Genomic DNA, 57,039 nt, shown 5'->3' with positions numbered 1-57,039 from the left:
CTCGTTGGCTTACTATCGATTGGTTTCTTTTTCTTTAGTAAGGGAGCAAACGGAATGGATCGATCAGAAACAAGTACGGAGAGTATCAAAAAAGCATCGATGAGTCAGACTCCAGTAGCCAAAAAGGAAACAAAGGAAAAGGTTGATCCAAAGGATCAGCGTGAAATTTATTTGGCTGGTGGTTGCTTCTGGGGCGTAGAAGAATATTTCTCCCGTGTTCCAGGTGTGATTGATGCCGTATCAGGCTATGCCAATGGAAAGGGAGAAACGACCAAGTATGAATTGGTCCCTCAAACAGGCCATGCTGAAACAGTTCACATCACCTACAATGTCAAGAAGGTATCTCTGAAAGAATTGCTCCTGCATTATTTCCGGATTATCGACCCAACGTCGAAGAATCGACAAGGAAATGATCAAGGAACACAATACCGAACAGGTGTCTATTATGTCTCTCAAGAGGACATTCCAACCATTAACCAAGTCTTTGAAGAAGAAGCAAAAAAATACGACAAACCGTTAGCAGTGGAGAAAGAGCCACTGACCAATTTCATCAAGGCTGAGGACTACCACCAGGATTATCTAAAGAAACATCCAAATGGGTACTGCCATATCGATGTCAATCAGGCTTCTTATCCTGTTATTGATGCTAGTCGCTACTCCAAGCCGAGCGATGAGGAGATCAAAAAGAAGTTATCCCCCGAAGAGTATGCGGTGACACAAAAAAATGATACCGAACGAGCCTTCTCCAATCGTTACTGGGATCAGTTTGATGCCGGTATTTATGTAGATGTCGTGACCGGTGAGCCCCTCTTTTCCTCTAAGGATAAATTTGATTCTGGTTGTGGTTGGCCAAGTTTCAGTCGGCCAATTAGTCCTGATGTGGCGATTTATAAGGAGGATAAGAGTTTCAATATGACTCGGACAGAAGTTCGGAGCCGTGTGGGAAATTCTCATCTGGGCCATGTTTTTACCGATGGTCCCAAGGAAAAAGGCGGCCTTCGCTATTGCATCAATAGTTTGTCTATTACCTTCATTCCCAAAGCAGAAATGAAAGAAAAGGGCTACGGTTATTTATTGGACTACGTCTGAGACAATTCGATCTATAATTTGCTATAATAAGTATAGCAAAAACAAGTAGGTGAAAGACATGTATGCGATCATGATTGTGGAAGATGAAGAGCTTATCCGGCAGGGACTGACTTCCTTAGTGGATTATGAACAGTTTGGAATGACCGTTATCAACCAGGCAGAAAATGGCCGTGAGGCCTGGGAGAAGTTTCAAGAGCAACCAGCCGATATCCTTCTAACCGATATCAATATGCCACAAATGAATGGCTTGGATCTGGCCCATCTCGTCAAAGAGCAGTCTCCGTCTTGTCATATCATTTTTTTGACGGGTTATGATGACTTTGAGTTTGCGAGGAAAGCCATCAAGTTAGGTGCAGATGATTATTTGCTGAAGCCTTTTTCAAAAGATGATATTGAAGAGATGTTAGCAAAGGTGAAGGGAAAACTCGATCAAGAGCGAAAAAAGGCGCAAGTCGAAGATTTGGTCAGTCATGGTTATTCGACAGACTTGGAAGAAGCCATTCATGCTCGTTTAGCAGACTCTCAGTTAACTCTAAAGGATCTGGCCTATCAACTTGGTTTCAGTGCCTCTTATCTAAGTGTATTGATCAAGAAAAAACTGGGACTCCCCTTCCAAGACTACCTCATTCAAGAGCGAATGAAGAAGGCTCAACTCTTGCTTCTCACGACAGATCTAAAGATTTATGAGATCGCCGATCAGGTTGGTTTTGAAGATATGAACTATTTTTCTCAACGCTTTAAGCAGGTGGTTGGGGTGACACCAAGGCAGTATAAAAAAGGAGAGCATGAATGAAACGATATCCCTTGCTGATCCAGCTGGTCCTCTACTTTTTTCTCTTCATTCTCCTCCTTTTTGGTCTTATTGGTGGTCTCTATTATCAAACGAGTTCAGGGACGATCCGCCAGCAAACAGAGCGGACGACAAGAAATAGTATCGATCAAAGCAGTCAGTTTATCACCTCCTATCTAAAAAAATTAAAGCAGACCACGACGGTTCTTAGCAAGGAACAGGCTGTTCGCCAATTTGCCCAAGACAAGAGTGCGGATCAAGAAACGGTTCAACACCTGATGCGAACGATGATTGAAACGGATCCGGACTTGGTCTCTGCGGTCTTGGTGACCAAGGATGGACGTCTGGTAGCGACAGATACCAAAATCAGCATGCAGACTTCTTCAGATATGATGAATGAAAGTTGGTATCAAGAGGCGATTAAGGAAAGAGCCATGCCAGTTTTGACGCCAGCTCGAAAGGAATCCTTAACCTCGGAAAAAGAAAAATGGGTGGTTTCTATTACCCAAGAAGTGGTCGATCAGACTGGTCAAAATCTCGGAGTAGTACGCTTGGATATTGGCTACGATAGCCTTCAGGCTTACTTGGATCACCTTCAACTAGGGAAACAAGGCTTTAGTTTTATCATTAATCAAAAGCATGAGTTTGTCTACCATCCCAAAAAAGCGGTCTATTCTTCCAGTCAAGAAATGCAGGCTATGCAGCCCTATATTGCTGTGAAAGATGGCTATGCTAAAGGAGGACAGAATTTTATCTATCAGGTTCCGATTCCAGATAGCGATTGGACCTTGATTGGAGTGGCTTCACTTGAAGGACTTCAGATGCTGCAGTCGCAGCTCCTGTACTCTTTCATTGGTCTAGGATTACTAGCTTTGATCATGTGTTTAATAGGGATCGGCTTTGTTCTGCGTTTGTGGATCAAACCTTTACGAGACCTTCAGACCATCATTTTGAGGATTGGAGCAGGAGATGCTCACGTAAGAGCTGTAGCCAAAGGATCTCCAGAATTGGTGGCCCTCGCTCAAGCGTTTAATGCCATGTTGGACCAAATCGATAATCTCATGCAACAGGTTAAGGAAGAGGAGCAGAACGCACGGCGGTACGAGTTGCGGGCACTTTCAGCTCAGATTAATCCGCATTTCCTCTACAATACCTTGGATACGATTGTCTGGATGGCGGAGTTTAATGATAGTCGGCGCGTGGTCGACATCACTAAGTCTCTGGCTCAATATTTTCGACTGGCTCTTAACCAAGGCCAGGAGCAAATCCTACTGAGAGATGAAATCGACCATGTCCGCCAGTATCTTTTCATTCAGAAGCAACGTTATGGAGAAAAGCTCAACTATGAAATTCTAGAAGATGAACGGTTGGGCGACTATCAGATTCCTAAATTAGTGCTTCAACCCTTAGTGGAAAATGCGATTTACCACGGCATTAAAGAGATCGATCGGCCAGGTCTCATTCGAGTGACAACTGAAGTCAGTGGAGACTACGCCTGCGTATCGATTTTTGACAATGGACGAGGGTTTGACCGATCAGAATCAACAGACCAAACCCTTCTTCGTTTAGGAGGTGTTGGCTTGAAAAATGTGGACCAACGATTGCATCTTCAATTTGGCGAAGCCTATCATATGGAGATTGATTCTAAGGCCAATAGCTATACGAAAATTACTCTTTTTTTGCCCCTTTCATCATCTGATGAACATGTATAGAGACAAAGATTGCCTTCTTTGTCTCTTTTTCCTTTTGGAAGCTCTCAATGTTGAATTTCAACTCTTTTCTAGTCAAATCTGACGCAAGTCATCAAATTTATGATAAAATAAAGTGTTACAGTAAATAGATTTTGATGAAGGAACACTATGCGAAAAGAGATTGACCCTGAATTATATAATTACAATAAATTTCCTGGACCTGTCTTTCATCAGGTAGGAGACCAAATCCGTTCAGAAAACCTCTCCTTTGAGCTCTTGAAAAATGAGAAGGAAGCTTTTGATGCGACTGTTTTTGGTCAGCGATTTTCTGAGATTTTAACCAAGTTTGATTACATTGTTGGTGATTGGAGCAATGAGCAGTTGCGCTTGCGTGGCTTTTATAAGGAAGAGCGCGATGTTGCAACGATGGATAAATTAAGTCGCTTAGACGATTATTTGTTAGAATATTGTAGCTATGGTTGTGCTTATTTTGTCCTTGAAAATAAGGAGCCTCATCGTGCTTCTTTTGATAAGAAATCACCGGTCAAAAAAGCTCAATCAGAAGAAAGAGAGCCCAAAAAACGTTCGCGCAATCGCAAACAAAAAGATCGTTTCCAAAAACGGGAACGCGACAAGGGACAACCAGCCAAAAACTCGAAAAAAACAAGACCGTCTGCTGAGACTAAAAAGACAACGAAGACAGACAACAAACGTCATTTTGTGATTCGACAAAAAGAGGAGTAAGAAAGAATGAAACCATCCATTTATAGTTTAACACGCCAAGATATGATTGATTGGGCGGAAGAAAACGGCGAAAAGAAATTCCGTGCAGCACAAATCTGGGAATGGCTCTATCGCAAACGCGTCCAGTCTTTCGAAGAAATGACCAACCTTTCTAAGGACTTGATTGCGAAGTTGAATGATCAATTTGTCGTCAACCCACTTAAGCAACGGATCGTGCAAGAGTCAGCAGATGGAACGGTCAAGTACCTCTTTGAATTGCCAGATGGTATGTTGATTGAAACCGTCTTGATGCGTCAGCACTATGGATTATCTGTCTGTGTAACGACTCAGGTCGGATGCAATATCGGTTGTACCTTCTGTGCTTCAGGTTTGATCAAAAAACAACGCGATTTGAACAATGGAGAAATCGTGTCTCAAATCATGTTGGTCCAAAAATACTTTGACGAACGTGGCCAAGATGAACGGGTTAGCCATATCGTTGTCATGGGGATTGGAGAACCATTTGACAACTATAACAATGTCTTGAAATTTATCCGGACGGTCAACGATGACAAGGGATTAGCGATTGGTGCTCGTCATATTACCGTGTCTACTTCTGGTTTGGCTCATAAAATTCGTGATTTTGCAAATGAAGGTGTGCAGGTCAATTTGGCAGTGTCTCTTCATGCTCCAAACAATGACTTGCGCTCTAGCATCATGAAGATCAACCGGGCCTTTCCAATTGAAAAATTGTTTGCGGCGATTGAATACTATATCGAGACTACGAATCGTCGGGTGACCTTTGAGTATATCATGCTCAATGAAGTCAATGATGGGGTCGAGCAAGCCTTAGAGTTGGCAGAATTGCTCAAGAATATCAAGAAATTGTCTTATGTTAACTTGATTCCTTACAATCCTGTCAGTGAGCATGACCAATATAGCCGGAGTCCAAAAGAACGGGTCATGGCCTTCTATGATACCTTGAAAAAACAAGGTGTTAACTGTGTAGTGCGTCAAGAGCACGGTACAGATATTGATGCTGCCTGTGGCCAATTGCGTTCAAATACCATGAAACGGGACCGGGAGAAAGCGATTGTTGAACATGCGCAACCTTAAACAAGGGCTGATGGATCATACAGAACTAACAAAAAGAGGAAGAAGGCTGTTACGGAGTGGCAGCTTCTTCTATTTTATCCTCTTGTGTCTGATGTGTTTTTTGCCCCAACAACCAAAGCCGGGTATGGAAACACCGGGTATTCAACATTTCGGTCGCATCGTCGTCCTGCTGGTTCCTCTTAATTCGGTGATGAATCTTGGCCAGATCACCAGTGTCCTCCAACTCATTAAGGTCGTTCTCCAAAACATAGCCAATATCTTTTTGTTAAGCCCGCTAGTCTTTCAACTCCTCTGGATATGGCCCTGGTTGAGGAGTCGCAAACGGGTCTTGTGCTTCGGTTTTGCGATGAGCTTGTGGATTGAATGCAGCCAAGTTCTGTTAGATCTCTTGTTTGATGCCAATCGTGTCTTTGAGCTAGATGATTTGTGGACCAATACCTTAGGAGCTTACCTAGCCTATCTGGGCTTTCAGTATTGCAGAGCACGATTGCTAGCAAAAAATGGCGAAATGTAAAATCCGAACATTTTAGTGTCTTTTTGAAATTTTTGTTGACAAAGTCAGAAGCGGGAGCTATAATAACTTCAAGACATCAGAAAAGTAGAGATTTTTCTCACTTCCAGGGAGCTTGTGGTGATTGCGAACAAGCAGTGGTGAATCTTGAAATGGGCTGATGCGTTTATGATGATGAATTTGAAACAATAAAAATTCGGTGAGCACACCTTATCGTGCACCCTGTTGTTAGACAGGTCAGAGATGTAGGAGAAAGAATAGCTTCCTACAATTGAGGTGGCACCGCGGTATCGAATCGTCCTCACACAGATTTTTCTGTGTGAGTTTTTTTGTATCTCAAAGGAACCCAGTGAGACTGCAGCTCAAAGGGCCCGCGAGAGAAAAAGATCATAAACAGATCGAAAATATAGAAAAGAGGACACAATCATGACAGAAACAAAAGGCTATTTCGGACAATTTGGTGGATCTTTCGTACCAGAACCCATTCAAAACTTGCTCAATCAATTAGAGGAAACCTTTGAACAGTATAAAAATGATCCAGAATTTATCGCAGAATACAAACATTATTTGAAAGATTATTCTGGACGCGAAACACCACTCTACTTTGCGGAAAGTTTGACAGATCATTTAGGTGGGGCAAAAATTTATTTGAAGCGCGAAGACTTGAATCACCTAGGTTCGCATAAATTAAATAACGTCTTGGGGCAAATCCTCTTGGCTAAGCGCATGGGCAAAACGCGCGTGATTGCTGAAACAGGAGCCGGTCAACACGGTGTGGCTACAGCAGCTGCAGCAGCTAAGTTTGGCATGACCTGTGATGTCTACATGGGGGCAGAAGACGTGGAACGCCAACGCTTGAATGTCTTCCGCATGGAAATGATGGGGGCAACCGTTCATGCGGTTGAAACCGGGACTAAGACCTTGAAAGATGCCGTTGATGCTGCGTTTGGAGCATGGATGGCGGATCTGGATGCCTTTTACGTTTTGGGTTCTGCTGTTGGCCCTCACCCTTACCCAACCATTGTGCATGAATTCCAAAAGGTGATCAGTGAAGAATCTAAACGTCAAATCTTGGAAAAAGAAGGCCGTTTGCCGGATTATGTGATTGCCTGTGTCGGTGGTGGCTCCAATGCCATCGGTGCCTTTTCTGAATATGTTGCAGAAGAGGAAGTCGGATTGATTGGGGTAGAAGCAGCTGGTCATGGCTTGGACACCGATCAACACGCAGCGACCATGACCAAAGGGACTATTGGTGTGGTTGATGGTATGAAGACTTATGCAGTCTTTGGCGAAGATGGAAAAGTAGCGCCAGTTTACTCGATCTCTGCTGGTTTGGACTACCCAGGGGTTGGCCCAGAGCATGCTTTCTTTAAAGATTCTGGTCGTGTCGAATATGTAGCAGCGACAGATGATGAAGCAGTAGAAGCTCTTCTTCTTCTCAGTAAGACAGAAGGGATCCTCCCAGCCATTGAAAGCTCACACGCGATTGCAGAAGCGGTCAAACGTGCTCCACAATTGGATAAAGACAAGATCATTATCATCAATGTTTCCGGACGTGGGGATAAGGACGTGGCTGCTATCGCCGATTATCTAGAAGCGAAGACTGCAAAATAAGAAGAATTTATCTGCAAAATATCGTATAAAGCAGTAAAGCGTGATAACTGAGAAAGAGACAGGGAACAAAGGGAATCCGGTCTCTTTCTTTTTTGAGAGCAAAGACGAGAATCCCTAAGAGGGATGCGATCTGAATGAGAAAGAGAATCTTGGTGGAAGAAAAGCTTAGCGAAAAGGTAGCTAGTAAGAGAAAATCTCCTGCTCCCATTCCGATAAAGAAAAAGTGAGCTCCTATCGCAAGGAGTAAAAAGACCAGCATGAGGAGATTACTACCGGATAAAAAGAAGACCAGGGCATGGAGACAGCACCAGATGACCAAGGGGTATTCCATAAAGCGAAGGTCATAGATGGCTAAAACGGCAACTCCCAGTAGTGTTAGAAGTTGAGGCAGAGAAAGGGAACCATTGGCGTAGGCTAAAAAGAGTAGGCCACTCCAGACCTCAAAAAGGCAGTACCAAAATGGGTAGGTCTGATGACAATAGCGGCAGCGAAAACGATGGAGTAGTTGCGAGATAATGGGGATGAGATCCCAAACGCCAAGGACGTGCTGGCAGTGATCACAATGACTGCGAGGAGCAAGAATGGATTGGTTTGGAAAACGATCGACAACTAGTCCCAAAAAAGAGGCGATACAAGTACCGATGGTAAAAAAATAAAAGTTGATCATACTTATTTATTCGTAAAGCAATTGAAAAATGTCATCATTTACTTGAAAATCTTGTAAAGCCTTTCTAAATTTGATACAATAATGAACATGAAAAACCTGTATGATGTTCAACAATTTTTAAAACGTTTTGGAATCATCATTTATGTGGGGAAGCGCCTCTATGACATCGAATTGATGAAAATTGAGCTTCAACGTCTTTATGATGCAGGCCTGATGGAGCGGCTCGATTATTTAGAAGCCGATACCGTTTTAAGAAGAGAACACAAGCAAGAATTAGAATTTTTGAAAAAGAGTGAGGTAGAGTGATGGGAAATATCATTGTTTGGTTGGCTATTTTAGGAGTATTTGGATGGATGGCGTTTAATTATTTCCGCATCCGTAAAGCTGCTAAATTTGTGGATAATGCGACTTTTGAAGAGCTGATTCGTCAAGGTCAGTTGATTGACTTGCGAGAGCCAGCTGAGTTTCATGCCAAGCATATTTTAGGAGCACGTAACATTCCTTCTACTCAGTTGAAGTTGAGTCTTGCAGCCTTGCGCAAAGATAAACCAATTTTACTCTATGAAAATAGCCGTAGTTCGCGTGTAACCAATGCGGCTCTCTATCTTAAGAAACAGGGTTATACAGACATTTATGTCTTGTCTTATGGTCTTGATTCTTGGAATGGGAAAGTGAAAAAAGACGCTTAATAAAAAGAGCTCTAACTGCAGCAAATGTGTGGTTAGAGCTTTTTTATCTTGTTTTTTCAAGGAAATCTTTGACCCATGTGAGCTCTACCTCATTCAAAGGCCGGCTTTCGCCAGGTGCTAACTGAGGATCCAAGGTGAAGGGACCAAAAGACAAGCGTTTTAAGGTCATTACTTTGACTCCGATGGCCAAAAACATCTTTTTCACTTGGTGGTATTTTCCTTCTGAGATTCGGACCTGGGCCTTGCTGTAGCTGGGGGTACTTTCTAGAATGGTCAAGGAGGCAGGCTTACAGATAGGGCCGTCCGTGAATGAAATCCCATTCTGAAATTGCTCGATGTGGGCTGCATAAAGCGGGCCATTGACTTCTACCTCATAGACCTTCTCCACATGGTATTGAGGATGGAGCAGTTGAAAGCCTAAGGGACCATTATCTGTGAGGAGGAGCAAACCACTGGTATCGCGATCGAGGCGACCAAGCGGATAGAGATCTGGGTACTCTTGCTGAGGGTCCACTAGATCGATCACCGTTGGATGGTGGGCGTCTCTTTTAGCGGTCACAGCCCCGATTGGTTTATGGAGCATGTAGTAGTGATGACGCGGTTCTTGAATGATCCGATCCCCGATTTGAATCTGTTGGAGTCCAGGGTCGATGTTTTGGGATAGCTTTTGAGCTGGTAGGTGATCGACCAAGATTTGCCTTCGGGCCAGAAGTTGTTTGATGTCTTTACGAGCGTGCTGATGTTCTGCCATCAATTGATCTAATCTCATGGAAGCCTCTTTTTCTGAAAGTCTAATAATCAGTGTATCATGAAAAGAAAAGGAAATCGAGTCCGAGAAAAGAAATGAAGATGAAAACATTTACAACTAGCTGAACTGTGTTTTTTAGATAGGACTGTGGTATAATTGTTCAGTTAGAAATATTATTTAAAATTTTATAGAGGAAATCATGACAAAATTAAGAGAAGATATTCGTAACGTTGCGATCATTGCCCACGTTGACCATGGTAAAACAACCTTGGTAGACGAATTGTTGAAACAATCGCACACCTTGGATGAACGTAAAGAATTGCAAGAACGTGCAATGGACTCAAACGACCTTGAAAAAGAACGTGGGATTACCATTCTTGCTAAAAATACAGCAGTTGCTTATAACGGAACTCGAATCAATATCATGGACACACCAGGACACGCGGACTTCGGTGGAGAAGTGGAACGGATCATGAAAATGGTTGATGGGGTTGTATTGGTCGTAGATGCCTACGAAGGAACCATGCCTCAGACTCGTTTCGTATTGAAAAAAGCCTTGGAACAAGATCTTGTTCCGATCGTTGTAGTTAACAAAATCGATAAACCATCTGCTCGTCCAGAAGAAGTTGTAGATGAAGTGCTTGAACTCTTCATCGAATTGGGTGCGGATGACGATCAATTGGAATTCCCGGTTGTTTATGCATCAGCGATCAACGGAACCTCTTCACTTTCAGATGATCCAGCTGATCAAGAGCACACAATGGCACCAATCTTTGATACCATCATTGATCACATCCCAGCTCCAGTTGATAACTCAGATGAGCCTCTTCAATTCCAAGTATCCCTGCTTGATTACAACGACTTCGTTGGACGTATCGGTATCGGACGTGTCTTCCGTGGTACTGTAAAAGTTGGAGACCAAGTAACCCTTTCTAAATTGGATGGAACGACTAAGAACTTCCGTGTTACCAAACTCTTTGGTTTCTTTGGTTTGGAACGTCGTGAAATTCAAGAAGCTAAAGCGGGTGACTTGATCGCTATCTCTGGTATGGAAGATATCTTCGTTGGAGAAACCATCACACCGACAGACGCAGTTGAAGCTCTTCCAATTCTTCACATTGATGAACCAACGCTTCAAATGACCTTCTTGGTTAACAACTCACCATTTGCTGGTCGCGAAGGGAAATGGGTGACCTCTCGTAAAGTTGAAGAACGCTTGCAAGCGGAATTGCAAACAGACGTCTCTCTTCGTGTTGACCCAACTGATTCACCTGATAAATGGACAGTTTCAGGACGTGGGGAATTGCACTTGTCTATCTTGATCGAAACCATGCGTCGTGAAGGATACGAATTGCAAGTATCTCGTCCAGAAGTTATTATCAAGGAAATTGATGGTGTCAAATGTGAACCATTTGAGCGCGTTCAAATCGACACACCAGAAGAATACCAAGGATCTGTTATCCAAAGCCTTTCTGAACGTAAAGGTGAAATGTTGGATATGATCTCAACTGGTAACGGTCAAACTCGTTTGGTCTTCCTTGTTCCAGCGCGTGGTTTGATTGGGTACTCAACTGAGTTCTTGTCAATGACACGTGGTTACGGAATCATGAACCACACCTTTGATCAATACTTGCCAGTGATTCCAGGAGAAATCGGTGGACGTCACCGTGGTGCTCTTGTTTCAATCGATAACGGAAAAGCAACCACTTACTCTATTATGTCTATCGAAGAACGTGGTACGATCTTTGTCAATCCAGGTACAGAAGTTTACGAAGGAATGATCATCGGGGAAAACTCTCGTGAGAACGACTTGACCGTAAACATTACGAAAGCTAAACAAATGACCAACGTTCGTTCAGCTACTAAGGACCAAACAGCGGTTATCAAGACTCCTCGTATCTTGACCTTGGAAGAATCTCTTGAGTTTTTGAACGACGATGAGTACATGGAAGTAACACCTGAATCTATCCGTCTACGTAAACAAATCTTGAACAAAGCAGAACGCGAAAAAGCAAATAAAAAGAAAAAATCAGCAGCTGCTGAATAATACGGAAAGGAAGGAGAAACAAAATGGTCTATTTTATCTTAGGGATTTTGATTCTCCTTTTTTACCTTTTTATGACCCCCAAAAGTATTCGTGGTACCTTAAACAGTGTCACAATGGTGGTCTTAATCGTCTCCATTATCGTACTGACTTGTCTCGCCATTTTTCAGATATTCCAACTACCGTCTGAGTTTTTTGTCGGTGCCTTTCTCGCCTTTGTTGGTTACCTGGCTTTGGTGGATATTTCCAAAATGACGACCAAACAGAAAAAATAAATGCTGACGTGATTTTTAAAGCCCTTTGGGCTTTTTAATTTTGCTAAAAAAAGGTAAAATAGAGAGTGATAAAAATGGAGCGAAGAAATCATGAAATTTGTGAAACAATTTGAAAATAAAAAGGTTCTTGTATTAGGTTTGGCTAAGTCAGGCGAGTCAGCTGCTCGTTTGTTGGATCGCTTAGGAGCGATTGTGACCGTCAATGATGGCAAACCTTTTGAAGAAAATCCAGCAGCACAAAGTTTACTGGAAGAAGGGATTAAAGTCGTAACAGGAGGCCACCCTCTGGAATTGTTGGATGAAGACTTTGCAGTCATGGTCAAAAATCCAGGAATCCCTTATTCCAATCCGATGGTCGAAAAAGCACTTGAAAAAGGTATTCCCGTCCTCACTGAAGTGGAATTGGCCTATCTGATTTCGGATGCGCCAATTATTGGGATTACAGGATCAAACGGAAAAACGACGACGACAACCATGATCGGGGAAGTCTTGACGGCTGCCGGCCAAGGTGGTCTATTGTCTGGGAATATCGGTTTTCCAGCTAGTCAAGTTGCACAAACAGCAACAGAAAAGGATGTTCTGGTCATGGAATTGTCTTCTTTCCAATTGATGGGAATTGAAGCCTTCCATCCAGAGATTGCAGTGATTACCAACCTCATGCCAACCCATATCGACTATCATGGTTCTTTTGAAAATTATGTAGCTGCCAAATGGAATCTTCAAAAGAACATGACAGAAAAAGATGTCATTGTCTTGAACTTCAACCAAGACTTGGCCAAGGAACTCGCTACAAAAACCAAGGCAAGGGTCCTTCCATTTTCAACGGTTGAAAAAGTGGATGGGGCTTATTTGGAAGATGGACTTCTCAAGTTTAAGGGAGAAGTTGTTATGCGTGCGGATGAACTGGGTGTTCCAGGTAGTCACAATGTAGAAAATGCCTTGGCAACGATTGCGGTTGCAAAAGTCCGTGGTGTGGAGAATGAGGTCATTAAAGAAACCTTGTCGGCCTTTGGAGGAGTGAAACACCGCCTTCAATATGTGGATGAGATTCAAGGTGTCAAATTCTATAATGATAGTAAATCGACCAATATTTTAGCAACACAAAAAGCTCTTTCTGGTTTTGATAACAGCAAGGTGATCTTGATTGCAGGAGGGCTCGATCGTGGCAATGAATTTGATGAATTGGTGCCTCACATTACTGGCCTAAAGGAAATGGTGATTCTCGGGGAATCAGCTCCTCGAGTGAAACGCGCAGCCGATAAAGCAGGCGTCCCTTATGTCGATGCAGCAGATGTAGCAGATGCTACAAAGAAAGCTTTCGACTTGGCTAGCCCCGGAGATGTTGTACTACTAAGTCCTGCTAATGCCAGCTGGGATATGTATCCGAATTTTGAAGTGCGTGGGGATGAATTCCTTGCTACAGTAAAAGGGTTGAAATAAGATGAAAAAAATAATGTTTACTGGTGGGGGAACCGTGGGACATGTGACCCTTAATCTCCTTTTGATTCCAAAATTTATCGAAGATGGATGGGAAGTCCATTATATTGGAGACAAAAAAGGAATCGAATACCAAGAGATCAAAAAGTCTGGCTTAGACGTGCGATTTCATTCAATTGCAACGGGGAAATTGCGCCGCTATTTCTCTTTCCAAAATATGATGGATGTGTTCAAGGTGGCTTGGGGAACGCTCCAGTCCATTGCAATCCTGCTTCGTGTGCGTCCACAAGTTCTCTTCTCAAAAGGGGGATTTGTCTCGGTGCCACCGGTGATCGCAGCTAGACTCACGCGTGTCCCTGTCTATATCCATGAGTCGGATCTCTCGATGGGATTGGCCAATAAAATTGCTTATAAATTTGCTACCAAGATGTACACGACTTTTGAGCAAGCACATGGTTTGACAAAGAGTGAGCATATCGGTGCGGTAACCAAGGTCACAGATCATATTCCGCCAACTTCAGAAGTTTTAGAAGAAAAAACACAAGGATTTCAAAAAGACTTGCCGACCCTTCTCTTTGTCGGAGGATCAGCCGGTGCGCGTGTCTTTAATGAATTTGTGACAGAGCACAAAGCAGAGCTCTTGCAGCACTACAATATCATCAATTTGACGGGCGATTCAACATTGAATCAGGCTGAGGGTGGTTTGTATCGAGTGGATTATGTAACCGATCAGTATTTGCCCATGCTCCAGAAGGCTGATTTAGTGGTGACTAGAGGTGGGGCCAATACCTTGTTTGAACTCTTGGCCATGAACAAACTCCACCTGATCGTACCGCTAGGAAAAGAAGCCAGCCGTGGCGATCAGATTGAAAATGCCCAATATTTTGTGGATAAAGGTTATGCAGAGCAATTGCAGGAAGATCAATTGACGCTCGAAACCTTTAATGAAACCATTCAAGAAATGTTGAAGCAAAGCCAAGTCTACCACCAAGCAATGGAAAAATCGACAGAACTCCTTTCACTAGACGATTTTTATTGCCTGCTTCAAAAAGATATCAGTAAGGGAAAAGATGACGGACGACAATAAAAAAACGCCAACGGATGACAAAATTACAGAATTGTCAGCCTGGCAAAAAAGAAACAAAGAATATTTAGAAAAAAAAGCGCTTGAAAAAGCAGAAGAAGCTGAGACAGAGGAAACTGAAAGCGAAGAAGCAAAAGAAGACGAAGACCTTTCAGAAAAAGAAACAGCTTCCGTCTCAGAGGAAGAATCTGAAGAAATAGGAGAGTCTGAAGAGGAAGATGAATCTGAGGCCGAAGAGGATCCAGAAGCAGATGGAGAAAGTTCAGAAGGAGAAGAGGATGATCCGGCTGTAGAGGAGCTAGATCCTTCAGAGAAGCAAGAGAAAAAGCCTTCATTTTTTAAAGGCTTAAAGACGAAAAAGCCAAAGAAGGAACCGACAGTGGCAAAACGCCATATCTATCGTGCCCTTCCGGTAATCGGAATCAGCTCGATTGTCGCCCTTCTCTCCATCTATTTTTTAAGTCCCTTGTCCACACAGAAAGTAATTGAATTTTCAGGGAACAAAGCGGTTGATCAGCAACTCTTGTATGAAAAAAGTCGCATCAAAGAAGAAGATTATACTCTGACGACCTTCCTTCATAAATCGGTCTATGAACAAAATATGAAAACGGCTAGTCCGTGGATCAAAGAAGTGCACATGCATTATCAATTCCCAGTGACCTTTAAAGTCAATGTCGTGGAACACAAAGTAGTTGCTTATTATGTGACCGGAGAAGACCACTATCCAGTATTGGAAAATGGAGAAGTCATTGAGACAGTAACTCCAGCTTCGGAATTGCCGTCCTCCTATATTAGCTTGAAATTCTCAGATCGAGAATTGGTTAGACAATTTGTCCAAGAAATGAAGTCTATTTCTTCTTCCATTACGGATAAAATTGTTTCGGTTGATCTGACTCCGAGCAAGGTCACCAAGGATCTGGTGACCATCACCATGAAAAACGATAATAAAATCTTGGTGCCTGTTTCCCAAATTACCCGCAAGCTTCCTTATTATAAAGCCATTAGTAAGCAATTAGACGATGATTCCACCATTGATATGGAGGCTGGAGTTTTCAGCTATAGTGAACAATCAATCGCAGATGCCAAAGAGCAAGCTGAAAAAGAAAAGGCTGAAAGTACAGAAAAGCAAGAAGAACATTCTGAGGAAGCAAGCCAAGAACAGAATCAAGAAGGAGAAAATTCTTCTGGGAATGAGTAAAGCCCATAAATTATCTCAAATAATTGAAGAAAAAATGTCCATTTTAGGCTTCTTTGTGATATAATGAAGTTTGGATAGTTCCAACTAAAAGGGCTATAAATAGATGTAAAGTGAAAACAAATAAAGAGAGAGGACTGGTGTAATGGCTAGAGACGGCTTTTTTACAGGTTTAGATATCGGTACTAGTTCAATAAAAGTATTGGTGGCAGAACATGTCAATGGAGAAATGAATGTAATTGGAGTCAGCAATGCAAAAAGTGCTGGCGTCAAAGATGGAATTATAGTAGATATCGAAGCTGCTTCAAATGCAATTAAAAATGCAATCAGCCAAGCTGAAGAAAAAGCAGGGATTTCAATCAATCTAGTCAATGTTGGGTTGCCTGCAAACTTACTACAAATCGAAGCAACTCAAGGAATGATTCCAGTCACAAGTGATTCGAAAGAAATCACAGATGCAGATGTTGAAAATGTTGTCAAATCTGCACTCACAAAAAGTATGACACCGGATCGTGAAGTAATCACCTTCATTCCTGAAGAATTCACAGTAGATGGTTTCCAAGGAATCCGCGATCCACGCGGAATGATGGGGATCCGACTTGAAATGCGTGGCCTTCTTTATACAGGACCTCGTACAATCTTGCACAATTTGCGTAAAACCGTTGAACGTGCAGGCTTACAAGTTGAAAACATCATCATTTCACCGCTTGCGATGATCAAAACAGTCTTGAATGAAGGCGAACGTGAATTCGGAGCAACGGTGATCGATATGGGTGGTGGCCAAACAACGGTGGCATCTGTTCGTAGCCAAGAACTTCAATTTACAAATATCTACCAAGAAGGTGGCGATTATGTTACCAAAGATATTTCTAAAGTATTGAAAACTTCTCAAAAATTGGCAGAAGGCTTGAAGTTCAACTATGGTGAAGCCTATGTGCCATCTGCTGGAAACGAAGTCTTCCATGTAGAAGTCATCGGTGAAGTAGAGCCAGTTGAAGTGACTGAGAAGTACTTAGCTGAAATCATTTCAGCACGTATCAAACACATCTTTGAGCAAATCAAACAAGACCTTGAGAGAAGACATCTGTTGGATCTTCCTGGTGGTATTGTGATTATCGGTGGAGGAGCGATCCTTCCTGGTGTTGAAGAATTGGCTCAAGAAGTCTTTGGTGTAAATGTGAAATTGTTTGTTCCAAATCAAATTGGAATTCGCAATCCAGCTTTTGCCCATGTAATTAGCTTGTCTGAATATGCAGGCAATTTGACAGATGTGGATATTATTGCTCAAGCTGCGGTTCATGGAGACGAAGTCTTGCGTCAACAACCGATTCAATTTGATCGTCCAGTGCAACCACAAGTACAACCACAACCTGCTGCTCCAGCACAACCGGTAGTACCTGCATACAATGCTGAGAAGATTGAATCTCCAGTGGATACTCAAGAAATTCCAGCAGCAAGCAATGATAGCAAACAAGAACCAAAAACTACATTCACAGACCGAATGAAAAATTTGATCGGTAATATGTTTGATTAAGGAGTGTAAGTATTTATGACATTTTCATTTGACACAGCAGCGGCACAAGGTGCAGTAATTAAAGTAATCGGTGTCGGTGGCGGTGGCGGTAACGCCATCAATCGTATGATTGACGAAGGCGTTGCCGGTGTAGAATTCATCGCAGCTAATACAGATGTTCAAGCACTTTCAAGTGCAAAAGCTGAAACAGTTATCCAATTGGGTCCAAAATTGACTCGTGGATTGGGTGCTGGAGGTCAACCTGAAGTTGGTCGTAAGGCAGCTGAAGAAAGCGAAGAAGTGTTAACAGAAGCTTTGCAAGGTGCAGACATGGTCTTCATCACTGCAGGGATGGGTGGAGGATCTGGTACAGGTGCTGCACCAGTCATCGCTCGTATTGCAAAAGCAGTAGGTGCTTTGACAGTAGCCGTTGTCACTCGTCCATTCGGGTTTGAAGGTTCAAAACGTGGCAACTTCGCTATTGAAGGGATCAACGAACTTCGCGAACATGTAGATACCTTGTTGATTATTTCTAATAACAACTTGCTTGAAATTGTAGACAAGAAGACACCACTTCTTGAAGCTTTGAGTGAAGCAGATAACGTTCTTCGTCAAGGTGTTCAAGGGATCACTGACTTGATCACAAGTCCTGGATTGATCAACCTTGACTTTGCAGACGTGAAGACTGTTATGGAAAACAAAGGAAATGCCCTCATGGGTATTGGTGTTGGTAGCGGTGAAGAACGCGTTATCGAAGCGGCTCGTAAAGCCATTTACTCTCCACTTCTTGAAACTACAATTGATGGTGCAGAAGACGTGATCGTCAACGTAACAGGTGGTTTGGATATGACATTGATCGAAGCTGAAGAAGCTTCAGAAATTGTGAACCAAGCTGCAGGTCACGGAGTGAACATCTGGTTGGGTACATCTATTGATGAATCTCTTAAAGATGAAATCCGCGTGACGGTTGTTGCAACTGGTGTCCGTCAAGACAAGGTAGAACGCGTTAGCGGAATTGCTTCCTCACAACGTCCTTATAAAACAGGACCACGTGAACAACGCCCACAAGCTGCACCATTTGACCGTGAATTTGATTTGAAACAAGATGTTGAATTGCCAACAACTCCAAGTCGTCCAGCGGTAGAACCAAACCGTGGCTCAGCCTTTGGTGATTGGGATATTCGTCGTGAGAATATCGTTCGCCAAACTGAACCAACATCAACACATCAAGTTGATCGTTACGTAGATTCATCTTCAGATGATGATGAATTGGAAACACCACCATTCTTCCGGAATCGTTAATCATGAATCTGGTAGAGAATGCTGATCTTGTTCGGCAACAAGTAGAAACAGCAAGAAACAAAGCTAACCGTCAAGATCAAGTTAATGTGATAGCTGTTACCAAGTATGTGGATGTTGCCACAACAGAAGCACTGGTGAAAACAGGTATCCAACATATCGGTGAAAATCGTGTCGATAAATTCCTAGAAAAGTATCAAGCTCTAAAAGAGTATGACCTCACTTGGCACTTGATTGGGAGCCTCCAACGGCGGAAAGTAAAAGACGTGATTAATCTCGTCGATTACTTTCATGCCTTGGATTCGGTGAAGCTGGCTCAAGAAATTCAAAAGCGAGCAGAACACCCGATCAAGTGTTTCCTCCAAGTGAACATTTCTGGTGAAGAAAGTAAGCATGGATTTGCACCCGATGAACTGGATGATGTTTTAGCGGAAATCGCACAGCTGGACAAAATTGAAATTGTTGGTTTAATGACGATGGCTCCTTTTGAGGCTAGTCAAGAAGAGTTGCAGGATATTTTTTCAAAAACTCACCAACTTCAGAAACAACTAGAAAAGAAACAATTAAAAAATATGCCTTTTTCAGAACTAAGTATGGGTATGAGTCGTGACTTTGAAGTAGCCATTGCGAACGGAGCGACTTATGTTAGAATTGGGACATCATTTTTTAAATAGGAAAGAACTATGTCATTAAAAGATAAATTTAACAACTTTATTGACTACTTCACAGAAGACGGTGAAGAAGTAGAAGTTCGCGAGGCAAAAGCAGCTGGGGCGGAAACACAACCAGTTCCACAGCCACAGCCGACTCCTCAAGTGACTTCTCCACGTCCACAGATTAGTCAAAGAGAACCAGTAAAACCAAAACCGACTCCTGTCGCACCTGTTACGACTCCAGTGTCTACAGCGGCAGTGAAGGAACCTGTTTCAACAACGAAAAATACATCTGAAAATATTACTCGTTTGCATGAACGTCAACGTGAATTGGCTGCTAATCGTGCGAATACAGATGAAAAGATTACCATTGATGTACGCTATCCCCGCAAATACGAGGAAGCGACTGAAATTGTTGATCTGTTACTATCTAATGAGAGTATCTTGATTGACTTCCAATATATGACTGAAGTACAAGCACGTCGTTGTTTAGATTATTTGGATGGGGCTCGTTATGTTTTAGCAGGAAATCTTCGTCGTGTTGCAAGTACCATGTACTTGTTGACTCCAATTAATGTAGTCGTTAACATTGAAGATATCCGCCTTCCAAATGATGTGGAAGTGACAGAATTTGACTATGATATGAAACGTAATCGTTAAGATGGTTATCTTTCAATACTTATCAAATATCATTCAAATCTATTCCATCATTCTTGTCATCTATGCCTTACTATCTTGGTTCCCTGGGGCACCTCAGAGTACTCTTGGACAAATGGTTCACCGCCTAGTTGAACCATTTTTGAGCCTTTTTAGAAAGTTACCATTGCAGTTTGGGGGCTTGGATTTTACGGTTCTTGTAGCACTTTTGGTCTTGAACTTGATGAATCAGTTATTAGCCCGCTTGTTCCTACTTTTGATTGGGTAGAAAACGATGGGACAGACAGAGATTTACCAACATTTCAATCGCGAAGATCACGAATTCATTGATCGTTGTATTGAATTATCTGAAAGAGTGGTGGAACGCTATTCTGTTGAGGTGACGGGCTTTTTAAACCCTCATCAGGTCACTATTTTACGAAATGTCGCGGCAAGCCACCAATTACAGGTCTTTGCTTCCAGTGATGAGCAGAAAATGGAGTATGCTAAGGTTATTGTTGCTCCGGATTATTACCAATTAGATCCAAGTGACTTTGATCTGGCCTTATTGGAAATGGTCTATGCTTCAAAATTTCATCACTTGACCCATTCCCAGGTACTGGGGACCATTGTTCACCAATTGGGTGTGGAGCGCAAGTCCTTTGGAGATATTCTAACGAGTGATGGAAAGATCCAAGTATTTGTTGAACAGCGGTTTGTTCACTATTTTATGGATCACATCCAGAAAATTTCTCGGGTACCTGTTAAGCTGAGGGAAGTTCCTCTCTCTGAACAAATGATCGTAGAGGAAGAAAGCCAGCAGCGAGATATTCTCGTGTCGAGTTATCGGTTAGATAAGGTGATTGCTGGGACCTTCAAGCTTTCACGCTCACAAGCTAGTCAGTTGATTAGTTCTGGTTTAGTGAAAGTTAACTATGCGACTACTTCCAATGTTAGCTATGCTGTAGGTCTGAATGATTTAGTCAGTGTCCGACGCTTTGGGCGTCTTAAAATTGTTTCTGAAAATGGTATTTCAAAGAGTGGAAAATATAAAATAACTGTTGAAGTACTCTTAAGTAAAAAATGAGGAGGAGTTATGGCTCTTACTGCTTTAGAAATTAAAGATAAAACTTTTGGCGTTAAATTTAGAGGGTATGATGCGAACGAAGTAGAAGAATTTCTAGATATCGTTGTTCGCGATTATGAAGATCTTGTTCGTTTAAATCATGATCAAGAAGCAAAAATTCAAGCTCTTGAAGAACGCTTAAACTATTTTGATGAAATGAAAGATTCATTGAGTCAATCTGTTTTGATTGCACAAGATACTGCGGAACGTGTCAAACAAGCCGCTAACGAACGTTCTGAAAATATTGTTCGTCAAGCTGAACAAGATGCACAGCACTTAGTAGATGAAGCAAAACAAAAAGCAAATGAAATCCTTCGTCATGCAACGGATAATGCCAAGAAGGTTGCCGTTGAAACAGAGGAATTGAAGAACAAGACACGCGTCTTCCATCAACGTTTGAAATCAACCATCGAAAGCCAATTGAGCATTATCGATACACCTGAATGGGATGAAATTCTTCGTCCAACAGCTATGTACATTCAAACAAGTGATGAAGCTTTCCGTGAAATTGTGGAGAAAGCTTTGGGTGAATCAGTTCACCATCATCATGCAGAAGATGATAACATTGATTTGACTCGTCAATTCTCACCAGCTGAAATCGAAGAATTGCAAAAACGCATCGAAGCTGCTAATTTAGAATTGGGTGCAACACAAGCGTTTGAAGGTTTGAATGAAAAAGTTCAATCCGCTTTAGAAGAAGCAGAGCACGCTCGTCATGAAAATGAAGAAGTTGTTGCGGTTGAAGAAACTGTTCAACCAGAAGATGATGCAAATCGTGAATCTGTCAATATTTTATAATTTTGTAAAAACAGGTCCATTAATGATAGGTCTAGCGAGCAGATGATGGTGGAAGATCTGCACTCCCTCTTAATGGATGATCCTTTTACAGTATTCGTTCTGAACCCTTGAGTAAGAACGGACGTTTCCCTCGTTACGGGATGAGAGGAGAAGGTCGCTTGCGACTTCTCGAACAAAGGTGGTACCACGAGCAATCGTCCTTTTTAGGATGCTCGTGTTTTTTTATAGTTTTTAAATCAATAAGGAGACACAATGAAACTCAAAGAAACATTGAATCTTGGAAAAACAGCTTTTCCAATGCGGGCTGGGCTTCCAACGAAAGAACCAGTTTGGCAAAAAGAATGGGAAGATGCAAAACTCTATCAACGCCGTCAAGAGTTGAATGAAGGGAAACCGCATTTTACCCTTCATGATGGCCCTCCCTATGCCAACGGAAATATCCACGTAGGACATGCCATGAACAAGATTTCAAAAGATATCATTGTTCGTTCTAAGTCTATGTCAGGTTTTTATGCACCGTACATCCCAGGTTGGGATACCCATGGTTTGCCAATTGAGCAAGTCTTGGCTAAACAAGGTGTGAAACGTAAAGAAATGGACTTGGTTGAGTACCTGAAACTCTGCCGTGAATATGCGCTTTCTCAAGTAGATAAACAACGCGAAGACTTCAAACGCTTAGGTGTTTCAGGTGATTGGGATCATCCTTATGTAACCTTGACGCCTGACTATGAAGCAGCGCAAATCCGCGTCTTTGGTGAAATGGCCAATAAAGGCTATATCTACCGTGGGGCTAAGCCAGTTTACTGGTCTTGGTCTTCTGAGTCAGCCCTTGCTGAAGCAGAGATTGAATACCATGATTTGGTTTCTACTTCCCTTTACTATGCGAACAAGGTTAAAGATGGTAAGGGTGTCCTAGATACAGATACCTACATCGTTGTCTGGACAACAACTCCATTTACGGTTACAGCTTCTCGTGGATTGACAGTAGGTGCAGAGTTTGATTATGTCGTAGTAAAACCTGCTGGATCTGACCGCAAGTACGTCGTAGCATCCGAGCTCTTGCCAAGCCTTTCTGAAAAATTCGGTTGGGAAAATGCTGAAGTCCTTGCGACTTACCAAGGAAAAGAATTGAACCATATCGTGACAGAACACCCATGGGATCCGGAAGTGGATGAATTGGTGATCCTTGGTGAGCATGTAACCCTTGATTCAGGTACTGGTATCGTCCATACCGCTCCTGGTTTTGGTGAGGATGACTACAACGTAGGGATTGCCAATGGCCTCGAAGTTGCTGTTACTGTTAACGAACGCGGAATCATGATGGAAAATGCTGGCCCTGACTTTGCAGGTCAGTTCTATGACAAGGTTGTTCCAACAGTTATCGAAAAACTTGGTGATTTGCTCCTTGCTCAAGAAGAAATCTCTCACTCCTACCCATTTGACTGGCGGACGAAAAAACCAATCATCTGGCGTGCCGTGCCACAGTGGTTCGCTTCTGTATCAAAATTCCGTCAAGATATCTTGGACGAAATTGAAAAAGTGAAATTCCACTCAGAATGGGGGAAAGTGCGTCTTTATAACATGATTCGTGACCGTGGTGACTGGGTTATCTCTCGTCAACGTGCCTGGGGTGTTCCACTTCCAATCTTCTACGCTGAAGATGGCACACCAATCATGACAGCGGAAACCATCGAGCATGTAGCTCAACTCTTTGAAGAGCATGGTTCGATCATCTGGTGGCAACGTGAAGCGAAAGACCTCTTGCCAGAAGGGTTTACGCATCCTGGTTCACCGAATGGCGAATTTACAAAAGAAACAGATATCATGGACGTCTGGTTTGACTCAGGTTCATCATGGAATGGGGTTGTGGTGAACCGTCCAGAACTCAAATACCCAGCTGATCTTTACCTAGAAGGTTCAGACCAATACCGTGGTTGGTTCAACTCATCTCTTATCACATCTGTGGCGAACCATGGTGTCGCACCATACAAACAAATCTTGTCTCAAGGTTTTGCTTTGGATGGTAAAGGTGAGAAGATGTCTAAATCTCTTGGAAATACCATTGCTCCAAGTGATGTTGAAAAGCAATTTGGTGCAGAAATCTTGCGTCTCTGGGTAACCAGTGTAGACTCAAGCAATGACGTGCGTATCTCAATGGATATCTTGAGCCAAGTGTCTGAAACTTACCGTAAGATTCGGAATACTCTTCGTTTCTTGATTGCCAATACTTCTGACTTTAACCCAGCTGAGGATGCAGTAGCTTACGAAGAACTTCGTTCTGTTGACAAGTACATGACCATTCGCTTTAACCAGCTTGTCAAGATCATCCGTGACGCTTATGAAAACTTTGAGTTCTTGACGATCTACAAAGCGCTAGTCAACTTTATCAACGTTGACCTGTCTGCCTTCTACCTAGATTTTGCCAAGGATGTTGTTTACATCGAAGGAGCTAAATCCCTTGAACGCCGTCAAATGCAAACAGTTTTCTATGATATCCTTGTGAAAATCACGAAACTCTTGACGCCAATTCTTCCTCACACTGCTGAAGAAATCTGGTCCTATCTTGAGTTTGAAGAAGAAGACTTCGTTCAATTGTCAGAATTGCCAGAAGCAGAAACGTTTGCCAACCAAGAAGAAATCTTGGATACCTGGTCAGCCTTCATGGACTTCCGTGGTCAAGCTCAAAAAGCCTTGGAAGAAGCGCGGAATGAAAAAGTGATCGGTAAATCTCTTGAAGCTCACTTAACTGTTTATCCAAATGAAGTTGTGAAAACTCTTCTTGGAGCTGTTGATAGCAATGTTGCTCAACTCTTGATTGTTTCTGAGTTGACCATCGCAGAAGGGCCAGCTCCAGAAGGTGCAGTGACCTTTGAAGATGTAGCCTTCACAGTTGAACGTGCAGCTGGTGAAGTTTGTGACCGTTGCCGTCGCATCGATCCAACAACGGCTGAACGCCACTACCACGCAACCATCTGTGATCACTGTGCAAGCATCGTCGAAGAGAACTTTGCGGACGCAGTCGCAGAAGGATTTGAAGCTAAATAATAAGATGTGAAAAATCGCAGGGAGAGAGTCTCCTTGCGACTTTTCAATAAAGAGGAAGTTATGTGGTACCAGAAAGAATTTAAGGAACTAGAACTGAAAGAGTTTTACGAGATCGTTCAGCTACGATTAGAGACTTTTGTCGTGGAACAAACTAGGATCTACAATGATCTCGATGATGTTGATTATCGATCTATCCATCTTTTTCATCAAAATAGGGAAGGACGTGTGGATGCCTATGCTCGCATATTCGAAACAGGGCTGACAATTCATTTTGGCCGAGTGGCTGTTGCCGAAGGCAGTCGTGGTCAAGGACTAGGAAAGGCTATGGTAGAGCAAATTTTGGACCTTTGTGAACAAAGATTTCCTGAACGGACCATTGAAATTGAGGCTCAAGAACAGGTGGTCGGCTTGTATGAAAAATTAGGTTTTCAAACGGTGAGCGAGCCCTTTATCTTGGCTTCTACCCCTCACGTAAAAATGATCTATCAGAAATAAAGAATCCTTTCATCTCATAATCGAGGTGAAAGGATTTTTTTTGGAAAAAGATACCAAAGAAAAAAGTAAGGCAAATTGGCCTTACTTAGTAATTGGAAAGGAAATTTCAATTAGTTTATCGGAGTAGAGGGTTTTAATAGCGGATTGGTCAATGATTTGAAGATCAATCTTACGTTTTAAAAAGAACTCACGAATTTTTTCTACTTCAGTTTCACGAATAGCTCGGTGTTTGTTACTGATCAATAATTCATAGTGTGTTGGGGCCTGTGTAAAAACAACATCGGTATTGCCCGCGGAATAAACCTCGACAAGCAAGGCGTCAGTGCTGGCAAGTTGGCTTTTGACCAGTGCAGCATGACTATTTGTGGTATTAATGAGCTTCATATGAGTTCCTCCTAACCTCTATCTTCATTTATTATAGCACTTTTTTATTTTTTGTGAAAGAATTCCTTTATTTTTTGTGGGTATTTTTCCACTGTTCAATGCCCCATTTGTGACTACCACGTTTGAGTTTTTCAATCGCTTCATCTACAGGAAACCAAGCAAGATTGTTAAAATCTTCCAGTGGTTTTTGAGTCTCTGTATAGTCTACCACTTCATAAATATAGGCAGGATTGTAGTAGTAGGTGTCGCGATGACTGGAATAGAAATACTCATCTGCTTGGCCATAGTATTGCCCTAAAATAGCGGTAAAGCCTAATTCTTCGATCAGTTCCCGTTTCAGAGCTTGCACGTGATCTTCACCTGCCTCAATTTCCCCTCCAGGTAAGAACCAAGCTCCATTAGGAGCTTGAACGAGGATGATCTGATCCTTGTCCTTATTGGGAATAACAGCGTAGACACCATAGCGATTGACGTAGGTCACATCTTGTTTCTTTTCACCAAAACTTGGAATGGTCATGGTTTTCTCTTTTCTTATTTTTTCATCATTATATCATATTTTTTAGCAAAAATCTGGAGGGAAAAAAGAAAGAGAGTGGGACAAAAGTCCTAGCCTCTCAATTATTCTTGGATGTCGAGCAAGATGCAGTGGTTGAGTGGGCTCTAATACGCTGATTTCATCAGCTTTTACAGCCCTACTCAACTGTGCGGATGTGGGACGATGAAATCGAATTCTAACGAATTACCGATTTCTGTCCCACTCTCTGAATGTACATTTACTGATTATGATTCTGACTTCTTTTCAGTCGTCTTGTGAACAGCTTTGATGCTAATATTCCCATTGCTGGTCATGACGGCTTTGAGTTGTTTCTCACTTGGATGTTCCAGGTAATAATCGGTAATGGCATCTTCGATATGGTCTTGGATGGTACGACGGAGTGGGCGGGCCCCCATTTTTGGATCGTAACCCAGATCGACCAATTTTTCTTTGACCTTCTCTGTCACATCCAGATGAATCTCATTTTGTGCGAGACGTTGATTGACCTCATCGAGCATGAGGGTAACGATTTGAAGAAGGTTTTCTTTTGATAGAGGTTGGAATTCAATGATGCCATCAAAACGGTTCATGAATTCAGGGCTAAAGAAGTTACCGAGTTCTCCAAGTACAGAGTTGGTTCGACCTTCGCGAGCAGCTCCAAAACCAACATTGGCCTCAGCTTTGCCGGTTCCAGCATTAGAGGTCATGATGATAATAGTATCTTTAAAGCTGACGGTACGACCTTGACCATCTGTCAAACGGCCATCATCCAAGACTTGCAAGAACATGTGCATGACATCTGGATGGGCTTTTTCCACTTCATCCAATAACACGAGGGAGTAAGGATTGCGACGTACCTTTTCTGTTAGTTGTCCGGCTTCATCGTAGCCAACATAGCCCGGAGGAGCTCCGACTAGTTTCGCTACGCTATGTTTTTCCATGTATTCGCTCATATCAAAGCGGATCATATTGTCTGCAGAGCCAAAGAGCTCGATCGCCAATTGTTTAGACAATTCGGTCTTTCCGACACCGGTAGGTCCGACAAAGAGGAAGCTTCCGATTGGTCGATTTGGAGATCCTAGGCCGACACGATTGCGTCGAATGGCTTTCGCGATTTTATCTACTGCATCATCTTGACCGATCACATGAGCTTTCAAATCAGAAGCCAGATTGATCAATTGAGACTGTTCTTTTTCTTTCAAATCACCAACAGGAATATTGGTCTTTTGTTCAACGATGTGTTCAATAGTTTTTTCACTGATGACAGGGGTTTCCTGATCGGTGACATGTTGACCTTGCATTTCCTTGTATTTCGCGATTTGGTCGCGGAAGTAGGCTGCTTTTTCAAAGTCTTCTTCGCGCGTCGCTTGAGCTTTGAGGTTTTCCGCTTCAATCAAGCGCTGGTCGATCACTTTGGGATCCACGAAGTTTAGGGTCAGGTTCATCTTAGATCCCGCTTCATCCAACAAATCAATGGCCTTGTCTGGCAGGAAGCGATCTTGGATATAGCGGTTTGAAAGAATAGCTGCCGCTTCGATGGCCCCGTCTGTATAGTGGACGTGGTGGTAGTCTTCGTATTTTTTCTGGATGCCCTTGAGGATGGTGATGGTTTCTTCAACCGTTGGCTCATCGACCTTAACGGGCTGCATGCGACGTTCCAAGGCCGCATCTTTTTCAATGATACGGTATTCATTGAGGGTAGTAGCCCCAACTAATTGGAGTTCTCCTCGCGCTAAGGCTGGTTTGAGGATATTTCCAGCGTCCATATTGCCTTCGCCGGCTGATCCTGCGCCAACAATTTCATGGATTTCGTCGATGAACAGAATAACATCTTCGCGTTGACGAATTTCATCCATTAATTTTTGCATGCGTTCTTCGAATTGACCACGGATGCCTGTGCCCTGAACGAGACTGACGACGTCTAGGCGGATGACTTCTTTTCCTTGCAATTTATGAGGAACGTCGCCATCGACGATTTTTTGAGCCAGGCCTTCCACAACGGCAGTTTTTCCGACCCCAGGTTCTCCAATCAGAACCGGATTGTTCTTGGTTCGACGGTTGAGGATTTCGATGACACGGATAATCTCCTCGTCACGGCCAATGACAGGGTCAATATCCCCTTTGCGGGCAATTTCTGTGACATTGATGCCGAACTCTTCTAACAGTCCTTTTGGCTTTTGAGGGCGTGCTTGACGAGGGTCTTGACCACCACCACGGTTATTGTTTTGGCCGTAGCCACCACCTCCATAACTGCCTCCGGATTGAGTTGGAGGGGTTTGAGGTTCTTGCGGACTTTGGAAGTTTCCAAGGTTATTGAAGAAATCTTCAAAAGGATCTCCAGTGAGTTGGCTCCGTTGGGTCATGCCTTTCAAGAAGCTGTTATTTGGGTCTGTTTTCATAATTTTATAGCAATTTTGACAGAGGTCTACTTGCTGCTGACGTCCATTTACATTTGTATATAAATGGATGGTTGATTCATTTATTTTACAATTTTGACAAAGCATATACATACCTCACAGTAGGTTTTTGATGGTTTCCCATCAAGAGACGAGCCTATTTTTAAAAGGTCAAAAATAGTCAAAGATTTATAGTTTCATTATATCAGTATTCTAGAAGTTTGCAAGAATTTACTACGGAATGTCGCTAAGGATTGAAGAAGAGAGCAAATCAATGGAAAAATGTGAATTTTTATTGGAAGAGCTTTCTCTTTTATGATAAAATAGGAGAGTAGAAAGTAAAGAGGAGAAATAAAATGGAATCACATATAGTACGGATTATCAACCGTTTGGAGACGATGACAAAAGACGGTGGAAACTTGAAACGTAATTTTGAACGTGACGGTGTTGTTGTCGCTGAAGTAGCATACAACCACAATGAAGAAGAAGGTTCAACCTTTACACTTCGTGATGTTGAAGCGCGTGAAACCTATACATTTGATAGCATTGATTTAATTGCAATGGAAATTTATGAATTGCTTTACTAAGCAGCTGTGTGGATGAGTTTGGGGTGGTCTCAAGCTCATTTTTTGTCCATCTGGCTATAGTTTTCGTCTATAAGAAATTCTAATTAGGAACAGTTAGGTTTGAGAGTTGAAATCTGCTATAATAGAGAGGACTATTTTCATTACTTGACTAGAAAGAGAATTGATATGACGACACTCATTGATGGAAAGGCGCTCGCTACAAAATTACAGGGTGAGATTGCGAAGAAAACAGCACGATTAAAAGAAGAGACAGGGGTTGTGCCTGGTCTCGTTGTCATCGTGGTAGGAGATAATCCAGCCAGCAAAATCTATGTAAGAAATAAAGAGCGTTCTGCTATTGCGGCAGGCTTTCGGAGTGAAGTGAGACGACTTCCTGAAAGCATCAGCCAAGCTGAATTATTAGAAGTGATCGAACACTACAATCAAGATCCCCTTTGGCATGGGATTTTGGTGCAGTTGCCACTGCCTAAGCATATCGATGCGGATGCAGTCCTTTTAGCCATTGATCCGACAAAAGATGTGGATGGCTTTCATCCATTGAATATGGGGCGCTTGTGGGCTGGAAATCCGATTATGGTGCCTTCAACTCCCGCTGGCATCATGGAGATGTTCAAAGAGTACGGGATTGATCTAGAAGGGAAGCGAGCAGTCGTGATTGGTCGTTCCAATATCGTTGGAAAACCCATGGCGCAGTTGCTCCTCGCCAAAAATGCGACGGTAACCTTGACCCATTCTCGGACCCATCATCTGCCTAAAATTGCTAGAAGAGCAGATATCTTGGTTGTTGCGATCGGTCGTGCCAAATTTGTAACAGCAGACTTCGTGAAAGAAGGCGCCGTCGTCATTGACGTCGGGATGAATCGCGATGAGAATGGCAAATTGTGTGGGGATGTCGATTTTGACTCTGTTGCACCTTTGGCCAGTCATATTACCCCGGTACCAGGAGGGGTTGGGCCTATGACTGTCACCATGCTGATGGAGCAGACCTACGAAGCAGCTGTTCGTGCCTTAAAAAAATGAAAGTGTGAACAAGATGAAGTTTGTATTTGATTTAGATGGAACCCTGTCATTCGATGGTGTCACAATCGATGATGAAATCAAACAGGTCTTATTGAGAGCAGAAGAATTTGGCCATGAAGTTGCCTTTGCTTCTGCACGTTCTTACCGGGACTGCTTGGGTCTTTTAGGGGACCCATTGAGTCAGCAACTCGTGATAGGCTTAAATGGTGGATTGGCCTATCGCCAGGGGCAATTGGTATATGAGGAACAATTGGACAAGGATGTGTATCGGGAAGTCCTTGGCTTTTGTCGCCATTACAATCTACCATTTTTTGTGGATGATACCTTTGATTATAGCGGACAGATTTTGGAAAAGATTCCTTTTGTTGCGAATGTAGATCCCCTCAAGAAAGCCCAGTATCGGTCTTTAGAGGAGCTGACAGATCCGATTAAGGTCGTGATCTATATGGGTGGCCATGAGGAGCTCGTGGATGAGATCATCGAGCGGATTGAAAAGACAGACAAGGCCCATATCCGCTATCATGCGCATGAAAAATGCATCTATCTCAATCCAGCAGACACGCATAAAGCGACAACCGTAGAAGAACTCTGTGGAGAGAATTTCGTGGCTTTTGGCAATGATCAAAATGATATCGAGCTCTTTGAAAAAGCTCTTTATGCAGTTCAGATTGGTGATTTTCCAGCCCTTCAGCCTTATGCGGATGATCAATTGGTAGCCAAACAAAATCAACCACAAGCTGTGGCTGCTAAGATCTTGCAAGTCTTCGCAGAATTCAGAGGAAAATAAAAGATGGAGGGGGAGTCGTGGCTTCTCCTTTTTCGCTAGAAATGAGGAAGGTATGAAAACAGTTCAGAAAGAAGAGATCCAACGTGTCATTGCAAAGCGAGAGGTGAATTCTTATAAGGGAGATTTTGGTCGCCTGCTCTTGATTGGGGGGACTTACCCCTATGGGGGAGCCATCATTATGGCGGCGCTTGCTGCGGTTCATAGTGGTGCGGGGCTGGTTACTGTAGCAACAGATCCTGATAATCTGACAGCCCTTCATAGCCATCTTCCTGAAGCTATGGGCTTTGATTTGGCAGATCACGAACTCCTTTGTGAGCAGCTCCAAAAAGCTAGCGTGATTCTCGTAGGACCGGGCTTAAAGGAAGCAAGAGAAAACCAAGCAATCTTGCACATGATTTTTGAACAAGTCTCTAGCCAGCAGGTCTTGATATTAGATGGAGGAGCTATCAGTCTTTTTACAGCCTCTCAGTTTGACCTGCCAGAAGCTCAGTTGGTCTTTACCCCTCATCAAAAAGAATGGGAAAAACTGTCAGGGATTGATCTTGCAAGCCAGACTGAAGACAAGAGTCGAAGAGCAGTACAGAACTTTCCTCAAGGGACTGTCATTGTAGAAAAAGGGCCTCACACCCGCATTTGGACAAGTGGGCAAGAAGAGGGCTATCAGCTAGATGTTGGTGGTCCCTATCAGGCAACAGGGGGGATGGGGGATACCTTGGCAGGGATGATCGCAGGGTTTGCGGGTCAATTTCCACAGGTCAGTCTCTATGAGCGCGTGGTGGTTGCGACCTATCTACATTCAGCCATTGCAGAAGACTTGAGCAAGGAGGCTTATGTGGTTCTACCCACGACCATTAGCCAAGAAATCCCCAAATGGATGAAGAAGTGGAGTGACCAAGACCAGGTTGCCAGCACTGAAAATAGAAAATAGGTAAAAAAGATGAAGGAAAGCATTCGAAAAGCAAATCAGTATATCGATGAAAACAGGGAGAAGGTTGACCAGCAATATAGAGGAGCATTTCATTTGTTACCTCCTATCGGCTGGATGAACGATCCAAATGGCTTTGTTTATTTCCGTGGGGAATACCATTTGTTTTACCAATTCTATCCCTATGATAGTGTTTGGGGTTCCATGCATTGGGGGCATGCCAAATCAAAAGATCTTCTCCATTGGGAAGAACTGCCAGTAGCATTAGCGCCAAGTGAAAGCTATGATAAGGATGGTTGTTTCTCGGGTAGTGCTATTGTGAAAGATGACAAGCTCTATTTGCTTTATACGGGTCATGTAGACGATGAGGAAAAGCGGGAAGAGACTCAGTGTCTTGCGGTGTCAACAGATGGCATTACCTTTGAAAAGTTGCCTACTAATCCAGTGATCCATGCTCAACATATTGAGGGGATCGCAGATATTGCAGATTTTCGTGATCCTAAAGTATTTGAATATCAAGGAAGATATTATGCTGTCGTTGCTTCTAAGACACCAGATGACAGAGGTCAAATTCTCCTATTTGTATCAAGTAATCTAGTAGATTGGGACTTTACATCAGTCCTTCTAGAAGGTGAAAAAGGGCAAGGGATTATGTGGGAGTGTCCTGATTTCTTCCCTTTAGATGGCAAATGGGTCTTGATCCTGTCTCCCATTGAAATGGAAAGGCAGCAAGAAAAATACTGGAACTTAAATTCGACGGTTGCCTTTATCGGTGACATGAATTGGGAAACGGGGGACTTTCGTGTCGATTCCTATGATGAAATGGATGGCGGTTTGGATTTCTATGCTCCTCAAACTTGTCAAGGACCAAAGGACGAACGATACATGGTTGCCTGGATGCAAATGTGGCACCGGTCTATGCCCAGTCATGATTTAGCTCATGGGTGGGCAGGTAGTATGACTCTTCCAAGAAAATTGTCTCTGAAAGACGGACGATTAGTTCAGGAGTTACCTGAGTCAGTGAACGAACACTTTCTTGTAGAGCATGCGTCAGAAACCATTGTTAAGGGCAATCAAATCATTATCCCAGCTAGAGGGAAACAAACCTTGTTTGAGCTAGATACCAAACCGGGTCGCTCCTTTATCCTTGGTTATGGCGATGAAACTGATCCTGATAGTGTCTTGCAATTGGTTTATGACGCCTCTCAAAAACGCTTTAGCTTAAGTCGAGACCAATTTGGGCACCCCATTTCTGGAAAAGAAAATCCAGCATTTCAATCGAGATGGATTCAGTTGGATACTGAAAAGGATCATCATTTTTCGATCATTCGCGATACCAACTCCATCGAAGTATTCGTGGATGGCAAAACTCTCTCGATGACTTTTTATGAAACGAGTCAGAATCCCGTCTATACTCTCACGGCAGATGAAGGGGTTGATTGGGTCGTGAAAACCTATCAAAAATAGGAATGAAAAAACCTCCTAAAGAATAAAAGACAAGTCCTATGACTTGTCTTTTTGTTGTATCCTAAATAGGATTTGTGTTCATCGAAGAAAATTTGGGAATTGGTCTCATGACCGATCTGACTCTCTTTCCAGAATATCCAAATCTTGTCAAAATTCCGCTGGTTGAAGAGGAAAAAACAGTCTTCTATATTAGTGATGCCTATCCAAATGAAGGGGAACCCCAAGCGCTTCTTAGCTCCTTTATTGAACGGTTAGAGAAGTGTGAAAAATAAAGAAGCTGGTGTCAAACAGACAAGTAGAGGGGTAACTTGAATAAAATGAGGCTTGTAGAGAAAGGAAATTCATGATTTCGCTTTGTCTGCCAGCCTTTTTTGGTGTTTTTTGGTATAATTAAACTTGATCATATTCTGCAGAAAGGAGTTCCTATGTCCAACTATTTATCCGTATCAAGTTTGACCAAATATTTGAAATTAAAATTTGATAAGGATCCCTATTTGGAAAGGGTTTATCTGACAGGGCAGGTCTCCAATTTCCGAAAACGCCCCAACCACCAGTATTTTTCATTAAAGGATGAAAAAGCGGTTATTCAGGCGACGGTCTGGGCTGGGGTTTATCGAAGCTTTGGTTTTGAGCTAGAAGAAGGCATGAAGATCAATGTCATCGGTCGCATTCAGCTCTATGAGCCAAGTGGGAGTTATTCCATTGTCATTGAAAAGGCTGAGCCAGATGGGGTAGGGGCCTTGGCCATCCAATTTGAGCAACTCAAGAAAAAATTGACCGAAGAAGGGCTCTTTCAGGACCGGTGGAAGCAAGCTCTGCCACAATTTCCAAGAAAGATCGGGGTCATCACCAGTCAAAGTGGGGCCGTGATCCGCGATATTATCACAACGGTGAGCCGACGCTTCCCTGGTGTAGAGATTGTGCTCTACCCGACCAAGGTTCAGGGTGAAGGCGCATCTAGTGAGGTGGTTGCTAATATTCAAAGAGCCAACCAACGGGATGATTTGGATGTCTTGATTATCGGTCGTGGGGGTGGTTCGATTGAAGACCTCTGGGCCTTTAATGAAGAAGCAGTGGTGCGAGCCATTTTTGAATCGCGGATTCCGATTATCTCCAGTGTTGGACATGAGACAGATACGACTCTAGCCGATTTTGTAGCAGACCGACGAGCTGCTACTCCGACAGCCGCTGCTGAATTGGCCACTCCAGTAACCAAATTGGATCTCTTGTCTCATATACAAAAGCAGGAGAACCGCATGGCAACAGCTATGTCCAATCGCTTGGCCTATAATCGTGAACGCTTGGCCAAATTAAGTCAATCGGTTATTTTTAGACAGCCTGAAAGACTCTATGATGGCTACCTGCAAAAGATTGACCAGTTGCAATTGCGTTTGAAACAAGGAATGCGTGATGCTTATGGACAAGGGGCCAATCAACTGCAAGGTCTGCGTCATCGCCTAGAAGCCATGTCTCCTTTGCATCGCATCGAGCGCTACCAAGACCGCCTGCTCCAAGATAAGAGAATCTTAACCAACCGAATGGAACAAGTCCTAAAAGAGCAAAAGATCAAGGTACAAGGCTTATCAGAAGCCCTCTTGATGCTCGATACCAGTCGGATTATTGCGCGTGGATATGCCATGGTTAAGCAAGACGATCAGGTTCTAGATTCGGTTGCGAAAGTAACAGAAGGGGACCCGCTGTCACTCATCATGAGAGATGGCCAGTTAGAAGTAGAGGTAAAACATGTCGAAAGAAAAGAAATTTGAAGAAAATTTAGCAGATTTGGAAGTCATCGTCCAAAAATTGGAAAGTGGTGATGTGGCTTTTGAAGAAGCCATTACAGAATTCCAAAAAGGAATGAAGTTGTCAAAAGAATTGCAAGATACCTTGGATCAAGCAGAGAAAACCTTGGTCAAGGTCATGCAAGCAGATGGTACTGAAGCGGATCTAGCATGAGACAAGAAGAAAAACGAAATAGAGTAGAGCAAGCGGTTCGCTCTTTTTATGAGGAGAAAGCCGTTGCCCCCCATTTAGTGGAGTCGGTCCTTTATTCGATCCAGGCAGGTGGAAAACGCCTGCGCCCCTTGCTCCTTCTAGAATTGTTAGAGGCCTTTGGACAGGAATTGACAGAGGCTCATTTTCAAGTGGCAGGGGCTTTGGAGATGATCCACACAGGAAGCCTTATTCACGATGATCTGCCTGCCATGGACAATGATGATTACCGTCGGGGACAATTGACCAATCATAAGAAATTCGGAGAAGACCTGGCGATTTTAGCAGGGGATGCACTTTTTCTCGATCCCTTTGGGATGATAGCTGCGAGTGCCCTTCCTGATGCGGTCAAGGTCTCTTTGATTCTTGAATTGTCAGATGCTTCCGGTAGTCGTGGAATGGTAGCTGGCCAAGTCCTTGACATGGAAGGGGAGCACAAACAGCTCACGCTAGCAGAGTTGCAGACCATCCATGCCAATAAGACAGGACGCCTCCTTGCCTATCCTTTCATCGCAGCAGGTTTGATTTTAGAGTTGCAAGCAGACATTGCTCAGCTCTTAGAAAAAATTGGGAAAAAATTAGGCCTGGCTTTTCAAGTACGGGATGATATTTTGGATCTGGTCGCTGATTTTGAAGCTTTGGGGAAGACCCCTCAAAAGGACTTAGTGGCTGAAAAATCGACCTATCCAGCCCTGTTGGGATTGGAAGAATCAAAAGCTTTGCTGACAAGTGAATTAGACGCTTGCGAGGACTTGTTGGATCAGATTACAGCTGCTTGCGACTTTGATCCGCGAGCGATCAAGAAATTAATAGAAGGATTACGAATAGATGGCTAAGGAAAGAGTGGATGTATTAGCCTATAAACAAGGCCTATTTGATACCCGCGAACAAGCTAAAAGAGGGGTGATGGCAGGTCTTGTCGTTGCCGTTATCAATGGTGAGCGCTTCGATAAACCGGGTGAAAAAATTGATGAAGCAACCGAGTTGAAATTAAAGGGTGAAAAGCTCAAATATGTCAGCCGGGGCGGTCTTAAATTAGAAAAAGCCCTGAACCAATTTGGTTTATCTGTAGAGGGTAAAATTGCGATTGATATCGGGGCTTCTACAGGTGGCTTTACAGATGTCATGCTGCAAAACGGAGCAAGCCAGGTCTTTTCGGTGGATGTCGGGACCAATCAGTTGGCCTGGAAATTGCGCAATGATCCTCGAGTGGTCTCGATGGAACAGTTCAATTTCCGCTATGCCGAGCCAGATGATTTTGAAGCGATACCGAGCTTTGCCAGTATCGATGTCAGCTTTATTTCCTTGGACTTGATTCTGCCAGCCCTTCACCGGATTTTGGCAGAAAATGGACAAGTCGTGGCCTTGGTCAAACCTCAGTTTGAGGCAGGACGCGAACAGATCGGGAAAAATGGGATCATTAAGGATCCTAAGATTCATTTAGCGGTCCTTGAAAAGGTCGCTGCTTTTGCAGGGACACATGGCTTTGCGGTAATGGGAGTGGATTATTCCCCTATCCAAGGAGGCCATGGCAACATCGAATTTTTGATGTATCTAGAAAAAAAAGAAGAGAAAACAAAGCCGACTACAGAGCAGCTGGAGGCTGTTGTGGAGCTGGCACACAAGGAATTTAAACATGAAGAGTAAGAATATCAGATTAGAAAAAATTCGTCGCTTTATACGTGATCATGAGGTGGGGACCCAAGAAGAGATCGTCGAACATTTGAAAGAAGAAGGCATCTCAGCAACCCAAGCGACAGTATCACGGGATATCAAAGAATTGGGCATCGTAAAACGCCCTCTGAAAGACATGACCTATGTCTATGAATTGCCACGTAAGCACCACCAAGGGATTGGGATGATTGAAAGCAATATCTTGTCTCATCGTCGCATGGGAGAATATGTCAATTTCACCATGGTTCCAGGGACAGCGCCTTTAGTCAAACGTCGCTTGCGGGAGATTTATAAGGAGCATATCTTTAGTATTGTTGCAGATGATGATACGATCTTACTGATCGCCTATTCAGCTCCAGAAGCAGAGAATATCCTCAAATCAATCTTTGGGTGGTAAGAGCCTATGCTATTAGAAATTTCGATTAAGAACTTTGCTATTATCGAAGAGATTTCCTTAAATTTTGAAAAGGGAATGACGGTACTGACAGGGGAAACAGGTGCAGGGAAATCCATCATTATCGATGCCATGAACATGATGCTGGGAAGCCGCGCAACGACGGATGTCATCCGACACGGAGCCCCAAAAGCGGAAATCGAAGGGCTCTTTACCGTTGAGAGCAATCGCCACTTGACGGCTCTCTTTGAAGAGCAAGGACTAGAGTGGACCGATGAATTGATCATCCGCCGAGAGATTCTGCAAAATGGACGAAGTGTCAGCCGGATCAATGGCCAAATGGTGAATTTGTCTGTCTTAAAAGCAGTTGGCCAACATTTGGTGGACATCCATGGCCAGCATGATCAGGAAGAACTGATGCGGCCACAATTGCATATCGCTATGCTGGATGAATTTGGGGATGCAGCCTTTTTCCAAACCAAAGACGCTTATCGTCAGACTTTTGAAGACTACAAACGCCTGCGCAAACAAGTGGTGGAACTCCAGCGCAACCAGCAGGAAAACAAGGCTCGTATCGAGATGTTGGAGTTTCAAATTGCAGAGATTGAGGCAGCTGCCTTGGAAGTGGATGAGGACCTGCGTCTGGAGCAAGAACGCCAACGCCTGCTCAATCACAAGATGATTGTAGATACCCTAACCAATGCCTATACCATGCTGGATGCAGAAGAATTTTCGAGCCTCTCCAATGTTCGCTCAGCCATGAATGATCTGGAGAGCATCGAAGAATATGATCCCAGCTACAAAGAGCTCTCAAGCCAGTTATCAGAAACCTTTTATGCCCTTGAGGATATTACCAAGCGCTTAGAAGATGTGGTCGATGGTCTGGAGTTTGATGGCAATCGCCTCATGCAGGTGGAATCACGTTTAGATTTGATCCACTCCATCACGCGCAAGTATGGTGGCCAAGTCAAGGACGTCTTAGAATACCTGGCGCAAATCACCAAAGAATATAGCCTCCTCACTGGAAGTGACCTCTCGTCTGAGGACTTGGAAAAAGAACTCAAACGTTTGGAAAAAAGTTTGGTCACCTTGGCTCAAGATTTGAGTGATCAGCGGCATGCCCTGGCCCAAGCTTTGGAAAATGAAATCCAGCAAGAATTGGCAGATCTCTACATGGACAAGGCGCGTTTTCAAGTACGTTTTAGCAAGGCTAAGTTTAATCGTGAGGGAAATGAAGCTGTCGAATTTTACATTTCGACCAACCCAGGTGAGGATTTTAAACCCCTTGTCAAGGTAGCATCCGGCGGAGAATTGTCACGCTTGATGTTGGCCATTAAGTCTGCTTTTTCTCGAAAAGAAGGAAAAACCAGTATCGTCTTTGACGAGGTGGATACAGGAGTCTCTGGGCGCGTGGCTCAAGCCATCGCAGCGAAAATTCACAAGATTGGTCAAAATGGCCAAGTGCTTGCCATTTCTCACCTGCCTCAAGTCATTGCTGCAGCAGATTATCAATTCTATATTGAGAAAATCAGTGATGAACACTCAACTGTATCTACTGTTCGTTTGCTCAATAGAGAAGAACGAATCGAAGAAATTGCCAAGATGCTGGCAGGAGAGGATCTAACGGAAGCTGCCCGTCAACAAGCAGAGCAACTTCTCAAGCGTTAAGAGAAAGAAGGTTTGAAACAATGTCAACATACTTTGTAGTCGGAGATATTCACGGAAAAGCACAAATGCTAGAAGAGCTCATGACAGAGTGGGATGGAAAAGCCCAATTGGTCTTTTTAGGAGATTTGATAGATCGAGGCGAAAACAGCAAACGATCGATTGAAATCGTAAAAGACTACGTAGACCACCACGGAGCTGTTTGCCTTTCCGGGAATCACGAGTACATGTTTTTAGCCTGGTTGGACAATCCAGAAGAGCGTTATGACCACTACCGAAGAAATGGTGGCGATACGACCATCAACTCTCTGTTAGGCCGGCCGCTCGATGCTCCTGTAGATGGCATTGCGGATGCGCAAGCAGTAGAAAATGCCGTTCCTGACTTGGTGGCCTTCATCCGCAGTTTGCCCTTTGACTACGAGACAGAAACCTATTATTTTGTCCACGCTGGTGTGGATCTAAGCCTTGAAAATTGGCGAGAAACCAGTGATTACCAAAAGGTCTGGATCCGAAAACCATTCCATGAAGCGGAGAATCATACAGGCAAATGGATTGTCTTTGGCCACACACCAGTCTATGGACTGCTCAATGAGCCAGTCGGCACCGAAAATCTTTGGATTTCAGATCAGAAGATGGGTGTCGATGGGGGCGCTGTTTATGGAGGGGTTCTCCATGGATTGCTCTTGGATGATCAAGGAATTGTCCAAGACCATGTCCTTCACAATACAGGTTTTTCTGCTGCAGATGATTAAGGGAGCCGAACTAGTTATCTTTCACTGCAAAACCCCGTGTTTTTTGATATAATGAAAGCAGAACATTCTTAGGAAGAGTATAGAAATATATGGCAAATATTAAAATAGTTACAGACTCATCTATTACAATTGAGCCTGAAGTGGTTGAAGAATATGGCATCACCATTGTGCCACTTTCTGTTATGGTGGATGGAGTCCTTTATTCCGACAGTGAGTTGGGCGAAGGGGACTTCTTGCGCTTAATGCAGTCTAGCAAAAATCTTCCAAAGACCAGCCAACCACCCGTTGGAGTCTTTGCGGAGGTGTATGAAAAGTTAGCAGCAGACGGAGCTCATATCGTTTCGATTCATATGTCTCATGCCTTGTCAGGAACAGTAGAGGCGGCACGTCAAGGAGCAACCTTGTCAGGAGCAGAAGTGACTGTGATTGATAGTGGCTTTACAGACCAAGCCATGAAGTTCCAAGTGGTTGAGGCAGCTAAGTTGGCTAAAGAAGGAGCAGATCTAGACACCGTTTTAGCTCGTATTGAAGAAGTCAAAGAAAAGACAGAGTTGTATATCGGCGTATCTACCTTGGAAAATCTAGTTAAAGGTGGTCGAATTGGCCGTGTTACCGGACTTTTGAGCTCGCTTCTTAACATCCGTGTGGTGATGCAAATGAAGGACCATCAGTTGGAGCCAATCGTCAAAGGGCGTGGGAACAAGACCTTTAAGAAATGGTTGGATGAATTGGTAGAGAAACTTTCCCATAATAAGGTGGCTGAGATCGGAATCTCTTATGCAGGAACACCAGAGTGGGCCAATGAAATGAAGGCTCAGTTGCAATCGCTCGTTGAAAAAGCAATCCCTGTTCTCGAAACTGGATCGATTATTCAAACCCATACAGGTGAGAATGCATTTGCAGTTTTGGTACGCTACGAATAAGCTGAATAAATGTTTGAAAAAACAGGTTTAGTACTTGACCTAAAGGCTTTTTTTAGATATTATAGTACTGTTAAGGCGTAAAGCCTAAAAAAATTTGGAGGATTTGTTAAATGGCTAACAAACAAGATTTGATCGCAAAAGTGGCAGAAGCTACAGAATTGACTAAAAAAGATTCAGCAGCAGCTGTTGACGCTGTATTTGCAGCAGTTTCAGAATACCTTTCAAAAGGTGAAAAAGTTCAATTGATCGGTTTCGGTAACTTCGAAGTTCGTGAACGTGCAGCTCGTAAAGGTCGCAACCCACAAACTGGTAAAGAAATCAAAATCGCAGCTTCTAAAGTTCCAGCATTCAAAGCTGGTAAAGCTCTTAAAGAAGCAGTTAAATAATTGCATTTTGAAAAGCCATCCTAGATTTCTAGGGTGGTTTTTTTGTTGGACAGCTCTATAGGATAAGGGTATAATAGGAAAAAAGAAAGAGAGAAAAGACCATGCGATTCATTTTAGGACTCTTTGCCTTGTTGTTTATCCGACCTATTTTGTATCTACTGAAAGGACTGTGGTTCGTACTGGAGTTCTGTTTTATGATCCTCGTGGTCAAAATGATCCTAGGAACCGTGCGCTGGATGACCAGTTGGATCGGCTGAGAGGGGAGAGGAATTTATTAAATTTTACCTTGCATAGTAGAATTAAGTTTGATGCTTAATTCTTTTTTTATAAAAAATTTCACTAAATAATAATTAATTTCAAAAAATACTTTTTTTTTTTAGCAACCATAGTATAATACTGTGGAGCATGAAATTAAATTAGGAAAGGGAGCAATTAAGAAAAGTTTATAGTGGTTGTCTGTATTACTATATGTAATTTGGAAAAGTTCAAATTAATACTTTTATATGTAGGATATTCTGGTAACCATGTAGGACATATATTATAAAATCAATAGAATTTTGTTAGTTCTAAATGTATAAAATAGGAGAAAAGTAAGATGAAAACAAAAACTTTAGCACTTTTTAGCGGAATTGTAGGTTTAGTTGGTGGTATTTTACTATTAGTTGGACCGTTCTTTATTCTTGGTACTGCAGCTGCTACAGCTAGTTCAGATGCAACTGCTGGATCAATTCTTTTATTAAATGCTTTGAAAATTGCAAATCTAGTATTAGGAATTATTGCAATTGTTTATTACAAGGGTGATGAGCGAGTGGGTGTTGCTCCTTCAGTGCTACTGATTGTAGGTGGATCTGTTGCGATTATCCCATTCTTAGGATGGATTGGTGGTATCATCGTATTGATTGGTGGTTCATTATTCCTCGGTTCTCTTAAAAAATTTAAAACTAATTAATTAGTTTCATTTTTAAGATAAAAAATCGTATTTAGATACGTGAATCCATGTCCACTGGACATAACCTCGCTTTTCCGTTTTCAAGCTCGTGAAAAAAATGTCCACTGGACATTTTTTTTAATTAAAAGCATTCTAAATAGTGATTTATTTTGAAACATGCTATAATAAGGGTAACGAATCGATTAAATCATATTGGAAAGGGGGGATCATAGTGAACGTATTGCATCGTCATGAAGAAGAGCGCGTGGAAGAAGTTTTGCAAAGTTTGCGTGCTAAGGGCATTCGAATTACCGATACCCGCAGAGCAGTTCTTTCCTATTTAGTGGCGAGTCATGAACATCCAAGCGCTGAGAAGATCTATCGCGATTTATTGCCTCAGTTTCCAAGCATGAGTCTAGCAACTGTCTACAACAATATCAAGGTTTTAATTGATGAGGGGGTTGTTTCTGAGATCAAGGTTCGCAATGATACCACGACCTATTTTGATTTCATGGGGCATGACCATTTGAATGTGGTGTGTGAAAAATGTGGCCGTATCGCAGATGTGGACATTGAAGTCCCAGATCTTCGCGAAGAAGCAGCCAGTCAAAGTGGCTACCAGATCACCAAGACCCAAATGACCGTCTATGGAATTTGCCCAGACTGTCAAAAACAATGATAAAGATATTCCAAGAGAGCCGTCAGGCTCTTTTTTGTGAGAAATTGCACTTTTCTATGGTCGCCACTAGATTTTTCACTGAAAATCTAGTAGAATAGAATAGATAAACGGGGGGAACCTCGGAGAATAAAAAGGAGATCCATCTAATGGTAAAATTGGTTTTTGCTCGCCACGGTGAGTCTGAATGGAACAAAGCTAACCTTTTCACTGGTTGGGCTGATGTTGATTTGTCTGAAAAAGGTACACAACAAGCGATCGACGCTGGTAAATTGATCAAAGAAGCTGGTATCGAATTTGACCAAGCATACACTTCAGTATTGAAACGTGCGATCAAAACAACAAACCTTGCGCTTGAAGCTTCTGACCAATTGTGGGTTCCAGTTGAAAAATCATGGCGCTTGAACGAACGTCACTACGGTGGTTTGACTGGTAAAAACAAAGCAGAAGCTGCTGAACAATTTGGTGATGAACAAGTTCACATCTGGCGTCGTTCTTACGATGTATTGCCTCCTGCAATGGACCGTGATGATGAACACTCAGCACACACTGACCGTCGTTACGCTTCACTTGATGATTCAGTGATTCCAGATGCTGAAAACTTGAAAGTTACTTTGGAACGTGCCCTTCCATTCTGGGAAGATAAAATCGCTCCAGCTCTTAAAGATGGTAAAAACGTATTCGTAGGAGCACACGGTAACTCAATCCGTGCTCTTGTTAAACACATCAAACAATTGTCAGACGACGAAATCATGGATGTGGAAATCCCTAACTTCCCACCATTGGTATTCGAATTTGACGAAAAATTGAACGTTGTAAAAGAATACTATCTTGGAAAGTAAGATAGCGTGATTCGTTATCAATCATAGAAAGCTGACTTCGGTCAGCTTTTTTGTTCATCGCAAACCTAGCCGCTTTTGGGTTTTCAGGGTCTCCTAAAAATGTTATAATAGAGTGTTACTAAATTGGGTTCCATTAGCCCTGAAAGGAAAAGAAACATGACAAAATCATTCTACATCACAACCCCTATCTATTACCCATCTGGTAAATTGCATATTGGTTCAGCTTATACTACGATCGCCTGTGACGTCTTGGCGCGTTACAAACGTATGATGAACTACGATGTGTTCTACCTGACTGGTCTTGATGAGCATGGTCAAAAGATCCAACAAAAAGCAGAAGAAGCTGGGATTACGCCGCAAGCTTATGTAGATGGGATGGCCGTTGGAGTGAAAGAACTCTGGCAATTACTCGATATCTCATATGATAAATTCATCCGTACGACAGACGATTACCATGAAAAAGTGGTGGCTCAGGTCTTTGAACGCTTGCTGGCGCAAGACGATATCTACCTGGGTGAGTACTCTGGCTGGTATTCAGTCTCTGATGAAGAGTTCTTTACAGAAAGCCAATTGGCGGAAGTATTCCGTGATGAGAATGGCAAGGTCATCGGTGGGGTAGCCCCATCAGGCCACGAAGTAGAATGGGTCTCTGAAGAATCTTACTTCCTTCGCCTCAGCAAATACCAAGACCGCTTGGTTGAATTTTTTAAATCACAACCTGATTTCATTACACCAGATGGCCGTCTCAATGAAATGTTGAAAAACTTCATCGAGCCCGGTTTGGAAGATTTGGCAGTATCTCGGACTACCTTTACTTGGGGAGTTCCAGTTCCATCTAATCCAAAACACGTGGTCTATGTGTGGATTGATGCCCTTCTCAACTATGTGACAGCTCTTGGTTATGGTCAAGAAGATCATGAAAACTTTGACAAGTTCTGGAACGGAACGGTCTTCCACATGGTCGGAAAAGACATCCTTCGTTTCCACTCGATTTACTGGCCAATCCTTCTCATGATGTTGGATATCAAATTGCCAGAACGCTTGATTGCTCATGGTTGGTTTGTCATGAAGGACGGCAAGATGTCTAAGTCTAAAGGGAATGTCATCTACCCAGAAATGTTGGTGGAACGCTTCGGCTTGGATCCACTTCGTTACTACCTCATGCGTAGCCTTCCAGTTGGTTCTGATGGGACCTTCACACCAGAAGACTATGTGGCTCGCATCAACTATGAATTGGCCAATGACCTTGGAAACCTCCTCAACCGGACGGTAGCCATGATCAATAAATACTTTGGTGGTCAAGTTCCAGCTTATGTTGAAAATGTCACAGCATTTGATGCAGATTTGGCTAAGGTGGTTGAAGAAAACATCACTGAATACCACAAGCAAATGAACGCGGTTGATTACCCACGCGCTTTGGAAGCCGTATGGAACATCATCTCTCGTACCAACAAGTACATCGATGAGACAGCTCCATGGGTTCTCGCTAAAGAAGATGGCGACAAGGAACAATTGGCAGCGGTCATGGCTCACTTGGCAGCCAGCCTCCGTGTCGTGGCTCACTTGATCCAACCATTCATGATGAACACCTCAAATGCCATCATGGAACAACTAGGCTTGGGCTTGGACTTCGATCTTGAAAACTTGACCCTAGCTGGCTTCCCTGAAAATGTTACAGTGGTTGCCAAAGGAACTCCAATCTTCCCACGTCTCGACATGGAAGAAGAAATTGCCTACATCCAATCGCAAATGACTGCTGGTAAACCACAAGAAAAAGAATGGATTCCAGAAGAAGTGGAACTCAAGTCTGAAAAAGATGAGATCAAGTTTGAAGAATTTGACAAGGTTGAAATCCGTGTAGCAGAAGTCAAAGAAGTGGAACGCGTCGAAGGCTCAGACAAATTGCTTCGCTTCCGCCTAGATGCAGGAGATGGCGAAGACCGTCAAATCCTTTCTGGTATCGCGAAATTCTATCCAAAAGAACAAGAATTGGTCGGCAAGAAACTCCAAATCGTAGCCAACCTTAAACCACGTAAGATGATGAAGAAATATGTCAGTCAAGGCATGATTCTTTCCGCAGAACACGGAGATCAATTAACAGTCTTAACAGTTGATCCATCTGTACCAAATGGAAGCATCATTGGCTAAACGATAGAGAAAGAAAAAATCATCTAAAAAACTTTCCTTAGGTGAGTACGGACGTCAGCGAACTTCGAAGAAGTTCCATGACTTAGTTTTGGACCCTAGGTTCCAAAACTCCCGAGTGCTAGAAATACAAGTGTTTCTAGCACTTTTCTCACGGCGGAAAGTTTCAGTAGATGATTGAATAATTCTAACGAATAAATTTTTTGATTTTTATAGAATTAATTTGATTTGTAAGAAAGAACAGATTGTCTACACTCTCAAGCACTCCCGCGGGAGTGCTTTTCTTGTATTGATATGGTTCCCATCATTGAATTTTACAAGGATGGTAGATGAGTCCTATTAGTAATGGGTGTTAACGGAGACTTCCGCAGTGAGAAAAGAGTCTGAAACGGTATCGTTTCAGACTCTCGGAAGATTTGAGACAGTGGGCTCAAATCTTAGGTATGGAATCCCAAAGGGATTCGCTACCGTCCGTCCTCACCTAAGGAAAGTCTCCGAATATAGTCCCTATTCATCCGGCCGGTATTCCAAGATATCTCCTGGCTGGCAGTCGAGTTCTTTGCAGATGGCTTCAAGGGTGGTGAAGCGGATGGCTTTGGCCTTGCCGGTTTTGAGGATGGAGAGGTTAGCAGTCGTGATGCCGATTTTGTCGGCTAGCTCATTGGATTTCATTTTCCGCTTGGCCAGCATGACATCTAGATTGACGATAATCATGGCACCCTCCTTAAATGGTTAGCTCATTTTCTTCAGCAATCTCAATACCTCTCTCCAGAATCTTGCCAGAGACCCAGACGATTGGAACGGCAAGGAGAAGCCCTGTGTTAAAGGTAAATTGGAAAGTAAAGGGAAGGAGATAAGCATTTCCACTGGTTTCAAGTGTGCCAGACATAAAGGACAAGACCAAGAGAATCTTCCAAGCTCGGTTGCAAAGATCAATGTTGGAGTGAGAAAAGATCTTTTCTTGGTAGAGATTTTGGAGGAAGCTGCGAATGGTGATGAGAAGGTAAATATAGATAGCGCTTGAGGCTAGTGGGAAGAGCAGCTGCCAGAGAGGTTGTGGATGTTTGGGAAAGAGCTGGATGCCATTCGCATCAAAGGACAAGCGACCTGATTGAATGAGATCTTTGAAAAGGCCCATGCGGGAAAGCAGATGGACGACCAATGCAGCCACGGTCATAAAGCCACAGAAGTAAATGAAAGCCGTTAAGACTTCAATGACATTTTTTAAGGTTTTTGAGTTTTTCATCGCAAGCCTCCTTGAAGTTTATTTATTTTTCACTTATAGTATACTCCTTATAAAAAATTAGTCAATAAAAAAGTATCGAAAAACGATAAAAAAATAATGATAAACAAAATATTATTTTTGAGAAACAGGTATTTTCTACTCAAACTAGTCAGTTCAAACCTGGGAAACCACTACATAGAGGGGAATTTTACTATACTTTCGATTTAGGGTATACTAGTGTAAAGATCTTATTCCATGGAGGTAGTAAAATGAATCTTAAGTGGAAGAAAAAATACCTGGGGCCGATTTTGGGGCTGGTCGGAGCAGTTGTTCTGATCGGTGGAGTCTATCTCTACTCTAGCTCCAACATCCAACCAGACCATCAAAAGGAATTTAACCAGACCAGCAAGAAGGTCACCAAGCCAAAGGAAAAAGCTATTGACTTGAGTGGTGACTATGTCTCAAATGAACGGGATGAAGCCAAAATCGAGAAAAAAGGCAAGGCCTGGAAGATCGATTACCAAACAGCTGACGGCAAGGTATCTGCTGAATTTAGCACGGATTGGAAGGTCGAAGGGTCTAACAAAGTTTCGACAGGCAAGATGAAAAAGTCCGATGGCAATACAGACTTTACAGTCACTGTTCGTGTTTTCAAATACAAGACAGATAAGAAGCCTTTGATCACGGTCACCATGTCTGACAAAAATCCCGACCACGAGATGGTCTTTGCCAATCGGGAGGATTTTTTCAAATCGACAGATCCAAATGATATCGTCCTTGATGGCAATCTCTCACCGTTTGAAGGTGCTTATTCCAATGATACCTATGAAAAGGAAATTGCAGATTCAGGTTTTAAACTTTATGGCTATACTCCAGAAGAGTATTACCAAAACAAGACCAATGCCTTTCCAAGTATTGTAAATGGGGAGACTGGCTGGACTTTCTGGAGTGGAGGCACTCGGGCAAGTTACTTGTTCAATAAAGAAAAAGAGCCCAAGAAGCGAAAAGGCTATTATGAAGTTTATTTCACAGGGGCAAATGGGACTGCGATCCAAGGGCAAGAGCAAACCTTGTACTTGATCCCAGCAGGTGTGACAGGTCCTGATGGAGTTGCTTCCCAAGAACGTCGGATTCTCTTTGGTGACGTGGCCTACCGTGATTACCATCTAGAGTGGTGGAAAGCCTACCCGCAACCGAAAAAAGAGAAAGATTTGGATATTGCGGCCATTAACGGAGGCGACTTCTCAAGCTTAGCTGGAACCTGGCGCAATGGCAAGGGTGCTGAAATCGTCATCCAAGCAGACGGAAAAGTCAAGGGCCAAGGTAGCCTCAAGGCTGTTGCGGACTCGGATAAGAAGAGCAAGATCCCTTATGTTGAGATGAAGATGGGTGAGACTGGTGCGGCGATTGGACTGCTGAAAATTGGCTTCCAAAATCCAGATGGAGACCAGTCTGACACCAGCAAGGCCCGTCTGGTGGTGACTCAATCTGCAGGAAACTACCCAGCTGATCAATACTTCTATCGTCAATAAAAGAGAGTGGGACAGAAATCGGTAATTCGTTAGAATTCGATTTCGTCGTCCCACCTCCGCACAGTTGAGTAGGGTTGTAAAAGCTGATGAAATCAGCGTAGTAGAGCCCATCAACCACTGCGTCTTGCTCGACAATCCAAAGATAATTGAGAGGCTAGGACTTTTGTCCCAGCCTCTTTTTTTCTGCAAGGAAAGATCGTGGAGGCTAGTAAAAGGTTAGTCTCTAACATTAAAAGGAAAAAAATGTAAAAAAGACTTGACAAAGCAAATGATTAGCAGTATTATTAACTAGTTAATTAACCGATTAATAAACTGGTTAATAAAAAGTAAAAAAGAGGTGAAGGATGATACGGAGAAAAATGAAGATTCTGGGACTCTTGTTCCTCAGTTTCTTTCTGTTTGCAGCTTGTGGAAGTCAAGGAAATGCAGGCAAGCCCCCTTCTAAAAAAGGTCTCAAAATTGTCACGAGTTTTTATCCTATCTATGCAATGGTCAAGGAAATCTCTGGTGATCAAAATGACATTTGGATGGTTCAGTCCGGTGCAGGGATCCATGATTATGAGCCCTCAACCAAGGAAGTGGCCCAGATCTATGATGCGGATGTATTTGTCTATCATTCTCAGACCCTGGAATCCTGGGCTGGTCGCTTAGATCCCAATCTTCAAGGTTCCAAGTTGCGAGTGATCGAAGGCAGCCAAGGAATGACCCTTGATAAGGTGGCTGGATTAGAGGATGTTGAGGCTGGTCAGGAAAAAGAAGCCAAGCACTTGTATGATCCGCATACTTGGTTGGATCCTGTAAAAATTGCAGAGGAAGGAAAGATTATCGCCCAGCGCTTGGGAGAGATCGATCCAAAAAACAAGGAGCTCTATCAGGCCAATGCCCAAAAGCTTGAAAAGCGCTGTGAGGAACTAGTAGCCCACTACCAGCCTCTCTTTGACAAGGCCAAGCAAAAGACTTTTGTGACCCAGCATACGGCCTTTTCTTATCTGGCCAAACGCTTTGGTCTCAAGCAGTTAGGGATTGCAGGGATTTCCCCAGAGCAAGAACCGACTGCCCGACAATTGGCAGAGATCCAGCAGTTTGTCAAAGATTACAAGGTGAAAACGATTTTTGTGGAAAAGCACACGTCGTCAAAAGTGGCAGATAGTATCGCCAAGGCAACAGGGGCGCGTGTCAAGGTCTTGGATCCACTGGAAGCCGATCCGCAAAACGATAAGGATCTATTAGAAAATTTAGAAGAAAATATGGCGACTTTAGCCAAGGAATTAGAGGAGTAAATCAAGAATGAAGAAAAAGGGAACGATTGGATTGGTAGCGACCTTGGGAATAGGACTATGTGCCTATGCGCTCAGTCAGCAACCACAAGCTAAGGAAGAGAAAAAGAATCAGATTCAGTATCTACAGGCAGAAAAGAAAGCGTCATCGTCTGCCTCCAGCAAAAAGGAAGACAGCATCGAAGCGGTCAATGCCAAGGAAAAGACTCAGGCAGAGCAGATTGTCATCAAAATTACGGATGAAGGCTTTGTCACTTCTCATGGGGATCATTTTCATTACTATAGTGGCAAGGTCCCATTTGATGCCATCTTTAGTGAGGAGTTGATTTTGCGGGATCCAACCTATCAGCTACAAGAAGCTGACATCGTGAGCAAGGTCAAGGATGGCTATATTATTAAACGCGCTGGGAAATACTATCTCTACTTAAAGGATGCGCAGCATACGGTCAATGTGCGCTCGATCGAAGAGATCGCTCAACAACAAAAAGGAGGCGCTAAAGAAGAAGGGGAAACGGGATCGGTACAGGCGAGCTCCTCGCACAAGGCAGGCAAAACCCGTGACTTCCGTCAACCTAGTCAAGCGCTAAAAGAGGGGAAGACCCTTGAAACGCTGACTGCTAAAAATCATTCAGGAGGAGGCTATCGTACGGACGATGGTTATGTCTTTAGCCCTGGAGATGTCATTTCAGATACAGGGGATGGCTTCATTGTGCCCCATGGTGGACATTACCATTATATTCCAAAGAGTGCCTTATCTGCTGGCGAGTTAGCAGCAGCCCTCTCTGTCCTAGGCGGTCAAAGTGGCCACCAGGCTGGAAGCTCGTACTTAGCTAGCCCAAGTGTAGAAGTAGGTAAGAATCAAGGGACTCCAAATCAAGCCTCTCCAAGCTTAGGAAAACAAGCTAGCAGTCAGCCGTCTGCTAGTCCAACCCATACACAGACGACCCCAACGACTTCTAAACCGGCTACTTCCAAACCGAGTCCAAACCTGAGCAATCTGCTGGAAGAATTGCAGAAAACACCTCTGTCTTCTCGTCATGTGGAGTCTGACGGTTCTGTCTTTGATCCAAGTAAGATCACCAAGTGGACCGATCAAGGGATTGTCTACCCTCATGGGGATCATTTCCACTTTATCCCTTACAGCTCCCTATCTCCTTTAGAACGTGAGCTGGCGCGGCAATTCCAACTGCTTCGGGCCCAAGGTGCTACTACACCTGCTGAAATAAGTCCAAACCGGCCTTCAAATCCAAGCACAAAACCAATTGACCATGAGCATGGTCATGAGCATGGCGACAGTCACGATCACAAAGAGGAGCACGATCATGGCTTCCACGCTGACAAGGTCATCAGCAAGGACGAGGAAGGCTATATGGTCGCTCATGGCAACCATGCCCATTATTTCTATAAAAAGGACCTCTCTCCTCAAGAGATTGCAGCAGCAGAGGCAACTCTAGCTGGTAAGAAAGAAGAGGACAAGGGTCAGCCCCTGACAGATGACGTTGCGACCTATTCTCGTGATGCCTCAGATGAGGAAAAGATCCAGTACATCAGCAAGACCTACGGTGTCCCTCGCGAGGCCATTAAGATTTCCAATGGTTTCTTTGTCTTTAACAATCCAGACCAAGAATACGATCCGACCCACATCCATCCTTATGCTGTTCGGAAGGAACATGTCCGGATCCCACTTGAAACTGGCAATCCTGAACTAGACTTTATCAATGAACTCTATGCAACAGCGCTTCGTTCGGGGATTTCTCCTTATAGCCTCCAGATTGAAAATGGTCAGTTTGTCATCCCGCATGGCGATCACAACCACTACATCAAGGTGCGTTCAGCAGGACTAGCAGACTACTTAGCCCACCGTCTTCCAACCATCCAATCGCCTTACAAAAAAGGAGACTTGGACAAGAAAGTCGTAGAGGACAAGGTCAACCAGCTCTTAGCAGAAAGCCGCAGTCTCTATGCTTCTGATCCATTGCAACAAAGACGGATTGAGCTCATCTTGGGTCACTTCTTGGAAAATGTCAAGAGCTTCCCAAGTAACTCAACAGAGGGCTACCTAGCTAGTCTCAAGCAGGTTGATGAGCAGTACATTCATGCGACCCAAGCGGTCAAACCAAAAGAAGAGACAGCCTTGGATCGTCGTTACCAAGAATTGCTGGAACAAGTGCGCTTGCTAGACACAGAAGCCTTCCAATTGAAGAAGGAAGAGTTGGTCTCTCAACTGCAGGAAGCCTATACTGCCAAGGACAGCAAGCGTCTAGAGCAGGAAGGAAAGCTATTAGAAGCTGTTCAGGAGATGCAAGATCGGACGGGTGTGACATCGGTCGATTACCTCAAGTATTTCTACCAAAGCTTGAGCGATGCGCGCTTGACACCAGAACTCCGCACTAAGGCAGCAGATCTAGCCTTGAAGCTTTACCGAGCTCAAGCCTTTGAAGAAGCTTGGGATTCCAAGTCTCACTTTATGGAACTCTACCAAACCAAGCAAGCTATTGACCAGCTCTTCTCCCAGGAAAAAGGCCAAACCTATCCTATTGAAAAAACAGTTTTGGATCAAAAAGGAAGTCAAACTCCATCCTACAACGTAGCGGTTTATGATTTCCTCAAAGGCTTGTATGGAGAATTGGATAAGGCAACAGAAGCCCGTCAACAAAACAAGATTTTGACAGCTCTCTTAGAGCAAATCCAGTCGCTCTTGCCACAAGTCGAAGACCAAGGAAAACGAACGGCTTTTGAAGCAGGCTTGGCTCAACTTGGAAAAGAATCTGATCCAGAAAAGGCTATTACAAGTGGGGAAGCACTTCTACGCGAAATCAGTGATACCATTGAAAAGCAAAAACAAAAGCAAACGGAAGAGCCTCAAATTGGGGATGTCGCTCTTTATCAACAGCTCTATAACCAATTGATGGCCCTACACCAACAATTGCAGGACAAGGGAGCTAGTGATGCTGTATTTGATCGCTTAGAAGCTCTCTTTGACCAATTGGCTAATCCAAAGAGTGATAAAGCAGCCTTACTACAGGCCATCCAAGCCTTCCAGGCAGAGTTGGCAGCCGCGCCATCTGCAGGCGAAGTGAGCAAACCAGTTACCCCAACTGAAATGCCTGTCCCTACAGAAACCTCAGAGGCAACAGAAACACCGGTTTCAGAAGGAAGCAAGCCTGCCACAACTGAGACAGTAACAGAGCCTGCAAGCGCAGCTGTAACAGAAGCAAGCACGCCAGATACTCCATCTCCTCAGAACCAATAGAAAATAGAAAAGAGAGTGGGACAAAAGTCCTAGCCTCTCGATTGTTTTTGGATGTCGAGCAAGATGCAGTGGTTGAGTGGGCTCTAATACGCTGATTTCATCAGCTTTTACAGCCCTACTCAACTGTGCGGATGTGGGACGATGAAATCGAATTCTAACGAATTACCGATTTCTGTCCCACTCTCTTTTTGCGTTCTAGTGAATAGAAGAGGTGGCCTCTTTTTTCAGTTGTTGAGCCTCACTCCTTGTGTTCTAAGAGCAGTGGCGAGGAAGACTCGACTGCTTTTTTCCGCTTGAAAAATGCGGCCATTTGAACCAGGATGCGGGGGACCGTCTGCCATTTTTTCCAAGCTTGTACTCGGGTATCGATGAGTTGTTTAGCAAGACGTTCCAGCATTTCTCGCTCGGTTGGATCCAAATCCTGGGCATTTTGAAGGATTTCTTTGGCCTTGGCTAGCTGCTTGAGATCGGTTAGGTCATTGATGGAAGTGATGCCAGCATCCAGAAAAATACCAAAAAAGGTGTCAAAAAACTTCTTGCGCTCCTCTGCCGATGTCTCGCGAACCCATTGCTTCAAGGTCAGATCCGTCTGCTGGCTATCTGGACTGGTTTCAGAAACGGTCACAAAGCTGTCGTCCTTGATTTCCCAAGTAAAGGCGTCGTGCTGGGCAAAGCCACCCAAGGCGCGACTTTTGACAATGGTCGTCGGTTCTGGCACTTCCAACATCATGCCAACGATGGATCCCTGAGGGACAAAGCGACGAATGTTTGGGGACGTGCGCTGGTAGCCTTCGGTTTCGATAATGGCCTTGTTGAGGCCAGGAGCATCGTAGCTGTAGATGGCGTCGACCCGTTCAAATAAGGAATCAGGTAGATACGAGCAAGCATAGGTTGCGAGATTCCCCCCTTTGGAGTGACCAGCTACTAAGAAACGTCCTTTTGGAAATTCCTTCATGACATGTTGCAGGTAGCTGGCTGCGCGTCTTTGAGCTGGAACATGGTCCATATAGGTCATATGGAAGTCTTCCTTCCAGCCGATCAAGGTGTCATCCGTCCCTCTGAAAACGACCAAATACGTATCCAGACTAAGCCGATAGGTCATGGCCGCGAACTGTTTTTGCACATCGGGATCGCACTCATCGACATAGTTAAGGAGTTTGATGTTCTTAAAGCGCTTTGAAGTAGCCAACTCATCGACTAATTGCAGGTGCTGGTTACTCACGATAAAATCGGTAGTCCGATCGATCAGTTCCATCGCATCAGACAGGCGCACTGGAATTCCTGTTGTATCTCCTTGAGGCACAATGTGTCCAAAGGGCAGATAGGTCAGCTCTGTCAAAGCGAGGACATCCAGCTCCTTGAAGGGGCGGTCATATATGGAATCGTAAGTCACTTCTTTTAGGTAATCAAAAATAGTCGACATCTGTGCCTCCCGTGTCTTATTTCTTTCAGTATAGCACAAAAATGGATGTAGAAAAAGCGCCTCCCATCAAGAAAGTAGGACTCAGCTCTTCTTTCCCTCTGAAACAGCCTTTTTCTCTGCCTCTTAATCTGTTATAATAGGAAGAAGAAAAAAGAAGGAAAGACAGCCATGCATAAAATTCTCTTAGTAGAAGACGATGAAATTATCCGCCAACAGGTCAAACAATTATTGGAACAATGGGGCTATGAAGTGGTCGCAGTAGAGGATTTTATGGATGTCCTCGGGATCTTTGTCGAAAGTGACCCCCACTTGATTCTCATGGATATTGGCCTGCCTCTCTACAATGGTTACCACTGGTGCCAGGAGATTCGCAAGGTTTCAAAGGTTCCGATTATGTTTCTTTCTTCACGGGATCAAGCCATGGATATTGTTATGGCCATCAATATGGGGGGAGACGACTTTGTCACCAAGCCTTTTGACCAAAATGTCCTCCTTGCCAAGGTCCAAGGACTCTTGCGTCGTTCCTACGAATTTGGGACAGATCAAAATCTGCTGGAGCACCGGGGAGCCATCCTCAATCTCAAGTCCACGGACTTGGTGTATGAAGGGGAAGTCGTCAAGCTAACCAAGAATGAATTTCAGATCCTGCGCGTCCTGTTTGAGCATGCAGGCAGTATCGTGGCACGCGATGACATGATGAAGGAGCTCTGGAATAGCGACTTCTTTATTGATGACAATACCTTGTCTGTCAATGTGGCCCGCCTTCGTAAGAAACTAGAAGAGGCTGGCTTGTCAAACTTCATCGAAACAAAGAAAGGCATCGGTTACGGGTTGACCCATGAATAAATTTGGAACGATCTTCTGGCAGTATGTGGTATCCCGCAGGCGCCTACTCTATCTATTGGTCATCTTTTTGATCATTGATTTGGTCTTTGCCTATCTCTTTCCAGAGACAGGGACGGTTTTCCTCTATGCGACCCTAGTGCTAGGCTTTTTTGCCTTCTGTGTCTTGATCTGGGATTTCGCCATGACCTTTCGGGACTACCGCAAAGCCGCACTTTATGAGGAAGTTGAGGTTACCTCACCACTGGAACACCTCCTTTATGAAAAATACACGGAAGAACAGCAGGCGCGCTTGGAGGAAGGGAAGACAGCCCAGGCCAAGTTCAATGACCTGATGGATTACTATACCCTCTGGGTTCACCAGATTAAGACGCCCATTGCGGCCAGCCAGCTCTTGGTGCAAGATGTCGAGACGCCCATTGTCAAGCAGCAGATGGAACAGGAGCTCTTTAAGATTGACTCCTATGCCAATCTGGTTTTGCAGTACCTGCGACTGGAGAGTTTTCATGATGATCTAGTCTTAAAGCGCGTGTCGGTAGAAGACTTGGTCAAAGAAGTAGTCCGCAAGTATGCCCTCTTTTTTATCCAAAAGAACTTGACCGTGGACCTACATGATTTGGAGCAGGAGGTCATCACCGATCGCAAGTGGCTCCTGGTCATCATCGAGCAGCTCTTGTCCAACAGCCTCAAGTACACCAGCACAGGTGGAATAGAGATCTATTTCAAAGACCAAACTCTCTATATAAAAGACAGCGGGATTGGAATCAAAAATAGCGATGTCCTCCGCGTCTTTGAGCGGGGCTTCTCCGGTTACAATGGCCACATGACCCAGCAATCCTCAGGGCTGGGGCTCTATCTGTCTAAGAAAATTGCAGAGCAATTGGGCCACAAGATCACCCTCCACTCAGAGGTTGGCCAAGGCACGACCGTTGCCATTCACTTTGAAGAAAAGAAGTTGGTCATGGATTAGTTTTTCCCCATCTTACAAAAATGTAAGAAATAAACGTCAAAATGAAAGGTTAGGTTATGGTAGCCGCCTTTTATTTTTTATACAATAGTCTCATCAAATGAAGGAGGTCAAGAAAATGAAACTCTTGAAATGGATGAAACAACCTAAAAAGATTAAGAAACCAAATGAGCAAACCGATCTGGAAAAGACGGAATTTGGTCTCCAAGTCCTGCAACAAACCCAAGAATTTTTCTTGATCTACTAGTAAAAGGAGAAAAGCATGTCATTACTAGACGTTCAACATATCAAAAAAATTTACAAAACCCGCTTTCAAGGAACGCAGGTCGAAGCCTTAAAGGATATTCACTTCACCGTGGAAAAGGGTGAGTACGTGGCTATTATGGGGGAATCAGGATCCGGGAAATCGACCCTTCTCAATATCCTAGCCATGCTGGACCAACCAACTGAAGGACGGGTCTACCTCAATGGCACGGACACCTCAACCATCAAGAACAAAGACGCATCGAGCTTCCGTCGCGAAAAGCTAGGCTTTGTCTTTCAAGATTTCAATTTGCTCGATACCTTGTCTGTCAAGGACAATATTCTTCTCCCTCTAGTCCTCTCTCGCAGACCAGTCAAGGAAATGATGAGTAAGGTGGATAGCGTGAGTCGGGAGTTGGGCATTCACCAGTTATTGGAAAAGTACCCTTACGAAATCTCTGGTGGGCAAAAACAACGGGTAGCCGTAGCACGGGCCATCATCACCTCACCTGAAATCCTCCTTGCTGATGAGCCAACAGGGGCGCTGGATTCCAAGTCTT

At 43.5% G+C, this 57,039-nt stretch carries 57 protein-coding genes and 1 other annotated feature (1 of these 58 only partly in view); of the genes, 49 read left to right on the top strand and 8 right to left on the bottom strand.

Features of this window, described 5'->3' with window-relative positions:
• From msrB to trpB, 7 genes are all read left to right on the top strand, one after another.
• On the top strand, window positions 1-1,089 hold the 3' portion of the coding sequence (gene msrB, locus HMPREF3002_RS09590) for a peptide-methionine (R)-S-oxide reductase MsrB (RefSeq protein ID WP_070666489.1). 33 nt of this gene lie to the left of the window's left edge; only the last 1,089 of its 1,122 coding nucleotides appear in the window; the start codon falls outside the window, past its left edge; it ends in the stop codon at window positions 1,087-1,089.
• 58 nt (window positions 1,090-1,147) lie between these two features.
• Entirely contained in the window at window positions 1,148-1,882 is a 735-nt protein-coding gene (locus tag HMPREF3002_RS09585) for a response regulator transcription factor (RefSeq protein ID WP_049483937.1), read from the top strand.
• Window positions 1,879-3,591: a cache domain-containing sensor histidine kinase gene (locus HMPREF3002_RS09580; RefSeq protein ID WP_070666487.1), complete on the top strand. Its 1,713-nt coding sequence runs from the start codon at window positions 1,879-1,881 to the stop codon at window positions 3,589-3,591. The genes HMPREF3002_RS09585 and HMPREF3002_RS09580 overlap by 4 nt, the downstream gene beginning before the upstream one ends.
• A 147-nt stretch (window positions 3,592-3,738) precedes the next feature.
• Window positions 3,739-4,314 carry a YutD family protein gene (locus HMPREF3002_RS09575; protein ID WP_045759156.1) on the top strand — a complete coding sequence of 192 codons (576 nt, stop codon included), beginning with the start codon at window positions 3,739-3,741 and terminating at the stop codon, window positions 4,312-4,314.
• Window positions 4,315-4,320: 6 nt separating this feature from the next.
• A complete protein-coding gene (gene rlmN, locus HMPREF3002_RS09570; protein ID WP_003005918.1) occupies window positions 4,321-5,409 on the top strand; it encodes a dual-specificity RNA methyltransferase RlmN in 1,089 nt (362 codons plus the stop codon).
• A complete protein-coding gene (locus tag HMPREF3002_RS09565) occupies window positions 5,396-5,923 on the top strand; it encodes a VanZ family protein (RefSeq protein ID WP_070666485.1) in 528 nt (175 codons plus the stop codon). The genes rlmN and HMPREF3002_RS09565 overlap by 14 nt, the downstream gene beginning before the upstream one ends.
• A gap of 62 nt (window positions 5,924-5,985) precedes the next feature.
• Window positions 5,986-6,226: a binding site (T-box leader), on the top strand.
• Window positions 6,227-6,346: 120 nt separating this feature from the next.
• A complete protein-coding gene (trpB, locus tag HMPREF3002_RS09560) occupies window positions 6,347-7,534 on the top strand; it encodes a tryptophan synthase subunit beta (protein WP_070666482.1) in 1,188 nt (395 codons plus the stop codon).
• A 7-nt stretch (window positions 7,535-7,541) separates the two neighbouring features.
• Here trpB and HMPREF3002_RS09555 read toward each other — a convergent pair whose 3' ends face one another.
• Entirely contained in the window at window positions 7,542-8,201 is a 660-nt protein-coding gene (locus HMPREF3002_RS09555) for a prepilin peptidase (protein WP_070666479.1), read from the bottom strand.
• Between the two features lie 87 nt (window positions 8,202-8,288).
• Between HMPREF3002_RS09555 and HMPREF3002_RS09550 the strand changes: the two genes are divergently transcribed.
• On the top strand, window positions 8,289-8,507 hold the full coding sequence (locus tag HMPREF3002_RS09550) for a YqgQ family protein (RefSeq protein WP_003017930.1): 219 nt from the start codon (window positions 8,289-8,291) through the stop codon (window positions 8,505-8,507).
• Window positions 8,507-8,890, top strand: coding sequence for a rhodanese-like domain-containing protein (locus HMPREF3002_RS09545; RefSeq protein ID WP_070666476.1), 384 nt, complete (start codon window positions 8,507-8,509; stop codon window positions 8,888-8,890). The genes HMPREF3002_RS09550 and HMPREF3002_RS09545 overlap by 1 nt, the downstream gene beginning before the upstream one ends.
• 43 nt (window positions 8,891-8,933) lie before the next feature.
• On the opposite strand, the gene HMPREF3002_RS09540 is transcribed toward HMPREF3002_RS09545, so the two are convergent.
• Window positions 8,934-9,659 (bottom strand): 16S rRNA pseudouridine(516) synthase, encoded by a 726-nt coding sequence (locus tag HMPREF3002_RS09540; RefSeq protein ID WP_070666474.1) that lies wholly within the window; start codon window positions 9,657-9,659, stop codon window positions 8,934-8,936.
• A gap of 178 nt (window positions 9,660-9,837) precedes the next feature.
• On the opposite strand from HMPREF3002_RS09540, the gene typA reads away from it, so the two are divergent.
• The 14 genes from typA to HMPREF3002_RS09470 all read left to right on the top strand — a co-directional run bounded on the left by typA (window position 9,838) and on the right by HMPREF3002_RS09470 (window position 25,238).
• Window positions 9,838-11,685, top strand: coding sequence for a translational GTPase TypA (gene typA / locus HMPREF3002_RS09535; RefSeq protein WP_003017941.1), 1,848 nt, complete (start codon window positions 9,838-9,840; stop codon window positions 11,683-11,685).
• 23 nt (window positions 11,686-11,708) lie between these two features.
• Window positions 11,709-11,957 carry a DUF3165 family protein gene (locus tag HMPREF3002_RS09530; protein ID WP_004219693.1) on the top strand — a complete coding sequence of 83 codons (249 nt, stop codon included), beginning with the start codon at window positions 11,709-11,711 and terminating at the stop codon, window positions 11,955-11,957.
• Between the two features lie 90 nt (window positions 11,958-12,047).
• Window positions 12,048-13,397 (top strand): UDP-N-acetylmuramoyl-L-alanine--D-glutamate ligase, encoded by a 1,350-nt coding sequence (gene murD, locus HMPREF3002_RS09525; protein ID WP_070666471.1) that lies wholly within the window; start codon window positions 12,048-12,050, stop codon window positions 13,395-13,397.
• A 1-nt stretch (window position 13,398) separates the two neighbouring features.
• Window positions 13,399-14,481, top strand: coding sequence for a UDP-N-acetylglucosamine--N-acetylmuramyl-(pentapeptide) pyrophosphoryl-undecaprenol N-acetylglucosamine transferase (locus tag HMPREF3002_RS09520; RefSeq protein WP_070666468.1), 1,083 nt, complete (start codon window positions 13,399-13,401; stop codon window positions 14,479-14,481).
• Window positions 14,465-15,676 (top strand): cell division protein FtsQ/DivIB, encoded by a 1,212-nt coding sequence (locus HMPREF3002_RS09515; RefSeq protein WP_070666465.1) that lies wholly within the window; start codon window positions 14,465-14,467, stop codon window positions 15,674-15,676. The genes HMPREF3002_RS09520 and HMPREF3002_RS09515 overlap by 17 nt, the downstream gene beginning before the upstream one ends.
• 142 nt (window positions 15,677-15,818) lie before the next feature.
• Window positions 15,819-17,207 carry a cell division protein FtsA gene (ftsA, locus tag HMPREF3002_RS09510; RefSeq protein ID WP_049514219.1) on the top strand — a complete coding sequence of 463 codons (1,389 nt, stop codon included), beginning with the start codon at window positions 15,819-15,821 and terminating at the stop codon, window positions 17,205-17,207.
• Window positions 17,208-17,222: 15 nt separating this feature from the next.
• Entirely contained in the window at window positions 17,223-18,488 is a 1,266-nt protein-coding gene (ftsZ, locus tag HMPREF3002_RS09505; protein WP_003005955.1) for a cell division protein FtsZ, read from the top strand.
• A 2-nt stretch (window positions 18,489-18,490) separates the two neighbouring features.
• Window positions 18,491-19,159, top strand: a complete 669-nt coding sequence (locus HMPREF3002_RS09500; protein WP_003011742.1) for a YggS family pyridoxal phosphate-dependent enzyme — start codon at window positions 18,491-18,493, stop codon at window positions 19,157-19,159.
• A gap of 9 nt (window positions 19,160-19,168) precedes the next feature.
• A complete protein-coding gene (locus HMPREF3002_RS09495) occupies window positions 19,169-19,798 on the top strand; it encodes a cell division protein SepF (RefSeq protein ID WP_003005962.1) in 630 nt (209 codons plus the stop codon).
• 1 nt (window position 19,799) lies between these two features.
• Window positions 19,800-20,063, top strand: a complete 264-nt coding sequence (locus HMPREF3002_RS09490; RefSeq protein ID WP_003011858.1) for a YggT family protein — start codon at window positions 19,800-19,802, stop codon at window positions 20,061-20,063.
• A 6-nt stretch (window positions 20,064-20,069) separates the two neighbouring features.
• A complete protein-coding gene (locus tag HMPREF3002_RS09485) occupies window positions 20,070-20,861 on the top strand; it encodes a YlmH family RNA-binding protein (RefSeq protein WP_070666461.1) in 792 nt (263 codons plus the stop codon).
• 9 nt (window positions 20,862-20,870) lie between these two features.
• The gene (locus HMPREF3002_RS09480; protein WP_003005971.1) at window positions 20,871-21,698 is read left to right on the top strand and encodes a DivIVA domain-containing protein; all 828 of its coding nucleotides are present in this window, start codon (window positions 20,871-20,873) and stop codon (window positions 21,696-21,698) included.
• Between the two features lie 252 nt (window positions 21,699-21,950).
• Window positions 21,951-24,743: an isoleucine--tRNA ligase gene (gene ileS / locus HMPREF3002_RS09475; protein WP_070666459.1), complete on the top strand. Its 2,793-nt coding sequence runs from the start codon at window positions 21,951-21,953 to the stop codon at window positions 24,741-24,743.
• Between the two features lie 60 nt (window positions 24,744-24,803).
• Window positions 24,804-25,238, top strand: coding sequence for a GNAT family N-acetyltransferase (locus HMPREF3002_RS09470; RefSeq protein WP_070666455.1), 435 nt, complete (start codon window positions 24,804-24,806; stop codon window positions 25,236-25,238).
• An 81-nt stretch (window positions 25,239-25,319) separates the two neighbouring features.
• Here HMPREF3002_RS09470 and HMPREF3002_RS09465 read toward each other — a convergent pair whose 3' ends face one another.
• From HMPREF3002_RS09465 to HMPREF3002_RS09455, 3 genes are all read right to left on the bottom strand, one after another.
• A complete protein-coding gene (locus HMPREF3002_RS09465) occupies window positions 25,320-25,622 on the bottom strand; it encodes a DUF1827 family protein (protein ID WP_003012157.1) in 303 nt (100 codons plus the stop codon).
• Window positions 25,623-25,689: 67 nt separating this feature from the next.
• The gene (locus HMPREF3002_RS09460) at window positions 25,690-26,139 is read right to left on the bottom strand and encodes an NUDIX hydrolase (RefSeq protein WP_070666453.1); all 450 of its coding nucleotides are present in this window, start codon (window positions 26,137-26,139) and stop codon (window positions 25,690-25,692) included.
• Window positions 26,140-26,402: 263 nt separating this feature from the next.
• A complete protein-coding gene (locus HMPREF3002_RS09455) occupies window positions 26,403-28,661 on the bottom strand; it encodes an ATP-dependent Clp protease ATP-binding subunit (protein ID WP_070666450.1) in 2,259 nt (752 codons plus the stop codon).
• Between the two features lie 248 nt (window positions 28,662-28,909).
• Between HMPREF3002_RS09455 and HMPREF3002_RS09450 the strand changes: the two genes are divergently transcribed.
• The 19 genes from HMPREF3002_RS09450 (at window position 28,910) to metG (ending at window position 45,719) form a co-directional block, all read left to right on the top strand.
• Window positions 28,910-29,140, top strand: coding sequence for a DUF1797 family protein (locus HMPREF3002_RS09450; RefSeq protein WP_070666447.1), 231 nt, complete (start codon window positions 28,910-28,912; stop codon window positions 29,138-29,140).
• A 165-nt stretch (window positions 29,141-29,305) separates the two neighbouring features.
• Window positions 29,306-30,160: a bifunctional methylenetetrahydrofolate dehydrogenase/methenyltetrahydrofolate cyclohydrolase gene (locus tag HMPREF3002_RS09445; protein ID WP_049522594.1), complete on the top strand. Its 855-nt coding sequence runs from the start codon at window positions 29,306-29,308 to the stop codon at window positions 30,158-30,160.
• Between the two features lie 13 nt (window positions 30,161-30,173).
• A complete protein-coding gene (locus HMPREF3002_RS09440) occupies window positions 30,174-30,947 on the top strand; it encodes an HAD-IIB family hydrolase (RefSeq protein ID WP_049487481.1) in 774 nt (257 codons plus the stop codon).
• Window positions 30,948-30,999: 52 nt separating this feature from the next.
• Entirely contained in the window at window positions 31,000-31,875 is an 876-nt protein-coding gene (locus HMPREF3002_RS09435) for an NAD(P)H-hydrate dehydratase (RefSeq protein ID WP_070666444.1), read from the top strand.
• A 9-nt stretch (window positions 31,876-31,884) separates the two neighbouring features.
• On the top strand, window positions 31,885-33,339 hold the full coding sequence (locus HMPREF3002_RS09430; RefSeq protein ID WP_070666441.1) for a glycoside hydrolase family 32 protein: 1,455 nt from the start codon (window positions 31,885-31,887) through the stop codon (window positions 33,337-33,339).
• Window positions 33,340-33,413: 74 nt separating this feature from the next.
• Window positions 33,414-33,611: a type 2 periplasmic-binding domain-containing protein gene (locus tag HMPREF3002_RS09425; protein WP_070666436.1), complete on the top strand. Its 198-nt coding sequence runs from the start codon at window positions 33,414-33,416 to the stop codon at window positions 33,609-33,611.
• 153 nt (window positions 33,612-33,764) lie between these two features.
• A complete protein-coding gene (xseA, locus tag HMPREF3002_RS09420; protein ID WP_070666433.1) occupies window positions 33,765-35,105 on the top strand; it encodes an exodeoxyribonuclease VII large subunit in 1,341 nt (446 codons plus the stop codon).
• Complete coding sequence (locus HMPREF3002_RS09415) at window positions 35,083-35,295, top strand: exodeoxyribonuclease VII small subunit (protein WP_070666432.1); 213 nt, start codon at window positions 35,083-35,085, stop codon at window positions 35,293-35,295. Before xseA ends, HMPREF3002_RS09415 begins: the two co-directional genes overlap by 23 nt.
• On the top strand, window positions 35,292-36,167 hold the full coding sequence (locus HMPREF3002_RS09410; protein ID WP_049506972.1) for a polyprenyl synthetase family protein: 876 nt from the start codon (window positions 35,292-35,294) through the stop codon (window positions 36,165-36,167). The genes HMPREF3002_RS09415 and HMPREF3002_RS09410 overlap by 4 nt, the downstream gene beginning before the upstream one ends.
• Window positions 36,160-36,978 carry a TlyA family RNA methyltransferase gene (locus HMPREF3002_RS09405; RefSeq protein WP_070666430.1) on the top strand — a complete coding sequence of 273 codons (819 nt, stop codon included), beginning with the start codon at window positions 36,160-36,162 and terminating at the stop codon, window positions 36,976-36,978. The genes HMPREF3002_RS09410 and HMPREF3002_RS09405 overlap by 8 nt, the downstream gene beginning before the upstream one ends.
• Window positions 36,968-37,402 (top strand): arginine repressor, encoded by a 435-nt coding sequence (locus HMPREF3002_RS09400; RefSeq protein WP_003006022.1) that lies wholly within the window; start codon window positions 36,968-36,970, stop codon window positions 37,400-37,402. The genes HMPREF3002_RS09405 and HMPREF3002_RS09400 overlap by 11 nt, the downstream gene beginning before the upstream one ends.
• 6 nt (window positions 37,403-37,408) lie before the next feature.
• Window positions 37,409-39,067, top strand: coding sequence for a DNA repair protein RecN (gene recN / locus HMPREF3002_RS09395; protein ID WP_070666427.1), 1,659 nt, complete (start codon window positions 37,409-37,411; stop codon window positions 39,065-39,067).
• A gap of 20 nt (window positions 39,068-39,087) precedes the next feature.
• Window positions 39,088-39,816, top strand: a complete 729-nt coding sequence (locus HMPREF3002_RS09390; RefSeq protein WP_070666424.1) for a metallophosphoesterase — start codon at window positions 39,088-39,090, stop codon at window positions 39,814-39,816.
• Window positions 39,817-39,905: 89 nt separating this feature from the next.
• Window positions 39,906-40,739: a DegV family protein gene (locus HMPREF3002_RS09385; RefSeq protein ID WP_070666421.1), complete on the top strand. Its 834-nt coding sequence runs from the start codon at window positions 39,906-39,908 to the stop codon at window positions 40,737-40,739.
• Window positions 40,740-40,849: 110 nt separating this feature from the next.
• A complete protein-coding gene (locus HMPREF3002_RS09380; protein ID WP_003006038.1) occupies window positions 40,850-41,125 on the top strand; it encodes an HU family DNA-binding protein in 276 nt (91 codons plus the stop codon).
• 595 nt (window positions 41,126-41,720) lie between these two features.
• Entirely contained in the window at window positions 41,721-42,074 is a 354-nt protein-coding gene (locus HMPREF3002_RS09375) for a hypothetical protein (protein WP_049487504.1), read from the top strand.
• Window positions 42,075-42,285: 211 nt separating this feature from the next.
• On the top strand, window positions 42,286-42,732 hold the full coding sequence (locus HMPREF3002_RS09370) for a Fur family transcriptional regulator (RefSeq protein ID WP_083312679.1): 447 nt from the start codon (window positions 42,286-42,288) through the stop codon (window positions 42,730-42,732).
• A gap of 146 nt (window positions 42,733-42,878) precedes the next feature.
• On the top strand, window positions 42,879-43,571 hold the full coding sequence (locus tag HMPREF3002_RS09365; protein ID WP_003012031.1) for a phosphoglycerate mutase: 693 nt from the start codon (window positions 42,879-42,881) through the stop codon (window positions 43,569-43,571).
• A 156-nt stretch (window positions 43,572-43,727) separates the two neighbouring features.
• The gene (gene metG / locus HMPREF3002_RS09360) at window positions 43,728-45,719 is read left to right on the top strand and encodes a methionine--tRNA ligase (RefSeq protein ID WP_070666418.1); all 1,992 of its coding nucleotides are present in this window, start codon (window positions 43,728-43,730) and stop codon (window positions 45,717-45,719) included.
• Between the two features lie 504 nt (window positions 45,720-46,223).
• Here the strand turns inward: metG and HMPREF3002_RS09355 are convergent.
• A complete protein-coding gene (locus HMPREF3002_RS09355; RefSeq protein WP_003006064.1) occupies window positions 46,224-46,430 on the bottom strand; it encodes a helix-turn-helix domain-containing protein in 207 nt (68 codons plus the stop codon).
• Window positions 46,431-46,440: 10 nt separating this feature from the next.
• The gene (locus HMPREF3002_RS09350; protein ID WP_004219979.1) at window positions 46,441-46,962 is read right to left on the bottom strand and encodes a DUF2975 domain-containing protein; all 522 of its coding nucleotides are present in this window, start codon (window positions 46,960-46,962) and stop codon (window positions 46,441-46,443) included.
• 248 nt (window positions 46,963-47,210) lie between these two features.
• Here HMPREF3002_RS09350 and HMPREF3002_RS09345 point away from each other — a divergent pair, with 248 nt between their 5' ends.
• The 3 genes from HMPREF3002_RS09345 (at window position 47,211) to HMPREF3002_RS09335 (ending at window position 53,003) form a co-directional block, all read left to right on the top strand.
• Entirely contained in the window at window positions 47,211-48,473 is a 1,263-nt protein-coding gene (locus tag HMPREF3002_RS09345) for a DUF6287 domain-containing protein (RefSeq protein ID WP_070666415.1), read from the top strand.
• Between the two features lie 344 nt (window positions 48,474-48,817).
• Entirely contained in the window at window positions 48,818-49,753 is a 936-nt protein-coding gene (locus tag HMPREF3002_RS09340) for a metal ABC transporter solute-binding protein, Zn/Mn family (RefSeq protein WP_141754503.1), read from the top strand.
• A 7-nt stretch (window positions 49,754-49,760) separates the two neighbouring features.
• Window positions 49,761-53,003 (top strand): pneumococcal-type histidine triad protein, encoded by a 3,243-nt coding sequence (locus HMPREF3002_RS09335; RefSeq protein ID WP_070666408.1) that lies wholly within the window; start codon window positions 49,761-49,763, stop codon window positions 53,001-53,003.
• Between the two features lie 238 nt (window positions 53,004-53,241).
• Here HMPREF3002_RS09335 and HMPREF3002_RS09330 read toward each other — a convergent pair whose 3' ends face one another.
• Window positions 53,242-54,426, bottom strand: a complete 1,185-nt coding sequence (locus HMPREF3002_RS09330; protein WP_070666405.1) for a DUF2974 domain-containing protein — start codon at window positions 54,424-54,426, stop codon at window positions 53,242-53,244.
• A gap of 168 nt (window positions 54,427-54,594) precedes the next feature.
• Between HMPREF3002_RS09330 and HMPREF3002_RS09325 the strand changes: the two genes are divergently transcribed.
• The 4 genes from HMPREF3002_RS09325 to HMPREF3002_RS09315 form a co-directional block, all read left to right on the top strand.
• Window positions 54,595-55,272, top strand: a complete 678-nt coding sequence (locus HMPREF3002_RS09325) for a response regulator transcription factor (RefSeq protein WP_070666402.1) — start codon at window positions 54,595-54,597, stop codon at window positions 55,270-55,272.
• Complete coding sequence (locus HMPREF3002_RS09320; RefSeq protein ID WP_070666399.1) at window positions 55,265-56,239, top strand: sensor histidine kinase; 975 nt, start codon at window positions 55,265-55,267, stop codon at window positions 56,237-56,239. The genes HMPREF3002_RS09325 and HMPREF3002_RS09320 overlap by 8 nt, the downstream gene beginning before the upstream one ends.
• A gap of 115 nt (window positions 56,240-56,354) precedes the next feature.
• Window positions 56,355-56,483, top strand: a complete 129-nt coding sequence (locus tag HMPREF3002_RS11365; protein WP_004219855.1) for a hypothetical protein — start codon at window positions 56,355-56,357, stop codon at window positions 56,481-56,483.
• A gap of 15 nt (window positions 56,484-56,498) precedes the next feature.
• A partial coding sequence (locus HMPREF3002_RS09315) for an ABC transporter ATP-binding protein (RefSeq protein ID WP_070666396.1) occupies window positions 56,499-57,039 on the top strand: 541 nt, incomplete at its 3' end.

This window comes from Streptococcus sp. HMSC065E03, from assembly GCF_001815045.1.
GTDB classification, from domain to species: Bacteria; Bacillota; Bacilli; order Lactobacillales; family Streptococcaceae; genus Streptococcus; species Streptococcus parasanguinis_AD.
The sequence above is the reverse complement of the archived record's forward strand: the minus strand, read 5'-3'. Positions and strand labels throughout refer to the sequence as shown.

Excerpts from the sequence above, each read along its gene's own strand:
- HMPREF3002_RS09400 (WP_003006022.1), top strand. The coding sequence starts at position 36,968 with ATGAAGAGTAAGAATATCAGATTAGAAAAAATTCGTCGCTTTATACGT.
- murD (WP_070666471.1), top strand. The coding sequence starts at position 12,048 with ATGAAATTTGTGAAACAATTTGAAAATAAAAAGGTTCTTGTATTAGGT.
- HMPREF3002_RS09440 (WP_049487481.1), top strand. The coding sequence starts at position 30,174 with ATGAAGTTTGTATTTGATTTAGATGGAACCCTGTCATTCGATGGTGTC.
- HMPREF3002_RS09455 (WP_070666450.1), bottom strand. The coding sequence starts at position 28,661 with ATGCTTTGTCAAAATTGTAAAATAAATGAATCAACCATCCATTTATAT.
- HMPREF3002_RS09375 (WP_049487504.1), top strand. The coding sequence starts at position 41,721 with ATGAAAACAAAAACTTTAGCACTTTTTAGCGGAATTGTAGGTTTAGTT.
- HMPREF3002_RS09355 (WP_003006064.1), bottom strand. The coding sequence starts at position 46,430 with ATGATTATCGTCAATCTAGATGTCATGCTGGCCAAGCGGAAAATGAAA.
- HMPREF3002_RS09390 (WP_070666424.1), top strand. The coding sequence starts at position 39,088 with ATGTCAACATACTTTGTAGTCGGAGATATTCACGGAAAAGCACAAATG.
- HMPREF3002_RS09415 (WP_070666432.1), top strand. The coding sequence starts at position 35,083 with ATGTCGAAAGAAAAGAAATTTGAAGAAAATTTAGCAGATTTGGAAGTC.
- HMPREF3002_RS09430 (WP_070666441.1), top strand. The coding sequence starts at position 31,885 with ATGAAGGAAAGCATTCGAAAAGCAAATCAGTATATCGATGAAAACAGG.
- HMPREF3002_RS09380 (WP_003006038.1), top strand. The coding sequence starts at position 40,850 with ATGGCTAACAAACAAGATTTGATCGCAAAAGTGGCAGAAGCTACAGAA.
- ileS (WP_070666459.1), top strand. The coding sequence starts at position 21,951 with ATGAAACTCAAAGAAACATTGAATCTTGGAAAAACAGCTTTTCCAATG.
- HMPREF3002_RS09480 (WP_003005971.1), top strand. The coding sequence starts at position 20,871 with ATGGCTCTTACTGCTTTAGAAATTAAAGATAAAACTTTTGGCGTTAAA.
- HMPREF3002_RS09435 (WP_070666444.1), top strand. The coding sequence starts at position 31,000 with ATGAAAACAGTTCAGAAAGAAGAGATCCAACGTGTCATTGCAAAGCGA.
- HMPREF3002_RS09485 (WP_070666461.1), top strand. The coding sequence starts at position 20,070 with ATGGGACAGACAGAGATTTACCAACATTTCAATCGCGAAGATCACGAA.
- ftsZ (WP_003005955.1), top strand. The coding sequence starts at position 17,223 with ATGACATTTTCATTTGACACAGCAGCGGCACAAGGTGCAGTAATTAAA.
- HMPREF3002_RS09445 (WP_049522594.1), top strand. The coding sequence starts at position 29,306 with ATGACGACACTCATTGATGGAAAGGCGCTCGCTACAAAATTACAGGGT.
- HMPREF3002_RS09520 (WP_070666468.1), top strand. The coding sequence starts at position 13,399 with ATGAAAAAAATAATGTTTACTGGTGGGGGAACCGTGGGACATGTGACC.
- HMPREF3002_RS09565 (WP_070666485.1), top strand. The coding sequence starts at position 5,396 with ATGCGCAACCTTAAACAAGGGCTGATGGATCATACAGAACTAACAAAA.
- HMPREF3002_RS09545 (WP_070666476.1), top strand. The coding sequence starts at position 8,507 with ATGGGAAATATCATTGTTTGGTTGGCTATTTTAGGAGTATTTGGATGG.
- HMPREF3002_RS09515 (WP_070666465.1), top strand. The coding sequence starts at position 14,465 with ATGACGGACGACAATAAAAAAACGCCAACGGATGACAAAATTACAGAA.
- trpB (WP_070666482.1), top strand. The coding sequence starts at position 6,347 with ATGACAGAAACAAAAGGCTATTTCGGACAATTTGGTGGATCTTTCGTA.
- HMPREF3002_RS09450 (WP_070666447.1), top strand. The coding sequence starts at position 28,910 with ATGGAATCACATATAGTACGGATTATCAACCGTTTGGAGACGATGACA.
- rlmN (WP_003005918.1), top strand. The coding sequence starts at position 4,321 with ATGAAACCATCCATTTATAGTTTAACACGCCAAGATATGATTGATTGG.
- HMPREF3002_RS09465 (WP_003012157.1), bottom strand. The coding sequence starts at position 25,622 with ATGAAGCTCATTAATACCACAAATAGTCATGCTGCACTGGTCAAAAGC.
- HMPREF3002_RS09490 (WP_003011858.1), top strand. The coding sequence starts at position 19,800 with ATGGTTATCTTTCAATACTTATCAAATATCATTCAAATCTATTCCATC.
- HMPREF3002_RS09460 (WP_070666453.1), bottom strand. The coding sequence starts at position 26,139 with ATGACCATTCCAAGTTTTGGTGAAAAGAAACAAGATGTGACCTACGTC.
- typA (WP_003017941.1), top strand. The coding sequence starts at position 9,838 with ATGACAAAATTAAGAGAAGATATTCGTAACGTTGCGATCATTGCCCAC.
- HMPREF3002_RS09555 (WP_070666479.1), bottom strand. The coding sequence starts at position 8,201 with ATGATCAACTTTTATTTTTTTACCATCGGTACTTGTATCGCCTCTTTT.
- HMPREF3002_RS09585 (WP_049483937.1), top strand. The coding sequence starts at position 1,148 with ATGTATGCGATCATGATTGTGGAAGATGAAGAGCTTATCCGGCAGGGA.
- HMPREF3002_RS09325 (WP_070666402.1), top strand. The coding sequence starts at position 54,595 with ATGCATAAAATTCTCTTAGTAGAAGACGATGAAATTATCCGCCAACAG.
- HMPREF3002_RS09340 (WP_141754503.1), top strand. The coding sequence starts at position 48,818 with ATGATACGGAGAAAAATGAAGATTCTGGGACTCTTGTTCCTCAGTTTC.
- HMPREF3002_RS09320 (WP_070666399.1), top strand. The coding sequence starts at position 55,265 with ATGAATAAATTTGGAACGATCTTCTGGCAGTATGTGGTATCCCGCAGG.
- HMPREF3002_RS09500 (WP_003011742.1), top strand. The coding sequence starts at position 18,491 with ATGAATCTGGTAGAGAATGCTGATCTTGTTCGGCAACAAGTAGAAACA.
- recN (WP_070666427.1), top strand. The coding sequence starts at position 37,409 with ATGCTATTAGAAATTTCGATTAAGAACTTTGCTATTATCGAAGAGATT.
- xseA (WP_070666433.1), top strand. The coding sequence starts at position 33,765 with ATGTCCAACTATTTATCCGTATCAAGTTTGACCAAATATTTGAAATTA.
- metG (WP_070666418.1), top strand. The coding sequence starts at position 43,728 with ATGACAAAATCATTCTACATCACAACCCCTATCTATTACCCATCTGGT.
- HMPREF3002_RS09330 (WP_070666405.1), bottom strand. The coding sequence starts at position 54,426 with ATGTCGACTATTTTTGATTACCTAAAAGAAGTGACTTACGATTCCATA.
- HMPREF3002_RS09365 (WP_003012031.1), top strand. The coding sequence starts at position 42,879 with ATGGTAAAATTGGTTTTTGCTCGCCACGGTGAGTCTGAATGGAACAAA.
- HMPREF3002_RS09540 (WP_070666474.1), bottom strand. The coding sequence starts at position 9,659 with ATGAGATTAGATCAATTGATGGCAGAACATCAGCACGCTCGTAAAGAC.
- HMPREF3002_RS09530 (WP_004219693.1), top strand. The coding sequence starts at position 11,709 with ATGGTCTATTTTATCTTAGGGATTTTGATTCTCCTTTTTTACCTTTTT.
- ftsA (WP_049514219.1), top strand. The coding sequence starts at position 15,819 with ATGGCTAGAGACGGCTTTTTTACAGGTTTAGATATCGGTACTAGTTCA.
- HMPREF3002_RS09550 (WP_003017930.1), top strand. The coding sequence starts at position 8,289 with ATGAAAAACCTGTATGATGTTCAACAATTTTTAAAACGTTTTGGAATC.
- HMPREF3002_RS09385 (WP_070666421.1), top strand. The coding sequence starts at position 39,906 with ATGGCAAATATTAAAATAGTTACAGACTCATCTATTACAATTGAGCCT.
- HMPREF3002_RS09495 (WP_003005962.1), top strand. The coding sequence starts at position 19,169 with ATGTCATTAAAAGATAAATTTAACAACTTTATTGACTACTTCACAGAA.
- HMPREF3002_RS09470 (WP_070666455.1), top strand. The coding sequence starts at position 24,804 with ATGTGGTACCAGAAAGAATTTAAGGAACTAGAACTGAAAGAGTTTTAC.
- HMPREF3002_RS09575 (WP_045759156.1), top strand. The coding sequence starts at position 3,739 with ATGCGAAAAGAGATTGACCCTGAATTATATAATTACAATAAATTTCCT.
- HMPREF3002_RS09350 (WP_004219979.1), bottom strand. The coding sequence starts at position 46,962 with ATGAAAAACTCAAAAACCTTAAAAAATGTCATTGAAGTCTTAACGGCT.
- HMPREF3002_RS09405 (WP_070666430.1), top strand. The coding sequence starts at position 36,160 with ATGGCTAAGGAAAGAGTGGATGTATTAGCCTATAAACAAGGCCTATTT.
- HMPREF3002_RS11365 (WP_004219855.1), top strand. The coding sequence starts at position 56,355 with ATGAAACTCTTGAAATGGATGAAACAACCTAAAAAGATTAAGAAACCA.
- HMPREF3002_RS09345 (WP_070666415.1), top strand. The coding sequence starts at position 47,211 with ATGAATCTTAAGTGGAAGAAAAAATACCTGGGGCCGATTTTGGGGCTG.
- HMPREF3002_RS09335 (WP_070666408.1), top strand. The coding sequence starts at position 49,761 with ATGAAGAAAAAGGGAACGATTGGATTGGTAGCGACCTTGGGAATAGGA.
- HMPREF3002_RS09580 (WP_070666487.1), top strand. The coding sequence starts at position 1,879 with ATGAAACGATATCCCTTGCTGATCCAGCTGGTCCTCTACTTTTTTCTC.
- HMPREF3002_RS09410 (WP_049506972.1), top strand. The coding sequence starts at position 35,292 with ATGAGACAAGAAGAAAAACGAAATAGAGTAGAGCAAGCGGTTCGCTCT.